The organism is Phocaeicola sp. ICN-14070 (assembly GCF_037892625.1).
Taxonomy (GTDB): Bacteria; Bacteroidota; Bacteroidia; order Bacteroidales; family Bacteroidaceae; genus Phocaeicola; species Phocaeicola plebeius.
In genome coordinates, this window is record NZ_JBBKBF010000026.1 from 1 (window position 1) to 48,809 (window position 48,809).

The 48,809-nt window shown below is 46.9% G+C and carries 43 protein-coding genes; 11 read left to right on the forward strand and 32 right to left on the reverse strand.

From position 1 onward, the window contains the following. The 10 genes from WKT20_RS08815 to WKT20_RS08860 form a co-directional block, all read right to left on the reverse strand. On the reverse strand, positions 1–2,142 hold a 2,142-nt coding region (locus tag WKT20_RS08815; protein WP_340417234.1), incomplete at its 3' end, for a TraG/VirB4 family ATPase. Between the two features lie 115 nt (positions 2,143–2,257). Then, the gene (locus WKT20_RS08820; RefSeq protein ID WP_149918985.1) at positions 2,258–2,554 is read right to left on the reverse strand and encodes a DUF4133 domain-containing protein; all 297 of its coding nucleotides are present in this window, start codon (positions 2,552–2,554) and stop codon (positions 2,258–2,260) included. 13 nt (positions 2,555–2,567) lie between these two features. Beyond that, complete coding sequence (locus tag WKT20_RS08825) at positions 2,568–2,945, reverse strand: DUF4134 domain-containing protein (RefSeq protein WP_007902717.1); 378 nt, start codon at positions 2,943–2,945, stop codon at positions 2,568–2,570. A 73-nt stretch (positions 2,946–3,018) separates the two neighbouring features. Next, entirely contained in the window at positions 3,019–3,342 is a 324-nt protein-coding gene (locus WKT20_RS08830) for a DUF4134 domain-containing protein (protein WP_040596945.1), read from the reverse strand. 1 nt (position 3,343) lies between these two features. Continuing rightward, entirely contained in the window at positions 3,344–3,796 is a 453-nt protein-coding gene (locus tag WKT20_RS08835; protein ID WP_149918968.1) for a hypothetical protein, read from the reverse strand. A 312-nt stretch (positions 3,797–4,108) separates the two neighbouring features. Next, positions 4,109–4,996 carry a toprim domain-containing protein gene (locus tag WKT20_RS08840; protein WP_340417235.1) on the reverse strand — a complete coding sequence of 296 codons (888 nt, stop codon included), beginning with the start codon at positions 4,994–4,996 and terminating at the stop codon, positions 4,109–4,111. Positions 4,997–5,101: 105 nt separating this feature from the next. Continuing rightward, the gene (locus tag WKT20_RS08845; RefSeq protein WP_340417236.1) at positions 5,102–6,208 is read right to left on the reverse strand and encodes an AAA family ATPase; all 1,107 of its coding nucleotides are present in this window, start codon (positions 6,206–6,208) and stop codon (positions 5,102–5,104) included. Further along, positions 6,186–6,584, reverse strand: a complete 399-nt coding sequence (locus WKT20_RS08850; protein ID WP_340417237.1) for a helix-turn-helix domain-containing protein — start codon at positions 6,582–6,584, stop codon at positions 6,186–6,188. The genes WKT20_RS08845 and WKT20_RS08850 overlap by 23 nt, the downstream gene beginning before the upstream one ends. A gap of 179 nt (positions 6,585–6,763) precedes the next feature. Beyond that, the gene (locus tag WKT20_RS08855) at positions 6,764–7,480 is read right to left on the reverse strand and encodes a hypothetical protein (RefSeq protein WP_272708767.1); all 717 of its coding nucleotides are present in this window, start codon (positions 7,478–7,480) and stop codon (positions 6,764–6,766) included. A gap of 192 nt (positions 7,481–7,672) precedes the next feature. After that, positions 7,673–8,803, reverse strand: coding sequence for a site-specific integrase (locus WKT20_RS08860; RefSeq protein WP_340417238.1), 1,131 nt, complete (start codon positions 8,801–8,803; stop codon positions 7,673–7,675). Positions 8,804–9,061: 258 nt separating this feature from the next. Between WKT20_RS08860 and WKT20_RS08865 the strand changes: the two genes are divergently transcribed. After that, on the forward strand, positions 9,062–9,670 hold the full coding sequence (locus tag WKT20_RS08865; RefSeq protein ID WP_340417239.1) for a hypothetical protein: 609 nt from the start codon (positions 9,062–9,064) through the stop codon (positions 9,668–9,670). Positions 9,671–9,695: 25 nt separating this feature from the next. Here the strand turns inward: WKT20_RS08865 and WKT20_RS08870 are convergent, their stop codons facing one another. The 3 genes from WKT20_RS08870 to gyrA all read right to left on the reverse strand — a co-directional run bounded on the left by WKT20_RS08870 (position 9,696) and on the right by gyrA (position 14,767). Next, the gene (locus tag WKT20_RS08870) at positions 9,696–10,523 is read right to left on the reverse strand and encodes a helix-turn-helix domain-containing protein (RefSeq protein ID WP_340417250.1); all 828 of its coding nucleotides are present in this window, start codon (positions 10,521–10,523) and stop codon (positions 9,696–9,698) included. 431 nt (positions 10,524–10,954) lie between these two features. After that, on the reverse strand, positions 10,955–12,172 hold the full coding sequence (locus WKT20_RS08875) for a tetratricopeptide repeat protein (protein WP_007558203.1): 1,218 nt from the start codon (positions 12,170–12,172) through the stop codon (positions 10,955–10,957). 48 nt (positions 12,173–12,220) lie between these two features. Next, positions 12,221–14,767 carry a DNA gyrase subunit A gene (gene gyrA / locus WKT20_RS08880; protein WP_117701665.1) on the reverse strand — a complete coding sequence of 849 codons (2,547 nt, stop codon included), beginning with the start codon at positions 14,765–14,767 and terminating at the stop codon, positions 12,221–12,223. 245 nt (positions 14,768–15,012) lie between these two features. On the opposite strand from gyrA, the gene WKT20_RS08885 reads away from it, so the two are divergent. From WKT20_RS08885 to WKT20_RS08900, 4 genes are all read left to right on the forward strand, one after another. Continuing rightward, positions 15,013–17,550, forward strand: coding sequence for an ATP-dependent Clp protease ATP-binding subunit (locus WKT20_RS08885; RefSeq protein WP_340417240.1), 2,538 nt, complete (start codon positions 15,013–15,015; stop codon positions 17,548–17,550). 119 nt (positions 17,551–17,669) lie between these two features. Continuing rightward, on the forward strand, positions 17,670–19,721 hold the full coding sequence (gene htpG, locus WKT20_RS08890; protein ID WP_340417241.1) for a molecular chaperone HtpG: 2,052 nt from the start codon (positions 17,670–17,672) through the stop codon (positions 19,719–19,721). Between the two features lie 125 nt (positions 19,722–19,846). Beyond that, positions 19,847–21,079, forward strand: a complete 1,233-nt coding sequence (serB, locus tag WKT20_RS08895; RefSeq protein ID WP_340417242.1) for a phosphoserine phosphatase SerB — start codon at positions 19,847–19,849, stop codon at positions 21,077–21,079. A gap of 20 nt (positions 21,080–21,099) precedes the next feature. Then, a complete protein-coding gene (locus WKT20_RS08900; RefSeq protein WP_195205088.1) occupies positions 21,100–22,374 on the forward strand; it encodes a DEAD/DEAH box helicase in 1,275 nt (424 codons plus the stop codon). A gap of 231 nt (positions 22,375–22,605) precedes the next feature. Here WKT20_RS08900 and WKT20_RS08905 read toward each other — a convergent pair whose 3' ends face one another. The 3 genes from WKT20_RS08905 to WKT20_RS08915 form a co-directional block, all read right to left on the reverse strand. Continuing rightward, positions 22,606–23,544 (reverse strand): TlpA family protein disulfide reductase, encoded by a 939-nt coding sequence (locus tag WKT20_RS08905; protein WP_278613536.1) that lies wholly within the window; start codon positions 23,542–23,544, stop codon positions 22,606–22,608. Positions 23,545–23,844: 300 nt separating this feature from the next. Beyond that, positions 23,845–26,070 (reverse strand): TlpA family protein disulfide reductase, encoded by a 2,226-nt coding sequence (locus tag WKT20_RS08910; protein WP_340417243.1) that lies wholly within the window; start codon positions 26,068–26,070, stop codon positions 23,845–23,847. A 391-nt stretch (positions 26,071–26,461) separates the two neighbouring features. Next, the gene (locus WKT20_RS08915; RefSeq protein ID WP_223805055.1) at positions 26,462–26,821 is read right to left on the reverse strand and encodes a helix-turn-helix domain-containing protein; all 360 of its coding nucleotides are present in this window, start codon (positions 26,819–26,821) and stop codon (positions 26,462–26,464) included. 144 nt (positions 26,822–26,965) lie between these two features. Here WKT20_RS08915 and WKT20_RS08920 point away from each other — a divergent pair, with 144 nt between their 5' ends. The 3 genes from WKT20_RS08920 (at position 26,966) to WKT20_RS08930 (ending at position 29,246) form a co-directional block, all read left to right on the forward strand. Beyond that, positions 26,966–27,907 carry a DMT family transporter gene (locus tag WKT20_RS08920; protein WP_340417244.1) on the forward strand — a complete coding sequence of 314 codons (942 nt, stop codon included), beginning with the start codon at positions 26,966–26,968 and terminating at the stop codon, positions 27,905–27,907. Positions 27,908–28,033: 126 nt separating this feature from the next. After that, positions 28,034–28,861 carry a prolipoprotein diacylglyceryl transferase gene (gene lgt, locus WKT20_RS08925; RefSeq protein WP_118243668.1) on the forward strand — a complete coding sequence of 276 codons (828 nt, stop codon included), beginning with the start codon at positions 28,034–28,036 and terminating at the stop codon, positions 28,859–28,861. Continuing rightward, positions 28,854–29,246, forward strand: a complete 393-nt coding sequence (locus tag WKT20_RS08930) for a 2-amino-4-hydroxy-6-hydroxymethyldihydropteridine diphosphokinase (protein ID WP_117701659.1) — start codon at positions 28,854–28,856, stop codon at positions 29,244–29,246. The genes lgt and WKT20_RS08930 overlap by 8 nt, the downstream gene beginning before the upstream one ends. Here WKT20_RS08930 and WKT20_RS08935 read toward each other — a convergent pair. Continuing rightward, positions 29,228–30,016 (reverse strand): exodeoxyribonuclease X C-terminal domain-containing protein, encoded by a 789-nt coding sequence (locus WKT20_RS08935; RefSeq protein ID WP_118243666.1) that lies wholly within the window; start codon positions 30,014–30,016, stop codon positions 29,228–29,230. The genes WKT20_RS08930 and WKT20_RS08935 overlap by 19 nt on opposite strands. A 135-nt stretch (positions 30,017–30,151) precedes the next feature. Continuing rightward, positions 30,152–31,591 carry a tagaturonate reductase gene (locus WKT20_RS08940; RefSeq protein ID WP_340417245.1) on the reverse strand — a complete coding sequence of 480 codons (1,440 nt, stop codon included), beginning with the start codon at positions 31,589–31,591 and terminating at the stop codon, positions 30,152–30,154. Between the two features lie 312 nt (positions 31,592–31,903). On the opposite strand from WKT20_RS08940, the gene uxaC reads away from it, so the two are divergent. Further along, the gene (gene uxaC / locus WKT20_RS08945) at positions 31,904–33,310 is read left to right on the forward strand and encodes a glucuronate isomerase (protein WP_117701656.1); all 1,407 of its coding nucleotides are present in this window, start codon (positions 31,904–31,906) and stop codon (positions 33,308–33,310) included. A 239-nt stretch (positions 33,311–33,549) separates the two neighbouring features. Continuing rightward, on the forward strand, positions 33,550–34,356 hold the full coding sequence (locus WKT20_RS08950) for an MBL fold metallo-hydrolase (protein ID WP_118163617.1): 807 nt from the start codon (positions 33,550–33,552) through the stop codon (positions 34,354–34,356). Between the two features lie 84 nt (positions 34,357–34,440). Here the strand turns inward: WKT20_RS08950 and WKT20_RS08955 are convergent, their stop codons facing one another. From WKT20_RS08955 to WKT20_RS08965, 3 genes are all read right to left on the reverse strand, one after another. After that, positions 34,441–34,896: a DUF4293 domain-containing protein gene (locus WKT20_RS08955; protein WP_118337731.1), complete on the reverse strand. Its 456-nt coding sequence runs from the start codon at positions 34,894–34,896 to the stop codon at positions 34,441–34,443. Positions 34,897–35,021: 125 nt separating this feature from the next. Beyond that, on the reverse strand, positions 35,022–35,357 hold the full coding sequence (locus WKT20_RS08960) for a DNA-directed RNA polymerase subunit omega (protein ID WP_117701652.1): 336 nt from the start codon (positions 35,355–35,357) through the stop codon (positions 35,022–35,024). Positions 35,358–35,385: 28 nt separating this feature from the next. Then, on the reverse strand, positions 35,386–36,222 hold the full coding sequence (locus tag WKT20_RS08965; protein WP_117701651.1) for an outer membrane protein assembly factor BamD: 837 nt from the start codon (positions 36,220–36,222) through the stop codon (positions 35,386–35,388). Between the two features lie 153 nt (positions 36,223–36,375). On the opposite strand from WKT20_RS08965, the gene uvrB reads away from it, so the two are divergent. Continuing rightward, complete coding sequence (gene uvrB / locus WKT20_RS08970; protein WP_118163612.1) at positions 36,376–38,418, forward strand: excinuclease ABC subunit UvrB; 2,043 nt, start codon at positions 36,376–36,378, stop codon at positions 38,416–38,418. On the opposite strand, the gene WKT20_RS08975 is transcribed toward uvrB, so the two are convergent. From WKT20_RS08975 to WKT20_RS09025, 11 genes are all read right to left on the reverse strand, one after another. After that, positions 38,384–38,650 (reverse strand): hypothetical protein, encoded by a 267-nt coding sequence (locus WKT20_RS08975; protein ID WP_340417246.1) that lies wholly within the window; start codon positions 38,648–38,650, stop codon positions 38,384–38,386. The two genes, uvrB and WKT20_RS08975, sit on opposite strands and share 35 nt — an antisense overlap. Continuing rightward, positions 38,650–38,895 (reverse strand): hypothetical protein, encoded by a 246-nt coding sequence (locus tag WKT20_RS08980; protein WP_340417247.1) that lies wholly within the window; start codon positions 38,893–38,895, stop codon positions 38,650–38,652. Before WKT20_RS08980 ends, WKT20_RS08975 begins: the two co-directional genes overlap by 1 nt. 372 nt (positions 38,896–39,267) lie before the next feature. Next, entirely contained in the window at positions 39,268–39,633 is a 366-nt protein-coding gene (locus WKT20_RS08985) for a hypothetical protein (RefSeq protein WP_007558159.1), read from the reverse strand. A gap of 325 nt (positions 39,634–39,958) precedes the next feature. Continuing rightward, positions 39,959–41,227 (reverse strand): NADH:ubiquinone reductase (Na(+)-transporting) subunit F, encoded by a 1,269-nt coding sequence (gene nqrF, locus WKT20_RS08990; protein WP_007558158.1) that lies wholly within the window; start codon positions 41,225–41,227, stop codon positions 39,959–39,961. Positions 41,228–41,245: 18 nt separating this feature from the next. Further along, positions 41,246–41,869 (reverse strand): NADH:ubiquinone reductase (Na(+)-transporting) subunit E, encoded by a 624-nt coding sequence (gene nqrE, locus WKT20_RS08995; RefSeq protein WP_007558157.1) that lies wholly within the window; start codon positions 41,867–41,869, stop codon positions 41,246–41,248. Between the two features lie 36 nt (positions 41,870–41,905). After that, a complete protein-coding gene (locus WKT20_RS09000; protein ID WP_007558155.1) occupies positions 41,906–42,544 on the reverse strand; it encodes an NADH:ubiquinone reductase (Na(+)-transporting) subunit D in 639 nt (212 codons plus the stop codon). Positions 42,545–42,558: 14 nt separating this feature from the next. Next, positions 42,559–43,239 (reverse strand): Na(+)-translocating NADH-quinone reductase subunit C, encoded by a 681-nt coding sequence (locus tag WKT20_RS09005; RefSeq protein ID WP_007558153.1) that lies wholly within the window; start codon positions 43,237–43,239, stop codon positions 42,559–42,561. 14 nt (positions 43,240–43,253) lie between these two features. Continuing rightward, complete coding sequence (locus tag WKT20_RS09010) at positions 43,254–44,429, reverse strand: NADH:ubiquinone reductase (Na(+)-transporting) subunit B (protein ID WP_007558151.1); 1,176 nt, start codon at positions 44,427–44,429, stop codon at positions 43,254–43,256. A gap of 25 nt (positions 44,430–44,454) precedes the next feature. Next, on the reverse strand, positions 44,455–45,807 hold the full coding sequence (locus tag WKT20_RS09015; protein ID WP_117701649.1) for a Na(+)-translocating NADH-quinone reductase subunit A: 1,353 nt from the start codon (positions 45,805–45,807) through the stop codon (positions 44,455–44,457). Between the two features lie 173 nt (positions 45,808–45,980). Continuing rightward, positions 45,981–47,612, reverse strand: a complete 1,632-nt coding sequence (locus tag WKT20_RS09020) for a RagB/SusD family nutrient uptake outer membrane protein (RefSeq protein WP_340417248.1) — start codon at positions 47,610–47,612, stop codon at positions 45,981–45,983. Positions 47,613–47,622: 10 nt separating this feature from the next. Continuing rightward, the coding region (locus tag WKT20_RS09025) for a TonB-dependent receptor domain-containing protein (RefSeq protein ID WP_340417249.1) at positions 47,623–48,809 on the reverse strand (1,187 nt) is incomplete at its 5' end.

Consider the following 48,809-nt stretch of genomic DNA (forward strand, 5'->3'; position numbering starts at 1 on the left):
GATGACCAGCACTTTGCGGTTCTTCTTGATACGCATTTTCTGCAGGAACACATCCATGATGATGAGTGTGACCAGCGGGAAAAGCAGCGGATCATCTTTTATACTGTCGATTTCAAAGACGACAAAGGTCTCGTCGAACAGCGAGCTGTCCATGTTCTCGTTCAGCGTCTTCTCGTGGTTGCCGCCCCGGTAGAAGTCTTTCATCATATAGCGGTAGGTCGCCAGTTCGATGTCCGTGATGCGGTTTTCCTCACAGATGTCGGGAAGCCGTTGCACCGAATATTCATAGAATGAGTTGAATGACAGATCCTTCACCTTCAGTTTCTTGCGGCGACTCTCAATCTTGTTGATGATGCCCTCTATGCGGACGGCCCGTTCCTGTTCGCTTTCCTTCTCGTGTTCCTTGCTGTTGCGCTCATCGATGAAAAGGCTCTGGCGAAGGTCTTCCCGTTGCCGGGGAGTAAAGCCTTCGAAACCGTTGAAATAGGCATCGTAGTAATCCGTGATGACATGTTCCACCAGCCGGTCTTCCGTTTGCGTGACCGTACCCTGCGCCCCTTTCCAGATGAGCAGGACCAGGTTCTTCAGGAACCCTGTCTTCTCCACGTTCATCTCTTCCCGGCGGATGCGGAAAGGGTTCATGGTGATGGGTTTTTCCTCGGTGTAGCTGATGTATTTCCCACCGAGGTATTCGCAAAGTCCCTCATAGGAGTTTCCCGTGTCCACCATCACCACATCCGTTCCCTGCTCATGCAGCTGTCTGACCACACTGTTCATGTGAAATGACTTCCCGCTGCCGGAAGGTCCGAGACAGAAGAAGTTCGAGTTGTCCGTCATTTTCTGTTTCCCCTCTTTTCCCGTGATGTCGATGGCCACAGGCACGCCCTGGCGGTCGGTATAATAGATTTTCAGCGGAGTGTCCTCGCTGTGCAGCACCCGTTCCTTGTACATCAGGCACATGGCCGCATCGGAGAGTGTCAGGAACCGGTCGTATTCCTCGCTCAGGCTGTAGCAGTTGCCCGGAAACGAACTCACGAACAGCTCCAGCTGGTTGTATGCACGCTTGCTGATGTGGATGCCCATGCGCCCGAAAGCGTTCTCCAGATGGTTGGTGCACTTCTGCAGGTCCGTTCCGGCAGGCACACCCACCACCAGGTTGAAATGCGTGTACACCAGCTGCCGACTCTCCCTGGCAATCACCTCCTGCACACGCTTGATGTCATCCACAGCCATCTTGTTGCCGGGATTCGGTATGCTCGCATGGCGGTTCTTCTTCTTGTCGAGCAGCGACAGTTCCCGCTTCTGGTTGGGCAGGAACACAATCTGGTTGTACACCACTGTCTCGGCATTCGGGATATTGTCCACTACCGATACGAGATCCACCGGCATCTCTGCATTGTTCACTTCAATGTTGGTGTAGGGGCGTATCAGTGAAGGCAGTGTGGCACAGTCCACATCCACCAGACTGTACACCTTGCAGCGTTTGTCACCCATCGACACCGTTTCCTCGTCGGCCTTGAAGTTGCTCATGGAAACCGTCCGGTCCTTGAAGTTCATGGCAAAGTAGCGGTCCACATATTCGCTCGCTTCGGTCTTGTTCAGGAACCTGGCCTGTACACCGCTGTCACGCAACTGATCGTGTACCTTGCGGACTTTCACGAGGAAGTCGCGCCATTTCCTGTTGTCGAAGGAGAACAGGCGGCTTTTCTTCGCTTCTTGCGTGATAGTCAGGTAGCAGAGGCTGTCCGTGTAGGGCCGTCCCTTGAAGTAGCGGAAGTAGGATTCCGAGAGAAACTCCCGGTTGTTCTCCGTTTCCTGCTCGAAGCGTTTCCTCACGAAGATGTCCTGTTTGTGGATGGCATATCCTTCACCCAGCGTCAGAGCCAGGGACGAAAACAGGTGCGTGAAGTCATAGAAGCCGTTGATGTCCGCCGAATACTTCTGTATCGGGTTCTCGATCTTCAATACGGCTGAATATTCGCCCGTCTTGGTGTAGAGCACACCTATGCCGTCCGTTTCCTCCACCGTAAAATAGATGTCCTGGAAGATACGCTTGCGTTTGCCTCCCGTGCCGAACGCATAGACCGATACGGCCATGCCTGCGCACAGGGCGATAAAAAATAAGATTACATATAGGGTCATTCCGATAGTCTTTAAATTAAATCAGGGCAGGTCTGCCTCGGCTGGAGGCGGACCCGCCCGCTTTCAACAATCAATCAGCCACACACACATTGCCGTGATGGTTTTTCTTCTGCTGTCAGATTTGGCGTGAACTGGCATACACATACACGCCTTGCTTTACTTTCTTGCTGTGCAGGCCTTTCCGCTGCTTGAGGATGATCAGTACGATACCTCCCGACAGGACGGCAGCCAGTATGATCAGCCCGGCTACGAAGCCGGCCAGACAGTAGGCGGCGATGAAGCCGGCAATGGCTCCTCCCGCCACACCTGCCGCCCAATAGATATAGCGGCCTTGCAGTCCCATCAGTTCCAGAGGCTGCTGCAGCCCCTTGAACAGCGGATAGTCCGGATAATATTCCTCACTGCCTTTCATCGCCTTTTTGGTTTTAGATGTCAATGCCGAAGAACATGGGCAGCGCCTGGGCAGCCGCAATCAGGAAGAGGCAGGCACCCACAATCATCATGATCTTCTTCTTCACGTCCTGTTCCTCGTTGTTCATGGCGATATACACTGATATGGCTCCGATGATGGCTACCACACCTGCAATGGCATAGCAGAGCTTGACCATGACCGGCACATATTTCACGATTTCCTCCGCTACGGTGGACAGGGCCGTCGTACCGGCCGAGTAGTCTCCGGCCGTGCTTTGGGCCATAGCCGGAATACCGCCCGCCAGGGTCAGGGCAAGCAGGACTGCCTTGTTCGATACTCTCTTGAAACTCTCTTTGGCCTTGCGGCTCATCTTTTTGATTTTCTTCAACATACTTGTCTTTGTTTTTGAGTGATACTTATTGTTTTTTTATTGCTGTTTTGACTGCTTCTTATGGTTTGTCGGTCTATATGCGATAGCCGAAGAGGGCCGGGAATACGATGGAGGCTCCGATGATGAAGAGACAGGCTCCGACCAGTGAAACGATGGATTTCACCACACCGTCTTCGCCCGTATTCATCTTGATATAGATCTGAAGTGCGGAAACAACCACAAACACGGAGGCGATAGCGTAGCAGACATACAGCACATAGAGCATCATCGTTACCACGAAGTCGTGCATCGTCGCCAGCGCATCCGCACCCCAGCTGTAGTTTACGCTGCCGCTCTTGGCCATTGCCGCAGAGGGGATCAGGCACAGCAGACACAGTATTTTTCTAGTTCTCGGCATGCTACAATCGGTCTTTTAAAGGTTTCCATTCCAGTTCCGGACGGTTGTCTGTCTTGCCTTTGGCAATCATGGCCCTGTAGAGTTCTTCGTCCGTGAATGCGTCTGACAGGTAGGGCGTGGTTTCTTCCATCTGTTCCTCCATCCGGGCCTTCAGGCGTTCCAGTTTCTCTTCCATGGCAGCTTCCCCGGTGCCGCCGGCACGCTCTGTCTCCTGTGGTGCAGGCATGACGGCGGATACGACCTCCGTTTCATACTGCTCGTCACCCACATGGAAGCCCGTGTCGCTTTCTGTTACCGTGACACTCTGTTCCTCTTCCGGGTCGCCGAGGTCAAACACCTCTTCTTTCGGTTTGTCTGTTCCCTTTTTTCCGTACAGGTCCTGTACGATGATGACCGCATAATAGATGGCATAGACTACTGTCAGGACAATGATAAAAATAAAATATGATTTCATATCGTTAATATAATATGATTGTTATATGAATATGATTCGCAAAATAAAGACGGATAATTGTAATTGTGAAAATATTGTCTATAAATCAATATGTTTTTATATAAGATTTCTCCAAAATCTTAAAATCATATTCAAAAATCATATTCTAATCAATATTTGAAGGACAAAACAAGAGAGGTCGGAAAATAAATAGAGGACAACTCTTACAAGTTGTCCTCTTTATTATGCGCACATCAATGGGTTATTCGGAGTACTCAATTTCTGAAAGCCATGCCGTTTCCTTTATCCATTGACAGATGTAATCCCGATGAACTACAGTCTTTTTCCGCGCAGGTAGTCGTTCAGGTCCTTGTAGCCGGTATAGCGGACAGACTCGTTGCAGACACGGCCGCCATACAGTCCGGCGATGGTCTCCACGGTCTTTTGCCCGGCAAGGTCATTGTCAAGGTAACAGTGGATTTGTCCGTAACCTTGCAGATGCGCCAGCGTCTTTCTGAGGTTGCCGACCGAGTTCATCACCAGGTAGTCGCAGGGTACGTCGATGCAGACAGTGTTATTCTTTATCTGCTTGAGTGACAAGTAGGACAAAAAGTCCATGAATCCCTCAAACAGGCAGATGCAACTCTGCACTTCACCGCGAAGGTGCGGTATCAGGGATACGTCTTTATTGTTGATACACCCCTTGTAGTAGGCATTGCGTACCTCGTAGCCGCCGGAGATGTTTCCGAAGGCCAGTGCGAAATAATGCCGCTGGCGCAGTTCGTAATGAATCTCCTTGCAGAACATTCGTCCGATGTCCGCATCAATCATCCTCGATTGGAGATACGAGAGCAGAGCATGATGTCGTAGAGGAATGACCATCAGGTTCTTCATGTCGGCTTCCACCGGACGAGGCGGAGCGGCAGGCAACCGAATCCTCGGCAAAGAGGCATTACCGGCAGTCCGTTCGATGTAGGCAAGTGCCTCGCTCACGCTTCCCATTCCGCAAAGGTACCTTCCCAATTCCACCAGGTCACCACCGATAGCTTCACCAAAGTCGTACCATTCATTTTCCCGGTCATTGACCTTGAACGACGGAGCGGTCTCTTTCCGCAGCGGCGAAAGATACCAGTACTGTTCCGATTTTACATACTGCGCATGGTGCCCGAGCCGGGCCAGGAAATCCACGATACGCACACTTTTTGCTTCTTCTATGTTCATGGCTGTTTCTTTTCACTTGTTTGCACAAAACCAGTTTAGTTTGGTTTATGACCCTATATAGATAGATACTAAATTAAACTGAATTATATAGGCCCGCGCCCGGCATCATTCTTCCTCGAAAAGCATGGTTTCCACAGGGGTCATGTCGTAGTAGAAAAGCTTGTCCCGCTTGACGACCAGTTTCAGGGTGTCCGTCAGGTATTGCAGCAGCTTCACCATCACGTTCCGTCCGCGCTTGAACCCGATGGTCTCGTAGGCGACCATCATAGCCTGCAGCATATTCTCGAATCCGCGGATGGGCTTGTCCCCGAATGCGGAGGAGAGGGCTTCCCGGTGCTGCTCTACGGTCAGATCCATAAATCCCGTCCGCTGTTTGGGTTTCGCGCATGGGAGGCTGTCGGACAGGTGTCCTTCTGCGAGAACCGGCAGGCCGCTCTCGTTGACCGTAAAGGCAAAGGGGTTGAACTCTTTCTCCCGGATGTGCAGCGCATGCACCTCGCTGATGTTCGGCTGTTCGCTGTTCTTGCTGATGACCAGCACGGTCTCCGCCTTGTTGCTCATCTCCGTACCTATATGCCCTCGGACATTGTTGTCCCCTTTGTTCAGATGCAGCACGCAATGGATGTGCAGGTCATATTTCGACGACCATTCCATCATCTTGTTGATGACTTCCACCGATTCGCTGGTGCTGTTGATATCGAGCATCAGGTCACGTATACCGTCGATAATGACCAGGCCATAGCCTTTCCTCTGCCGCAGGGCGTAGTCGATGACTCCAATGCGTATCGCCGGCGAATATTCACGCAGGCAGATGAAGTCAAGATTCTCGCTGTCGGTTGTCGGTGGCAGTCCGGCCAGCCGCAGGATACGTGCCAGTACGTTGTGACAGTGGAAGCGGCTCTGCTCCGTGTCCACATACAGGATTCTCTGCTTTCCTTCGGGCAGGTGTGCCCGGTAATTCAATACCTGCTTCCCGGCCAACGATGCGGCGACAATGGCTGAGACATTGAATGTCTTTTTCGATTTGGCTTTGCCGGTCGATGCGCTGAAGTTACCGAGTGTGGCGATGGTAGAGTTGTCAATCCAGATAATTTGCGGCGGCGTTTCGTAGGTATCCGTCGCACGGATCTGTGAGGCGGAGAGAATGTTTGACAAGAGACACTCCTCCGGTCCCATATCCAGACTGGGGTCAGTTCTTCTTTCGTTTTCCATAACGTCTTTGGTTAAAGAACGGTTGGGCAGCTGCCGCTTCGTCTGCCATGCGTGCCGCCTCTTCCGCTGTCGGTTCATAGTTCTGTTTGAGCCATTTGTCCAGCTCCTCCTTGGCGAAGTAGAGCATCTTGCCGCGTGGCTTGAAGTGTGGAATCTCCTTGCTGGAGGTCAGTTTGTAGAGCATGCTTTCGGATATACCGATATACATGCAGGCCTCCTGGAAGGTGAATACCCCCTTCGTGGTATAGATGTTTTTTTCCAGCAACGCGATACGTTCCAGCAGGCTTTCAACCGGATCCAGTTTCTTCAGGATGGTCTCGATGTTGGTGAGACGTTCACTCAGCTGTTCCATGAATGTCAATCTGTTGTTTTGCATACGAATGATTTTTAAAATTAGACAATGGAAGTATGTCCTCCGTTATGTAGCGCGCTAACGGAGGACAAAGGTAGGGCAGGAAAGCCATATTGCTTCAATCTGCAGATTGATAGTTGGGAAGTGTCAATGCAACTATCAACCTTTTACCTTTCACATACTTCACTTCTTGGCACTTTTTGTCATTTTGCCAGTTCATCCACGGCCTGTTGTATACCATAGGCTGCCGATGTCATCTTCTTCCGTAGAGCGGTCAGGGAAGATGAAAGGTTCGACTGGCTGACGAATCCCTTTCCGCTCTTTCGGACCAGCAACCGTCCCGTTTCCAAGGTGCTCTGCCATTCGTATCTGATAAGCGAATGTTCGAGGAGCGAATTGAACAGGATTGCCACAAGTCGGAGTTTGTTCACACGGATGCTGAACCCTTTCCGGCAGGCAAACAGGGCTTCCATATCCTCGACACGTACGTCAGAAACGCAAAACAGATGATAAGCATTGGCACAGGCCGTTATACTTATCATCTGTTTCCGGGTCAGGTTGCATTCCAGCGAAAGCGGACGCTCCCAAATCTTTTCTGGTTCACAAGGCGTGACCGGAGGTGAAAACGTGTCATACGTCTGTTTCACCTCCATACACTTCTCAAACGAGAAGTCTGTGGCGGCAAATAGCGGTTTGACAAGATGGGCACAGTCATACAGCATCCCTTTGAGGATGTGGATGTTCATTTCATGGCAGTTCCGGCACATTGCATGGTTGCAGTCGATGTACCTGTGGCTGTTCACGAAATCCTCCACGTAACGGTGATACTGCTTGCTGCCTGTGACAACATCACGGAGATACAAGGTTCTTGCTTCAGCGAGCAGGGCGTAAAGTTCTTGTGCTGCATCCTGTTCTGTCACGAAATGGTGCAGATGTTCATTCCCTCCAAAAAGAGAGAGGGCCTTTGTTGGGTCTTTTCATTTTGGATAATTTTAAAGAATTTATAATATAGTCAAGAAGGGTGTTGTCCCGGCTATCTGTCTGTTTCCCGAAAACAACACCCCAATAAGCGTCTGCTAAAATTAAACACAGATATGAGTTATTCGACAATCTCAGTCAAACAGACCGTTTGTCAGGTTCACCGCGTCATCTTTTTTCTTATTGACAATCTTGGCGTAAACCTGCGTCATTTTTACGGATGTATGACCGAGCAGCTTGGAAACGGTGTACAGATCCGCGCCCAAAGTAAGCATCATTGTGGCGAATGTATGGCGGGCGGTATGAAAGGTAAAATGCTTGGTAATCCCGGCTTTGACGGCCCACGGCTTGAGACATACATTGATGTGAGCCGGCAAATGGAACACAAAATCGTTACCTGTCTTGTTACCTTGTTCAGGCATCCACTTCAAAGCTTCGTTGGAGAGGGGGAGGTAAATCGGCTCCTTCGTCTTCTGCATGCTTACCGACAGACGATATTGTCCGTTGTCAAGAAAAACGTCTTTCCATTTCAATCCTACGATATCACTGATTCGCAGTCCGCAGAAGCAGGAGAACAGATAGGCTCTCTTGACTTCCTCGTTCTGTATCGGAGTGGCAATCAATGCCCGTACCTCTTCGATGGTCATATATGAACGTACGCTTTCCGGCATCTTGGGCTTTTCCGACTTGTCCATTTCGTTGAACGGATTCCGCAGCATGCGTTTGGCACGCACAGCTGCATTCAGGGCACCGTTTAGAATCTGGTAATAGGTGTTACGGGTAGAAGCCGCTATCAGTTTCCCTCTGTAACGGTAGGTTGTCAGCATGAAGTCAATGTATCCCTGGCAGAAAGACAAGTCAACCCGATCCAAGGTATATCGGTCTCCGGCATACTCATGCAGGATGCGGATAACAGACTTTATGTGGTCTATACCTTTTTTTCCTCGCTTTTTCTGATTCTCCCTGTAGGTGTTCATCCAGTCCAGCAGATAAACCTTCTCCACGTGGTTCACGATCCCGGCTTCACCGCTGGTCAGCTCGATGATACGTTTTGACTTGATGGCATTGGCGGCAGCCATTGTAATCTCGTTCTGATGCCGGGCATTGCTGTCCGTTTCCGGAACAAGGTACATCTTCAAGTACTCGTATGACCTTTTACCGTTCCGGTATATATCCAGATACAAACTCTTGCAGCCGTCAGTCAAATCTTTTGTCCGAAGGCGGATAGGTTCCTTTACTTTTTTAGGCTTCTTTACTCGTGGCATAACTGTGTCCTTTCATTTGTTGTTTTCCTATCGCAAATATACAAATAAAAACCGAAACCAAGAAACAAACAAGAAACAAAAATGTACCTAAAAACAACAAAAGTAATGAAAGTACAGAAAACAACTGAAAACTCAAATATCTATTTAAACCATTGATATAAAGCCTATTTATATATATTTATTTGGATTTTATTTTCAATCAATACGAGTATGGTTCTTTATTGAGAAATAAGGAACGTAGGCGACTATAGCCAGTGGGTGGGACACACGGACACGCATCCGCTGATCAGCGTCATCGACTATGCAGAAGTGTCTCCCGTGCGCCATTGCCTGAACAACTATAGCGTGTATGGCATCTTCTTTCACGACGAGGCGAACATCGACCTGGCCTATGGTTGCGGCAAATACGACTACAAGGAAGGAACCGTCATTTGTGTGGCTCCCGGACAGATAGGAGGAAAGGAAGATAACGGCGAGGTGGTCAACCTGACGGGATGGGCCTTGCTCTTCCATCCCGATTTGTTGCAGGGCACGGCACTGGAGAAGCACATCAGGGAGTATTCATTTTTTGACTACCGCGTGAATGAAGCCCTGCACATGACCAACGAGGAGCACGACATCCTCGTGTCGCTGATGCGCCAGATAAAAGATGAGCTACAGAAAAAGCACGATGCGCTTCAGGATGCCATCCTCGTGGGCTACATCGAGCTGATGCTGAACTTCTGCCAGCGTTTCTACAACCGCCAGTTCATCACCCGCAAGCTGGTCAATTCGGACATGCTCATGAAGTTCGACCAGCTCCTGTGTGATTACTACGAAGAGAAAATCCAGCTTACCTCGGGCATGCCCACAGAGACATTTCTGTGAGGCTCAAATATCGTTTCTGAAAAGTTCAAATGCACGAAGGGGCACCCAATGCCGTGGGCGGAATACCGTAGCGTTTCTTGAAGGCCGTAGAGAAGTGCGAGGGGTTCTTGAAGCCCACCTCCGCATAGACGTCGACCACCTTCCGCCGTTCTTCCTTCAGCAGGTGATAGGCCACTTCCAGGCGCTTGCGCATCAGCCATTTCTCGGGTGTCAGCTCGCTCACCTTCTTGAAGTCGCGCTTGAAGGTGGCCAGGCTACGTCCCGTGTAATGCGCCAGCTCCTCTAAGGTGAACTCGTACATATAGTTCTCGTTCATGAAGTCAAGAATGTCCATCTTCCACGGTGTGCTGAAGTCGAACAACGCGGTCATGAAGCGCTTGTCGGTATGAAGCAGGGCCAGCAATCCTTCCTGCAACTTCAGTTGCATCACGTCGTCCTGCGGTTTCACTTCCGGATTGAAGTAAGGAGTCATCGAAGCAAACAGGCTCTCAATCTCAGCCGAAGGAGGGAGTTTCATCACGCTGGGCACGAACTTCTCCACGGGTTCTGCCTTGTCCGTGTGGCGGGCATACTTTCCGTACATCTCCCGAAGGAAGGAACGGGTAAAGCACATATAAATCCCGCAATACTGCTCCCCGCCCGAGGCTTTCTTGTACATGGTCACACGATGGTCGCGCGGAATGAACACACACTCTCCTTTTCCCACGTATATCTGCCGGTGCCCGTCGTCGAGCACCATCTCGCCCGACAAGACATAGTTCATGGCGTATTCTCTGGAACGGTGCACGCACGCATTAGCATCATCATAAAAAAAGCTGAAGAACACATTCTGGTAATTGAATATGACTTTCATGGGGTTATGGCGTGAGGTTGTAGGTTCTGCTGTCATCTTATTTTTTAGTTTTAGCGATACAGAGATTCTCTTTCTAGTAGAGTTCCATGCACGTAATAAATGAACTCTATCCCTAATGGGAAAAATCGAATATATCGCAAAGATACGAATAAAAAGCTAATCCCGTTGCTTTCATCCTACTATTCAACGGATTAAGAGATATGATTTTCTCAATCTATTATAGTTTCCGGCACATTTCTAAAGCCAAAAATCTATCCTCAAAAACACAAGTGCATTTGAAAACAAACGCAAAGGCGTTTAAAGAAAAACTCCTTTGCGTTTTGAGCAAAACGTCAAGGCGTTTCATCCAAAACACAAAGGAGTCTTTTCAGGGTATCAAAAGTCTACAAACCACTCGTCTCAGACGGGTAGTCTGTACACCTTATTATATATTAGTAACCCAGTTCTTTTTCAAGAGCGTTGTATTTTTCCTTGTCAAGCTTCCAGTAGATGTTCAGCAAGTACTGGCCCCACAACTGACGGTTGTCTGGTTTAGCTTCTTTTGCTTTTTCATAGAAAGGAAGTGCTTTTTCGTACAGTTCCTTAATCTTAGCTTCGTTAGCTGCATACTTCGGATCGTCCATAGAAAGCTTAGAGTTTTCTTCTACAATTTCCTGAGCCGGGAAGAATGAGCAGTCACCAATCTTAGAATAAGCTTCAGCTACGAAATCCTTACCTTCTGCAATAATCTGGTTGAATGTAGCGATCGCACCTTCGTAGTCTTTCTTTTCATACTGAAGTACACCCTTCACGTACATGAAGTACGGAGTAGAATTCTTAGCCAATACGGCATCCATCTGAGCCAGACCTTCGTCAATCTTACCTTTCTGAATGTAATAGTCCATCAGGTTACCGATGAAGTATTCCTGTGACGGGAATTTTTCTACACCTTCCTGGATAGTAGTCAACCATTTTGCCGAATCAGGAGTTTCACCTTTTCCGTAAGCTTCTGCCAAGCACATCAGTGAACGGTAACCTTCTTCTTTGTGTTCCTTACCGATAGTAGCGTATTTAATTACGGCTGCATTGTCTTTCAATGAATTAGCGGCAAGAGCAGCATAGTTGGCAATCAACGGAGTCAGCGTGTCGTTCTTCACAGCATCTTCGTCAGCGAACAACGGGTTCTGCGGAGCGTCTACATACAGACCGAAGAATTTCAATGCGTTGGCATAGTTACCTGCATTGTAAGCGTCAGAACCGGCGTTAGTCAACTGAGGACGTACAGTAACCAGAGCCTTAGCCAGTTTCTTTCTCAGTTTCGGTTTTTTCAGTTCACCGCTCTTTACCTTAGCCTGTTCTACTTCGTCACACTTTGTGTAATATTCGAACATTTTAGCCAAGCTGTTATACAATTTAGCGGTATCAGCCTGACCACCCGGCAAATACAATTTCATGTTTTCATCGTCATAGATAGACTTCTGGAAATCACCAGCCAGCTTCCATGTTTCAGGATCATTGGCAGTAGAAGGATCTGTCAAAGCAGGTTCGATGATTTGTGCTGCCTTCACAGGATCGCTCTTGGCAGATTTAGCCTCCTTTACCACGCTTTCCTGAGCAGAAACAGCGCATGCGGTAAAGAACAAAGCAGCTGAGAATAATACTTTTTTCATAAGGTTTAAATTTAGTAATACAAATATTCAAGTTAGTTTTTGTCCGGATTATTCATTCGGTTCGTCCGTAGCGGGCTGAATGGTTTCTCCGTCGGCGGGCTGGATGTCCGTTGCCGGAGTTGCTTCGTCCTGCACTTCCTCTTCTTCGTTTTCAGAAGCTACCTTACATACGGAACCAATCTGGTCGTTGCGCTTTTCAAGGTCAATCAGGCGCACACCCTGTGTAGCACGTCCCATGATGCGCACATCGGCTACCTTCAAACGGATAGTGATACCCGACTTGTTGATAATCATCAGGTCGTTTTCATCGGTTACAGACTTGATAGCTACCAAGCTTCCGGTCTTATCCGTAATGTTCAGTGTCTTCACACCCTTTCCACCACGGTTAGTCTTACGGTAGTCTTCAATGTCCGAACGCTTACCGTAACCGTTTTCAGATACCACCATGATGGTTTCTGTTTCAGGGTCTTTGATACAAATCATTCCGATTACTTCATCCTGACCGTCCTCATCGAGTGTGATACCGCGTACACCGGTAGCCGTACGTCCCATTTCACGCACCGCGCTTTCATGGAAACGGATGGCACGACCGTTACGGTTGGCAATCACGATTTCATTGTTTCCGTTGGTCATACGTACTTCAATCACACGATCGTCTTCGCGGATGGTGATGGCGTTCACACCATTCTGACGCGGACGAGAATACTGTTCGAGCAACGTCTTCTTGATGACACCGTTCTTCGTACAGAAGAGTACATAGTGACTATTGATGAATTCCGTGTCGTTCAGATTCTTCACACGCAGGTAAGCCGTTACCACATCGTCTGCCTCAATGTTCAGCAGGTTCTGGATGGCACGTCCCTTCGAAGTCTTGTTGCCTTCCGGAATTTCATATACCTTGAGCCAGTAGCACTTACCCTTCTGCGTGAAGAACAGAAGCGTGTTGTGCATAGTAGCCGGATAGATATGTTCGATGAAGTCTTCATTACGGGTTTCACTTCCCTTCGAGCCTACGCCGCCACGGTTCTGCGCACGGAACTCAGAAAGCGGTGTACGCTTAATGTATCCCATGTGCGAAATAGTGATGACCATTTCGTCATCGGCATAGAAATCTTCCGGATTGAACTCTTCCGAAGCATATACGATTTCCGAACGACGGTTGTCGCCGTATTTTTCTTTCACTTCAAGCAACTCGTCCTTGATGACCTTCTTGCAAAGTTCCTCGTTGCTCAGAATTTCTTCGAAGTAAGCGATTTGCTTCATCAGGTCTTCGTATTCGGCATGGAGCTGATCCTGCATCAGTCCGGTGAGCTGGCGCAAGCGCATTTCTACGATAGCACGTGCCTGGATTTCGCTCAGGTTGAAGCGGGCCATCAAGTTCGTGATAGCTTCGTTTGGAGTCTTGGCGGCACGGATAATGCGGATTACCTCGTCAATGTTGTCTGAAGCGATAATCAATCCTTCCAGGATGTGCGCACGTTCCTTGGCCTTGCGCAAGTCGTAACGTGTACGACGGATTACCACCTCGTGACGGTGTTCCACGAAATATTTGATCAGTTCCTTCAGGTTGAGCAGACGCGGACGGCCATGAACCAGGGCCACGTTGTTCACGCCGAAAGAAGTCTGAAGCATGGTCATCTTGTAAAGCTTGTTGAGCACTACGCTGGCGTTGGCGTCACGCTTGATGTCGATGACGATACGCATACCTTCGCGGTCGGTTTCGTCGTTCACATTTGAAATGCCTTCGATTTTCTTGTCGTTTGACAAATCAGCAATGCTCTTGATCAACTCAGCCTTGTTCACACCGTACGGAATCTCAGTCACAACAATCTTGTCGTGTGTAGGATGCGATTCGATTTCGGCCTTGGCACGCATTACCACACGTCCGCGTCCGGTTTCGTAGGCATCGCGCACACCGCTGATACCATAAATATATCCTCCGGTCGGGAAGTCAGGCGCCTTAATGTACTGCATCAAGCCGTCTACGTCGATTTCATTGTTATCGATGTATGCCACGCAAGCGTCAATGACTTCACGCAGGTTGTGTGTAGGCATATTGGTAGCCATACCTACGGCGATACCCGAAGCACCGTTCACCAGCAGGTTCGGGATGCGGGTCGGCATAACGGTAGGTTCCTGCAACGTATCGTCAAAGTTGTTGGTAAAGTCTACGGTCTCCTTGTAAAGGTCCTGCATCATCTCCTCACCAATCTTCTTCAGACGAGCCTCCGTATATCGCATGGCGGCAGCACTATCTCCGTCGATAGAACCGAAGTTACCCTGACCGTCGACCAGCGGATAACGCATCGCCCAGTCCTGTGCCATACGCACCAGGGCACCATATACAGACAAGTCGCCGTGAGGGTGATACTTACCCAATACTTCACCTACGATTCTGGCTGCTTTTTTATACGGTTTGTCGGATGTATTTCCCAGTTCCATCATTCCGTAAAGGATACGGCGGTGAACGGGCTTGAATCCGTCTCTTACATCAGGGAGGGCGCGTGCCACGATTACTGACATGGAGTAATCAATGTACGACGACTTCATTTCCTCTTCGATGTTGATTTTTATAATTCTGTCTTGTTCTTGCATTTAATACATTATTAATTATACTTCCTTTCAAGGCTTGTGAAAAACCATGCTAAAGTACGACTTTTAGCGGATATACAAAAACTTTTCCACCAAAAAATACGTATAAGACTGCATTTGGAGATACTTACAGGAAATGTGGCACGCATTTTGTTAAATAGAAAGAAAGACTTGATGAAGAGTCTTTATAATAATGTATATTTGCAAGCCTATTTTGAATATAAACGATTGGAGAAGATATGAATTTGATGAGCAACGAATTTACACAACAAGTGTCCGATATCGTCGTTTACGGGAAAGAGGAGGCCAACCGCCTTCAGAACGACCATATCGAACCGGAACATCTGCTATTGGGCATCTTGCGCGATGGAGAGTGTAAAGCCGCCGAAATATTGAAATCGTTCTACCTGGACTTGAAAGGTATCAAGAACGAACTGGAAATACAATTACGGGAGAAATCCATACAGGAAAACTATTCACAAGACATCACATTCAGCGAGGAGGCATCCAAGATACTGACACTAAGCAAGCTGGAAGCCAAGCTGATGAATAACGAGAAAGTAGACACCCCTCATATTTTATTAGCCATTATGAGAGACAACCAGAATAACGCATATAAGATATTGGATAAGAACGACGTAACTTACGAAAAAATAATAGACCGTCTGAAGCAGGAGGAAGTTCCTTTTGACGGACTGGATTTCAATGACGACGAAGAAGAGGAAGGTATCGGACGCCGCGGAAACGCAGACAAGAGCAACGATGGCTTCGGCTCTTCCGCTAACCGCCAGACCACGCAGACCGAACAGAAACAAGCAGAGGGAGGCACCCCCTACCTCGACAATTACGGCATCGACCTGACCAAGGCAGCCGAAGGTGGAAAACTCGACCCCGTGGTAGGCCGTGAGAAAGAAATTGAGCGTATCGCACAGATTCTGAGCCGCCGCAAGAAGAACAATCCGATTCTGATTGGTGAGCCGGGCGTGGGAAAATCGGCCATCGCCGAAGGTCTGGCACTCCACATCGTGGAGAAGCGAGTTTCGCGTGCCTTGTTCGGCAAGCGCATCGTTTCGCTCGACATGACGGCGGTAGTAGCTGGAACCAAATATCGAGGACAATTTGAAGAACGCATTCGTGCCATTCTGACAGAAGTAAAGAAACATCCTGATGTCATTCTGTTCATTGATGAGATACATACCATCGTGGGAGCCGGCTCGGCAGCTGGTTCCATGGATGCGGCCAACATGTTGAAGCCGGCACTGGCACGTGGAGAAATCCAATGCATCGGAGCCACCACCCTCGATGAGTACCGCAAGAATATCGAAAAAGACGGGGCACTGGAACGCCGCTTCCAAAAGGTGCTGGTGGAACCGACCTCACCGGAAGAGACTTTGCAGATTCTCCGGAACATCAAGGATAAATACGAGGAGCATCATAACGTGACTTACACGGACGAGGCGCTGGAGGCTTGCGTACGCCTGACCGACCGTTATGTGACCGACCGCTACTTCCCCGACAAGGCCATCGATGCCATGGACGAAGCGGGTTCTCGCATCCACCTCACCCACATCTCCGTACCTCGGGAAATTGAGGAGCAGGAACGATTGATTGAGGAAGCGCAACAGCATAAGAATGAAGCTATTCGTTTGCAGAACTTCGAGTTGGCCGCCAGTTTCCGTGACCGTGAGAACCAGTACACGGAACAATTGGAACGTCTGAAAAATGAATGGAAAGAGAAGTTGAAGGACAACCGGGAAACGGTGGATGCACCGCAGATAGAAGAAGTGGTTTCCATGATTTCGGGTGTGCCCGTGCAACGCATGGCGCAAGCGGAAGGCGTACGGTTGAAGGGGATGAAACAGGCATTGCTCTCGAAGGTCATCGGACAAGACAAAGCGGTAGAGACACTGGTAAGAAGTATCCAGCGGAGCCGTGTAGGACTGAAGGACCCGAACAAGCCTATCGGTACGTTCCTTTTCTTAGGACCGACAGGTGTAGGAAAGACGCACCTGGCAAAAGAGCTGGCCAAGAACATGTTCGGCACTACCGATGCCATTATCCGTATCGACATGAGCGAATACATGGAGAAATTCACCGTGTCACGTCTGGTTGGAGCTCCTCCGGGATACGTGGGCTACGAAGAAGGCGGACAACTGACAGAGAAGGTGCGCCGTCATCCCTACTCTATCGTACTGCTGGATGAAATCGAGAAGGCTCATTCCGACGTGTTCAACATGTTGTTGCAGGTGATGGACGAGGGCCGGTTGACGGATAGCCTGGGACGGACCGTGGATTTCAAGAATACCATTATCATCATGACGTCCAACATCGGTACGCGCCAGCTGAAGGAATTCGGCAAGGGCATCGGCTTCACGGCACAGACCGGAGAAAACGAAAAAGAGCATGCCAACAGCGTGATTCGCAAGGCCTTGAACAAATCGTTTGCTCCTGAGTTCATCAACCGTCTGGATGAAATCGTGACCTTCGACCAGCTGGATATTGCTTCACTGGAGAAAATCATCGACATCGAGCTGGCGGGACTCTACAAGCGTATCGAAGGTTGTGGTTACCATCTCCTGCTCGACCAAGAAGCTAAGCGTTTCGTGGCAGAAAAGGGCTACGACGTACAGTTCGGTGCCCGCCCGTTGAAACGTTCTATCCAGAACCATCTGGAAGACGGACTAGTAGAGCTGATTATCAACGAAGAACCGCAGGCGGGCGATACCTTGCATGTGTACATGAACGTCCAAGGTGACGGAGTGGAAGTGAAAGTAGAAAAAGCATAACGGAATTCTGACAGAATTTCGGCATACAGACAAAATGTCAGGTACAAACGTATCTGGCATTTTTTTTGTGTAAGGACTGGAAAAAATTTTATTCGAACAATCATAAAAAACAAAGAGATATGCAAAAAGGTAATATCGGGGTTACAACAGAAAACATATTCCCCATCATAAAGAAGTTCTTGTATAGCGACCATGAAATTTTCCTCCGTGAATTGGTTTCCAATGCGGTGGATGCAACTCAGAAATTGAAGACGCTGGCCGCTACGGGCGATTTTAAAGGTGAGCTGGGCGATTTGACGGTACGTGTAAAGGTGGACAAGGAAAACGGTACCATCACCATCAGCGACCGTGGTCTAGGTATGACGGCCGAAGAAATCGACAAGTACATCAACCAGATTGCCTTCTCAGGAGCAAATGACTTCCTGGAAAAATACAAGGACGATGCCAATGCCATCATCGGTCACTTCGGTCTGGGATTCTACTCAGCCTTCATGGTAGCTAAGACAGTAGACATCGTAACTCTTTCTTATAAGGAAGGTGCCAAGGCCGTGAAATGGAGCTGTGATGGAAGTCCTGAGTTTACCCTTGAAGAAACAGAACGTAGCGACCGTGGAACCGACATCATCCTGCACGTGGATGAAGATTGCAAGGAATTCCTGGAAGAATCTCGCTTGCAAGGCTTGCTCACCAAGTATTGTCACTTCCTGGCCGTACCGGTAGCCTTTGGCAAAAAGAAAGAATGGAAAGACGGCAAGCAGGTAGAAACGGAAGAAGACAACCTGATTAACGACACTTGTCCTATCTGGACCAAGAAACCGTCGGACCTGAAGGAAGAGGATTACAAGAAATTCTACCGCGACCTGTATCCGATGGCCGACGAACCGTTGTTCTGGATTCACCTGAATGTAGACTATCCGTTCAACCTGACCGGTGTGCTCTACTTCCCGAAAATCAAGAGCAACATCGATTTGCAACGTAACAAGATTCAGTTGTATTGCAATCAGGTATACGTGACCGACTCAGTAGAAGGTATCGTACCCGACTTCCTGACCCTGCTTCACGGTGTCATCGATTCTCCGGACATTCCGTTGAACGTATCTCGTTCTTACTTGCAGAGCGATTCGAACGTGAAGAAGATTTCTACTTACATCACGAAGAAGGTATCCGACCGCTTACAATCTATCTTCAAGAACGACCGTAAGGAATTTGAAGAGAAATGGGACGACCTGAAGATTTTCATCAACTACGGCATGCTGACTCAGGAAGATTTCTATGAAAAGGCTTCCAAGTTTGCTTTGTTCAAGGATACAGACAACAAGTATTACACCCTCGAAGAATACCAGACATTGATTAAGGATAATCAGACCGACAAGAACGGTAGCCTGATTTACCTCTACGCCAACAACCTGGACGAACAGTACACTTACATCGATGCGGCCAAGAACAAAGGCTACAACGTATTGCTCATGGACGGCCAGCTGGACGTACCGATGATCAACATGCTGGAACAGAAGTTCGAAAAGAGTCACTTCACCCGTGTGGATAGCGACATCGTAGACCGCCTGATTGTGAAGGAAGACCAAAAGGGCGAAGAACTTCCTCACGACAAGCAGGAAGTGCTCAGTTCTCTGTTCAAGGGACAGATGCCGAAGGTAAAGAAAACGGAATTCCACGTAGAAGCACACGCACTGGGCGAAAACAATGCGCCGATTGTCATCACACAGGCCGAATACATGCGCCGTATGAAAGACATGGCCAGCATCCAGCCGGGTATGAGTTTCTATGGTGAAATGCCCGACATGTTCAATCTGGTATTAAACAGCGACCACCGCCTGATTAAGCAGGTATTGAGCGATGCCGAAACGGCTTGTGCGGAAAAACTCGTACCGGTAGAGTCTGAAATCGCCATGCTGACACTCCGTCGTAACGAGCTCCAGAAAGCGCAGGAAGGAAAGAAGGATGAAGAAATCCCGACTGCCGAAAAAGACGAACTGAACGATGTAGAAAAGAAGATTGAAGCGCAAAAGACTGAAAAGGAAAACATTCTGAACGGTTATGCCACCGGCAACAAAGTGGTTCACCAGCTTATCGACCTGGCCTTGTTGCAAAACAACATGCTGAAGGGTGAAGCCCTGACCAACTTTGTAAAACGAAGTGTGGAAATGATCTGATTTTCCCCTGTAAAATAAGGAAAGCCATTCTTGCAGGTATGCAGGAATGGCTTTTTTTGTGCTTTTTATGCCCGTGGATAGAAGATAATTTGTACTTTTGCCCAGAAACACGCAAGCAAACAACCATGGGAAACAAAACCGAATTGATATTAATCCGCATCAGCGGAGTGGACCGACCGGGACTGACCGCATCGGTAACTGCCATCTTGTCTAAATATCAGGTAGACATTATGGACATCGGACAAGCTGACATTCACAGCACCTTGTCACTGGGTATTCTTTTCAAATGTTCCGACCAGGATTCCGGAAATATCATGAAGGAATTGCTTTTCAAGGCTTCTGACTTGGGTATCAATATCCGCTTCTATCCTATCAGCGATGAAGAGTATGAAACGTGGGTCAACCTGCAAGGAAAGAACCGCTACATTCTGACGCTATTGGGCAGAAAACTTACGGCACAACAGATTGCCGGTGCTACCAAGCTTTTAGCAGAGCAACAACTGAACATCGACGGTATCCGGCGTCTGACCGGACGTATTCCCCTGGACGAGAAAAAGGCAAACGTGAGAGCCTGCATCGAATTTTCGGTGAGGGGTACTCCCAAAGACCGTGAAGAGCTACAAAGCCAGCTCATGCAGCTCAGTGCTTCACTGGGCATGGACTTCTCGTTCCAGCAAGACAATATGTACCGCCGTATGCGCCGTCTGATTTGCTTTGATATGGATTCCACGCTTATTGAAACAGAGGTCATCGACGAACTGGCCATACGGGCCGGTGTGGGCGATCAGGTGAAAGCCATCACAGAAAGAGCTATGCACGGCGAAATCGACTTCTGCGAAAGTTTCAAGGAACGGGTGGCCCTGCTCAAGGGACTGGATGAGAGCGTGATGCGCGACATTGCCGAACATCTCCCGATTACCGAAGGAGTGGAACGCCTGATGTTCGTCCTCAAGCGCTACGGATACAAGATTGCTATCCTGTCGGGAGGTTTCACCTATTTCGGCAACTACCTGAAAGAGAAATTCGGCATTGACTATGTGTATGCCAACCAGCTGGAAATCGTGGACGGCAAGCTGACCGGCCGCTATTTAGGTGACATCGTAGACGGAAAACGAAAGGCTGAACTGCTTCGTCTGCTGGCACAGGTAGAAAACGTGGACATCGCACAGACGATTGCCGTGGGCGATGGAGCCAACGACCTGCCCATGCTTTCTACGGCAGGACTGGGAATCGCCTTCCATGCCAAACCGAAGGTGGTGGCCAATGCGCAACAGGCCATCAATACCATCGGACTGGATGGCGTGTTGTATTTCTTAGGATTCAAGGATTCCTATCTGGACGAACGCGGCAAATTATAATGACAAGATAACATTACTATATGAAGTTTTCGGAACTGAACTTAGAAGATAGCGTCCTCGATGCCTTGGACGCAATGAATTTCCAGGAATGTACGCCCGTACAGGAACACACCATCCCTGTCATCCTGGAAGGAAAAGACCTGATTGGCGTGGCCCAGACAGGTACGGGAAAAACGGCGGCCTACCTGCTTCCGGTGTTGAACCAGTTGAGCAAGGGAGGTTATCCGGAGGATGCCATCAATTGTATCATCATGTCGCCCACCCGCGAACTGGCCATGCAGATTGACCAGCAGATGGAGGGTTTCTCCTATTTCATGCCGGTGTCAAGCGTGGCGGTGTACGGAGGAAACGACGGTATCCGTTTTGAGCAGGAAAAGAAAGGGCTGACTTTGGGAGCGGATGTGGTAATCGCTACTCCGGGACGTCTGATCAGCCACTTAAGCTTAGGTTATGTAGACTTGTCGAAAGTATCTTTCTTCATCCTCGACGAAGCGGACCGCATGCTCGATATGGGATTCTCGGACGACATCATGCAGATTGTCAAATATCTTCCGAAAGAACGGCAGACCATTATGTTCTCCGCCACCATGCCGACCAAAATCCAGCAACTGGCCAAGACCATTCTTCACGACCCAGTGGAAGTGAAACTCGCCGTATCCAAGCCGGCGGAAAAAATCATTCAGGCCGCTTACATCTGCTACGAGGCACAGAAACTGGGCATCATCCAGTCGCTGTTCCAGTCCCAGCAACCGGAGCGTGTTATCATCTTCGCATCTTCCAAGCTGAAGGTAAAAGAGGTGACCAAGGCCCTGAAACGCATGAAACTGAACGTGGGCGAAATGCACTCTGACCTGGAGCAGAGCCAGCGTGAGGAAATCATGCACGAGTTCCGCAACCGCCGTATCGACATCCTGGTAGCTACCGACATCGTGGCCCGTGGAATCGACATCGACGACATCCGCCTGGTCATCAACTACGACGTACCGCATGATAGCGAGGATTACGTACACCGCATCGGACGTACGGCCCGCGCCAACAACGACGGATGCGCCATCACTTTTGTAAGTGAAACCGAGCAGACCCGTTTCAAGCAAATCGAAACATTCTTAGGAAAAGATATTTACAAACTCCCCGTACCTGAAGAACTGGGCGAAGGTCTGGTATATGCTCCCCGCACTTCCAGAAAAGAAGGAGGCAAACAGGTGAAGAATTTCTCCCGCAACAAAAAGGGCGGATGGAAAAAGAAAGGGGGAAACCATGCAAAAAAACAGGGAGAAAGAACGGTCAAGAACTGATTGCCTATCTTCCTGACAGTATAAAGCCCGTACAAGCTCTTGCATTTTCATCGAACTTGTACGGGTTTTCCTTGTCATAGATTCTTTAGCCGCTCTGAAAAAGCGACTCCCCTATCCTGTTATTAGTGGAATTAAATTGAAAAAGTTTTAACCGCATACACAATGAGGGACCTCATTGACTCCGTTTGTTTCTTATCTCCTGCCGTTTGGAGATAGAACGTATGTTGTTTTTTATTCTACAATTACAAACTTCTTTAGATTGGTCTTTATTATACCTTTTCGATAGCCTTTCCACATCTTTAGGATTTTGCCTTCCGGTGAAATCAATACGAAATGCGGGATTCCTCCGACTTTATAACGCGAAGCCAGACTTCGTCCTCCATTTTTCGGTTCATTCCATTGATAACCCGGCATCTTGTGTTCCTTCAAGAATTTGCTCCAAGATATTTTTTCATCATTGGATATTCCCACCAAGGCTAATTTATTGCCATATAGATGGACAACCTCCTCCATTTCCGGTTCAGACATGCGGCAAGGACCGCAGTAAATACTCCAGAAATCCAACAAGATGTATCGGCCTTGCAATTCTGACAAATGATGGGATTCTCCTTCAGCGTCATATAGTAAACCATCAGCCATATCATCTCCTTCTTCTACTGTTGGAGCTGGGAAAGCATATGACTCAATGAGTTTTCCTTTCTCCGTCTCCTGCCATTCAGACGGCATGCGTGCATACAACTGCTGGAAAACAGGACGAAAACTGCGCAAAGAATCCGGACTGCCGGTTGTACACCAGGCTTTTTCCAGAAACTGGTCAATCCATACTTCCGTGACCGGTGCCGTTTTCATATATTCGAAGGTCTTTCTAACGCTCCGGTAATTGAGCTTATGCCAGCGGTCCTCCCAAAGACTATCGCGTGCTTGACTCTTTTCATCCATACGCAAGTATTCGTCCGTCTCGTCTGCGATACATGCTGCGTATGACAAGGCTTCTTTTTGTTGGGGAATATTCGTAGTGATTATCCATTGATGAAGCCATTTGTCTTTTCCCTGAATATCGATCCAACCTCCTTGGTCTACCCACAAATCTAAAGTCCAATTGGGAAAGTCTTCTGCCCAACCGAAAAACTTTAAATGCTTTGGTTGTGAAATGGTGTCTTCGTATATCATTTCTCCGTTTTGCAAGGAAAAATCTGCGATTGCTTTACTAGGAGTCATTGTTGGACTAAATATATAAATAACTCCTCTAACACTGTCCGGAATGTTATTTAAACGCCAACGAATCCGGAATTTTCCTTCTAGTTCTTGAGCTTGACTAATATTTCCCATTCCAATAAGCAGGAAAAGACAGCACAACCATCGGATTAAAAAAATTGTCTTCATAAAAATCTACCCAACTTTAACAACCAAGTATCAATAATATACGCCACTATCTATTTGTCAGTTTAATTCCATCAATGTGTTCCATTTTTAATGTGAGCCCCCAAAACGCTTTTTCAGAAAGTCTGCCAGGTTATGGGTTCCAACCTGCTCCGTTGAAATACTCCCGTCTTTCTCTACCACCACATAATGAGGGATACCGTTAAACTGGAAGAGCTCTCGCATATACTTGTATTCCGTATCCGTGAGACGGAAACAAGCTTCACCTTTCAAATGCTTTTCTACATATTCCGCATAAGCTTTCTCAGGAGATTCTGCTTCGCTCGTGATGTAAACAAACTGAAATCCGGGATGATTGCGATATTGCTCGCGCAACTTTGCCGTGGCTTGTATACCCTGCCGACAAGGAGCACAAGTAGTAGCCCAGAAATCCACGAACAGCACCTTGCCCGCATAGGGTGCAATGATACGGCGGAAAATGTCGGTAGCTTTTCCTTCAGGCAGCCGATACGAAGTTTGCTTCGTTACAGGATATAACGTTTTCTGCATCTCACGGACCGTAGCTCGCAGATAAGGATGACTTACGGTCTTTTCCAGTTGACTGACAAATATTTCAGCATCCTGGGGCCGCTTCAGCACTTCAGACAAGACATAGCGCAAGTTATGCACACGGGCTATCTGCCAAAACAAAGACGAAGAGGCACCACACAGACTGTTGACGATACTATCTTTTACCTCACTCATTTTGAGTTGCAAGTGTAACTTCTTTTCATCTTCAGACAACGCCTTGAAATCTTCATCGCTCTGTAATTTTATCTGAATGTTGTAAGCAGGTGCGAGCGGGTCCATGAATTCAAACCGATTGATGAAAGAGCCCACATTGGCATTAGCCAGTGCAGACTGCTCATTCAAGGGCATTTCCTTCAGGAACTTATAATAGGAGACATCAGGCTGCACTTTCAGAACCTGATTGGTGGTATCTTTCTGTGCATAGTAATTGCGGGCTAACTGGAACTCCAGATACGTATATCCCGCCTGTAAATTCACCTGGTTATGTATCAACGAAACTGCTTTCTGTGAGGGAGCATAGAGACAACTGAGCGAGTCGGCCTGCTCCTGCCATTGAGTGACAACAGGCGTCAGGTGCTCTTGAAATTGGGCCGGCGTCAGTGTTTTCTGCGCCTGAGCCAGTTTGTCATAGGAATAATTGAAGTGCCCGCTCAGCATCATGTCAAGGTATGACAAACCCGCATTCTTCCCCATGTAGGCAGTGTGAACAAGCGGGTAGTTATGGTCACGCGCCCGACTGCGGGCCATAAGGTCCTCCCAATCAATATAAAGAGTGATTGTATCTCCCGGTTCGGCGTAGAAAGGAATCCGGGCATTGTTTATTATCAGACCCTGACAGACTGGATGCGACAGAACAAACTTGCACTGAAAACTACCGTCGGAGTTAATGGGAACTACCGTGGGATAATCTTTACCAATGATTTCATTAGCCAAGTAGAGGATGCCACTATCAAAACCCAGTCGCGTGTCATAACCGTCCAGATAACCTTGCAAACAAACGCTGTCATTACGAAAGAAATCCGTACCATAGCCATTATCGGCTTCCACAGCGGGTATTTCCGGACGAGTACGGACATAACGCTGCGCCTCCCCATGGTCGAGAGCGATAAGGCAGGAGCCATCTTTACGAGGCGTCAACTGCAACGTGACAGCGGAGCCATCGCTACGGTCCAGCGCATTCAGCATCAACCGCTTTCCTTTCTTTCGACATTCAGTCAAGTCGTACAAACGGTTATCCAGAATAACGATAGAATCATGAATACCATACACCCAGTGGCCTTGTGTATTGTCGGCAAACCAATTTCCTTCTACCGCTTTCAGGAGAGACTGGTCTTTCTTCTTGGCCGGAACTAACGAAATGTCATAGGTGTTGCTTTCGTTACTATCAGGAGCAATGAGGTGAATGGTCTGCACTTCTTCAGGAAGTGGTTCGAACAACAGAACAAAATCAGTTGACCCTGAATCAGGCATGAAAATTCTCTTCTTCAGTTCAATACCCTCAGCACCTATCTGTGAGTAACGCTTGCCCGTGGCAGCGTCTTCCAGATAACTGTCACCGTCTTCCATAATCCACCAGTGCGGACGAAAGATGGCATGAATATAAACCTTAGTACACTTGGATGTACGTTCAATACGGGTAATATTACGGATACTCCCATTACGGGCCTTGAATGCAGGACTATCAATTGTTTGTGCTGTCAGCAATCCCGACAAGAAGAACAAGAAACAAAATAACAATGTTTTCATATAGTATATTATATTAACAGATGTTGCGGTCCGTTTCAATTAGCTACTGCAAATAACTAAAACATTTAGTTTGAAAACTAATTTTTATAGTTAAAAACAACTAAAGAGTATAGTTTTAAAATAACTTTTCTGTCAAAGAAAAGAAAGTCTGGTAATCAGGAACGAGAAAAGAATAAGAGTTTTCTACGTCTCCCGAACGTAAAACCTATGTTTTCCATTTCAGAGATGTAGGGTTCTCAGATAGAAAACATAGAGTTCCGCCACGAAAAACATAGAAGTTTCCAAAAGGTTTTCCAGTCAATCTTCTGACGCTTGAAAGTATTATGCCCTTTTAGTTGAGACAAGCGATATTTACGACACTCTGGGAGTAATACAAAGGTTGATAAATGATTCATTTTTCAGACGCATACATCTTCCGATACTGCATAGGAGTTACCCCATGATGCTGCCGGAAAAGCTTGTTCAAATAGCAGGAGTCTATGTACCCCATCCGGCTGGCTATCTCCTTGACGCTCATACGGCTGCCTGTCAACAGTTCCTCTACCCGCTTCAAACGGCTCTTGGATACATAGAGCCTGAAATCTTCCCCAAAATTACGTTTGAAAAAACGTCCTATGTAGGTAGGTGACAAACGGAATTTCGCAGCCAGCACGCTCAAGCACAATTGTTCCGGCTGGTCAATATGCTGTTCTATATAAAGCAGCAGATGCTGTGCCTTATCTTCTTCCGGCGCAATCCCAGTGTCGGGCAAATGAAAAAGAATCTCTACCTGCTGATACAGATTTTCCTTCTACATAGTCGTATTCTTCATGAATATAGCACAAAAGTACAATTTTTCTCCTTCAGACCTTTCTAATTTTGCAACGCTTTTTGAAAATTATCATTCGAAGAATATATGGAAAAATTTTGCTGGAAAGGACATGCTTCCATGCTGGGAGCAAACACAATGTGGGGACTGATGTCTCCTCTTTCTAAATTACTTATGGCTAGTGGGGCTGTCACTTCGCTGGTGGTTACGGACCTCCGCATTGGAGGAGCCATGGTGTTGTTCTGGATAGCTTCTTTCTTTCAGAAGCCGGAGCACGTCAACCATAAAGACCTGATTACGCTGTTCTTTGCCTCTCTCTTTGCCATCGTGTTCAATCAGGGATGCTTCATCTTCGGCGTGAGCCTGAGTTCACCGGCCGATGCTTCCATCATCACCACGAGCATGCCGCTGCGAGCCATGTTGCTGGCGGCTTTCATCCTGAAAGAACCGATTACCGGCAAGAAAGTGCTGGGCATTGCCTGTGGGGCGGGCGGTGCCTTGTTACTCATCCTTGGAAGCAGCCAGAACCAGCCGGCCGCTTCGTCTGCCAGCCATACGGCAATATGGGGCGATTTGCTAGTCTTGTTCGCACAGTTCTGTTATGCGTTCTACATTGTACGCTTCAAGGATTTTGTCAACAAATATTCGCTCATCACCATCATGAAGTGGATGTTTACTTACTCTTTCATCTGCACGATTCCCTTCTCTGCCAGCGATTTGATGAACGCAGACTGGAGCGGACTGAAGGCGGTGGAAATTGGCAGTCTGACCTTTATCGTGGTAGGTGCTACCTTCGTCAGTTACATGCTGATTGTAGTGGGACAAAAGAACCTCCGCCCCACGGTAGCCGGTATGTACAATTATATCCAGCCGCTTGTGGCTTGTATCGTAGCCGTATGCTGGGGAATGGATTCCTTCAACACGACCAAAATCATTGCCGTGGTACTTATTTTCGGTGGAGTATATCTGGTGACTTCCAGCCGTAGCCGGAAAGAAATGAAGGCTTACAAACAAACGGAACGAGAATAAAACCTTTCACTACTTTTAAAGAAGTTTGGATGCGGTTCGGGAAAGCCCGGCTGAAAAACTATGTTTTTCGCTTGGCTCTCCTCTCACCTTTCACTACCTTTGCCGCTGACTTAAAACGAAGGAAAGATGATGGAATTTCTTTACATACACTGGAACCCAGACCCGGCATTGTTCCACCTCGGCGGTTTTACTCTCCGATGGTACAGCGTGCTGTGGATGATTGCCATTCTAACCGGCAGTCAGGTAGTCTACCATTTGTACAAGCAAAAGGGACTTCCGCTGGATACTTTCCAGACGCTGTTTACCTATAGTTTTATCGGTATCTTTGCCGGGGCACGCTTGGGACACTGCCTGTTCTATGACCCGCAATACTTCCTGAGTCACCCGCTGGAAATCATATTACCGGTACACTTCCTGCCACAGGGCGGATGGGTGTTTACCGGATATGCCGGCCTGGCCAGCCACGGAGGTACGCTGGGACTGATTCTGGCACTGGTACTTTTCTGCCGGAAAACGAAGATTCATTTTCTCGATATTCTGGATATGATGGGAGTGGCTGCTCCCGTAGCTGCCGGATTTATCCGACTGGCCAACTTGATGAACTCGGAAATCATCGGTATGCCGTCGGACGTGCCCTGGGCATTTATCTTCGAACGGGTGGACATGCAGCCCCGTCACCCGGCACAGCTCTACGAAGCACTGGCCTACTTCCTGTTCTTCCTGATAATGACAGTCATCTTCCGGAAGAAGAAAGAAAACGTACGGAAAGGCTTCTATTTCGGTTTGTGTATCACCCTGATTTTCACCTTCCGCTTCTTCGTGGAGTTCTTGAAAGAAAGACAGGTAGACTTTGAGAATGCGCTCCCGATAGACATGGGACAGATTCTGAGTATTCCTTTTATCGTAGTAGGATTGTATTTCGTATTCCGTAAAAATCATTCCACCCATGTGTGATACAGTGACCTCACATACCTGCCTGCTCTGCATGGGTTCCAACCTGGATGCCCTTCTGCACCTGAAGAATGCGGAAGAGGCCCTGCAACGTCTCTTTCCGGATATTGAATGGGGAGGAATTGTAGAAACCGTACCGGAGAAAATGGAAAACCCGCAACCGTTTCTGAACCGTGCCGCACGCTTCCGTACCTCACTACCCATGACGGAGGTGCGAAGCATCCTGAAGCAAATTGAACAGACAAACGGACGAACTCCGGAAAGCAAGAAGGAAGGACGCATCCCGCTTGACATCGACTTGCTTTCCTACGACCAGCAAGTACTCAAACCGGAGGACTGGCAGAAAGAATATGTGCGTCTGGCTTTTCGTCACGCCAGTTTCACATAACCCAGACGGGTATAGCGCACTCCATGCGACTCATATTGTGACATGACTTTGGCCGAAAGCAGATGCAGGAACTCCTGCGGCTGTATCTGACGACTGCGGCAACTCAAGGCATTCGGTGTCAGACTACGGGCACGGGCTTTAACCAAGAAGGTAAAACGATTACCGTCACGGTCGGCCACCAAGACATTCTGGTCGACAAAAAAATCAGGTTTGTACGTATCTACCTGAAGCCGTACGTTCAGCACCGTGACCTGCAAGTCCTTCAACGTCTCTCCCACCGCTCCCACAAAATGGCTCACCGAAGCAATGCGCGGCTTGCGTACGGTCAGTTCAAAATGTACTACGGCAAAACGTTTGGCCAGCTCCACCACCCGTTCGTACCGAGGGTTGGTAGGTTCAAACTTATTGGCCAGCCAGAGCATGTAAGAAGGATCCACATAATAGATTTCAGCCAGATGCTTTCCTTTGTATTTTCCGAAAGGCATCAAATCGTCCAATGCCCCGTAATAAGATTCAAACTGTGCGTTATCGGCGGTCTCCAACCGTACGTTGCAGTTCTGCAGCATGGAAAAAGCACGAGCAGAAGCCGCATCCAGCGTCACTCCTAATGTACGGACAAACAGATAAGAATGGGGAGAAGGAAACTCACGCCACAAGGCATAATACGGACGATACTCTGTGGCCATACTGATAAGATAGACACCCTTGTTGCGCGTACGTCCACGATTAAACAACTCCAATTCTTTTTGTACTTGTGCGGTGATTTCCATACCTGCCTCCTGCTTTGAAAAGCAAGATAAACAAAAAGTATTAAAAATGCAAGTTTATACATACAAAATGGGAGGAAAAGACCTGAAACAGGCTTCTCCTCCCGCTTATAAATATGGAATTCTAACAATTAAACGTTATAATATAGCCTTCACGGTTTCCAGCATACCTTTTTCCTGAATGCTGTCCAGATTCTTCTTCACGGCTTCTGCCAATCCCGGAATCAGGTTCAAATCCTCGCCCCAGATAAAGGTTGCGCCCAATACGCCTTCGGTTACCTTAGCTGTGTCGCCCGTAGCCCACAATTGTTTCAGCAAGTCCATGATTTCCTGTGCATCATTAGGCACAATTTCTGCGCCATCGGCACGCACACCGCCTTTGTAATAAGTAATGATAGCAGCCAGTCCCAATACCAGTCCTTCAGGCAACTTGCCCTTGCGTTCCAGGTAAGTTTTCAAACCCGGCAGGTCACGTGTCTGGTATTTCGGGAAGGAATTCAGCATGATGGAAGTCACCTGGTGGTCTACAAACGGATTGTTGAAGCGTTCCAGCACGTCATGTGCAAATTTCTCCAGTTCTGCTTTCGGCAAGTTCAGGGTTTCCATCAGTTCCTCGAACATCACCTTATGGATAAACTTGCCCACTACCGGATGCTGGCAGGCATCGCGCACGATGTTGATACCCGACAGGTAAGCTACCGGAGAAAGTACGGTGTGCGGTCCGTTCAGCAAAGTCACTTTCCGTTCGTGATACGGTGCTTCCGACGGCACAAAGAGCACATTCAGTCCGGCTTTGTCGGCAGGGAACTCGACAGCCACCTCCTGCGGTGCTTCAATTACCCACAAATGGAAAATTTCAGCCTGTACCACCATGTTGTCATCGTATTGCAACTTTTCCTTGATAGCCGCAATATCCTTGCGCGGGAATCCCGGCACAATACGGTCTACCAGCGTAGCATATACGCCACAAGCCTTCTCAAACCACTGTTTGAAATCATCTCCCAGATTCCAGAGTTCAATATACTGATAGATGGTTTCTTTCAACTTATGTCCGTTCAGGAAAATCAGCTCACACGGGAAAATAATCAATCCCTTTGACATATCTCCCTGGAAGGTTTTATAGCGATGATACAAAAGCTGTGTCAGTTTTCCCGGATAAGAAGAGGCCGGCGCATCACCCAGTTTGCAGGAAGGGTCAAAAGCAATGCCTGCTTCGGTTGTATTGGAAATCACGAAACGCATTTCCGGCTGTTCGGCCAGCTTCATGAACTCTTCGAACTGGCTGTAAGGATTCAGCGCACGACTGATTACATCAATCATGGTCAGACTGTTCACCGTTTCCCCTTTATCCAAACCCTGCAGATTGACGTGATACAGACAATCCTGCGCATTCAGCATGTCAATCATTCCTTTTTCGATGGGTTGAACCACCACTACACTGCTGTTGAAATCAGCCTTTTCGTTCATGTTGTAGATAATCCAGTCTACAAACGCACGAAGGAAATTACCTTCGCCAAACTGAATAATTCTTTCCGGACGGACCGTTTTCTTTGCGGTCTCTTTGTTTAATGCTTTCATATTATATCTTTAATAACAAAATTGTTGTCATTTCGGCCTTTTGGTCTCATTTAACCCTTCAAAAATCAGAAGAATCAAATTTAACCCATTGTTTTTCATGCACTTGCCTATCTATTCATGAATTTAATTTTCACAAATGAGTGTTGCAAAGGTAATAAATATTTTGTTATTCCAAATAAAATTTCTACTTTCGTGTTCGATAACGGATAGGTATTCGACATTTTATGTTGCCCAACATAAATAAATTGTAAGTTACTTATTCAAAAACATATAATTTGCGAACAACAACGAAACTTAAAAATACATTTTATCATGAAGAAATTTATGGATGAAAACTTCCTGTTGCAAACAGAAACGGCACAGGAGCTATATCACAACCATGCGGCTAAAATGCCGATTATCGACTATCACTGTCACCTGATTCCGAAAATGGTAGCCGACGATTATCAATTCAAATCCATTACTGAAATCTGGCTGGGAGGTGACCATTATAAATGGCGTGCCATGCGAAGCAACGGAGTAGAAGAACGTTACTGCACCGGAAAAGATACTACCGACTGGGAAAAATTCGAAAAATGGGCTGAAACTGTTCCTTATACATTCCGTAACCCATTGTATCACTGGACACACTTGGAACTGAAAACCGCTTTTGGCATCGACAAGATTCTGAATCCGTCTACCGCCCGCGAAATATTCGACGAATGTAATGCCAAACTGGCTACTCCGGAATATTCAGCCCGTAACCTGATGCGCCACTACCATGTGGAAACCGTCTGCACGACGGACGATCCGGTAGATTCACTGGAATATCACATCGCTACCCGTGAAAGCGGTTTTGAAATCAAGATGCTGCCTACCTGGCGTCCGGACAAGGCAATGGCCGTAGAAGTACCGGCTGACTTCCGTGCCTACGTAGAAAAACTGGCAGAAGTAAGCGGTGTCAGCATCTCCAACTTTGACGACATGATTGAAGCGCTGCGCAAACGTCATGCTTTCTTTGCTGAACAAGGCTGTAAATTATCCGACCATGGTATCGAAGAGTTTTATGCAGAAGATTATACCGACGCAGAAATCCGCACCATCTTCAACAAAGTATATGGCGGTACAGAATTGACACACGAAGAAATCCTGAAGTTCAAATCAGCTATGCTGGTAGTATTCGGCGAAATGGACTGGGAAACAGGCTGGACACAACAATTCCACTATGGTGCCATCCGCAACAACAATACCAAAATGTTCAAGCTGCTGGGACCTGACACCGGTTTTGACTCTATTGGTGAATTCACCACAGCCAAATCTATGGCCAAATATCTGGATCGCCTGAACTCAGAAGGAAAACTTACAAAAACCATTCTCTACAACCTGAATCCTTGCGCCAACGAAGTAATCGCTACCATGCTGGGTAACTTCCAGGACGGTTCTGTTCCGGGAAAAATCCAGTTCGGTTCAGGCTGGTGGTTCCTCGACCAGAAGGACGGTATGGAAAAACAGATGAACGCACTTTCTCTGCTGGGATTGCTGAGCCGTTTTGTAGGTATGCTTACCGACTCACGTTCCTTCCTTTCTTATCCGCGTCATGAATACTTCCGCCGTACACTCTGTAACCTGCTGGGAAGAGATGTAGAAAACGGAGAAATTCCTGAATGCGAAATGGCGCGCGTACAACAGATGGTGGAAGACATCTGCTACAACAACGCCAAGAATTTCTTCCAGTTCTAAGCACTTACGACATATCTAAAAAACAGATACAAACCGTTTGCAAGGCTGTTCCTTTTCGGAATGGCCTTGTTTTATTTTTACCTTACTTTTTCGTTTGTCTCTCCTCTCACCTTTCACTATCTTTTCATAAGACAGGATACGGTTCGGGATAGCCAAACCTGAAAAACTTTGTTTTTCGTTTGTCTCTCCTCTCACCTTTCACTATCTTTGCGTTCCTTTAGCAAAAAAAGAGAGAGAAGATGACTGTAAAATTTATGAGTCTAGCCAGCGGCAGCAGCGGAAACTGTTACTACCTGGCTACTGACAGCACCGCTATATTGGTTGATGCCGGTATCGGTATCCGCACCATCAAGAAAGTATTTAAGGAACGTATGCTCAACCTTGAAGAGATACAGGCTGTACTGGTCACTCATGACCATGCCGACCACATCAAGGCTGTAGGACATTTGGGCGAGAAGCATGGGATTCCGGTGTATACCACTCCTGAAATACATGAAGGTATGAAACACAGCTACTGCATGACAGAGCGGTTAAAACCTGAACGTACCCGTTTTATCCAAAAAGAAGAAACATTCAATGTAGGCGATTTCACTATTACCTGCTTCGAAGTGCCTCACGACGGAACCGACAACGTGGGCTATTGTATCACCACAGGCGATAAGACATTCTCCTTCCTGACGGACATCGGGCATATCACTTCCACAGCCGCACGCTTCATACAGCAAGCTGATTACCTGATACTGGAAGCCAACTACGACGACAGCATGCTCCAGATGGGACCTTATCCACAGCATCTGAAAGAACGTATTGCCGGCCCGAACGGACACATGAGCAACCATGAAATGGCTGACTACCTGAGCCATCATTTTCCCCAGCATTTGAAACACTTATGGCTGTGCCACCTAAGCAAGGACAACAACCATCCGGAGCTGGCTTTCAAGACAGTGGAACTGGCATTCCGGCAGGAAAACATCATTGTAGGAAAAGACGTGGAAGTAACTCCATTGAGACGAACTACTCCTTCTGAAATGTATATTCTGGAATAAAAAAAGAAAACAACAAAAGCCATCGGGGCGTTTCCTCTGAAATGAAGAAACGCCCCGATGGCTTTTTATATTGCCAATTGCGAATCAGCGCAATCTTTCGTACGCCTTTACCAGCATTTCATCCTTGCCGATAGCACGGATAGCCAGCCAGTTCAAGATGATGCTGACCAATGGAAGACAAACTGTCCATGAAGGCATGAAGCTGTAATCATCGAATGCCTTGTCCGGATTTATGACAAAATAAGCCAGTACCAGATAGTAACCAATCAGTACAATCGTATTGAAGATGGTCAGACGAATCTGTAACATACGTTTCCGGTAAAGGAAAATAGTCACCAAGGCCATTACAGCCACTACTACCAGAATCGCAAACAAAGCCCACGGTGTGTAGTTCACCGCTCCGTCCGGAAGCTGGTATGAAAGGTTTGTCATCTCACAAATATTTTTATCGGTATAGAAACTGCCCACGGGGACAGACATCATTACAACCATCAAGATAGCTACTACGAGCAAATAAACGGTCTGTATTCTCTGTATCATAATCAATCGTATTAAGGTTTCCAAAACAAATGTCATTCTGAGAGAGACGGTTCTTGCCGTCTACACTCAGAATGACAAGCCCAAATGCGCATGCGCATTCACTAAAATCTTTACCTATAGGAGGATTACTGCAATTTTTCCTTTTCCTTTGCCGGGTTTCTGTAATAAACCTTTCCTTCTATGTACTCCTGAGCCGCAATCAACGTCGGTTTCGGGAGTTTTTCATAATAACGAGAGATTTCAATCTGTTCTCTGTTTTCAAACACCTCTTCAAGGTTATCGTTATAAGAAGCAAACTCCTGTAGTTTCTTGGAAAGGTCATTCTTCATTTCGGCAGCAATCTGGTTGGCACGCTTGCCGATGATAGATACTGTTTCATAAATATTGCCTGTGTCCTCACAGAGTTCCATCAAATTACGTGTTACCGTATTTGTAGGAGCGTTTGTTTTTTTGTAATCCATAACTTATTTATAATTATAAACGTTTATATTATTCTTCGTCTGTAGAAATGTACTTGCTCACATCGGCGTAAATGACTTCCACTTCTTTCATGTATTTGCTTTCCGGGAATTCATTCTTGAAAGCATAATATTCATCCACCGTTTCACGCATACGGTCTTCTCTCTTGTCGAGCACACTTTCTTTTGCCATGTGATACTTGGCACGGAGAATCAGAATAGAAAGTTCCTCACGCAATTTGGTGTAAGGATATTCTTTCAACACATTCTGTGCAGTGACAATGGCAGCCAGATAGTTATTACCCGTACTGCTATAAGAAGCATTTCCGGAATAAGACCCCAGGTCATAATAAAGTTTGGAAGAAAGGTATTCCTTTTCTACCAGCTTGTCCTGCAATTCAAAAATCATGTTCTGGGCAATATCCTTTCGCTGACTTGTCGGGAAATATTCCATAAACATCTGCAATTCCTGAATAGCCTTGTATGTGCTACTCTGGTCCAGACGTGGTTCCGGAGTATCAAGATACAAAGCCTTTCCGCTATGAAAACGCGCCAGTTCCGTATAAGTACCGCGCGGATAAGTCGTATAATAGGTATTGAAATAATGTGAAGCAGTCACAAAATCACCCTGGTTGTAATAAGTCATTCCCAGCATATACAAAGCCTCTTCTCCGTTGGCTGTACCCTTCAGGATAGGAATCAGCTCCTCCAGAATGGTTGCCGCACGTGAATTCTGTCCTTTGGCAAAATAGCTTTTCGCCGCTTCGTATTTGTATTCATAGTCAGTGCTTTTCAGCACTTTATTGTACTCTCCGCATGAAGATAAAACTCCAGCAGAAAGGAGGACCATTGCGATGTATTTTTTCATATATAATTGATATAGTTGCGCAAAATTACTCTTTTCCAGCGAATAATGCAACTCCAGGCCATTTTTTAATGTAATTTTTCAGGATGTGCAAAGTATGGTATAAAATATATATGTAATTTTACAACCGTTTTCATTCACCAATATTCAGATGCAATGAATTTTGAACTGATATCCGACTATCAGCCTACCGGCGACCAGCCGGAGGCCATCACCCAACTGACTGAAGGTATCCGGCAGCATGTGCCTGCACAGACGCTGCTGGGAGTAACCGGCTCTGGAAAGACTTTTACCATTGCCAATGTCATCAAGAACATCAACAAACCGACACTGATTCTGAGTCACAACAAGACACTGGCTGCCCAGCTTTACGGGGAGTTCAAGAACTTTTTCCCTCACAACGCAGTGGAATATTACGTGTCTTACTACGACTATTATCAGCCGGAAGCATACATTCCGTCGACCGATACTTATATTGAAAAAGACCTGGCCATCAACGAGGAAATCGACAAGCTTCGTCTGGCTGCGACCTCTTCCCTCCTTTCCGGACGGAAGGACGTCATTGTAGTGTCGTCCGTATCGTGTATCTACGGTATGGGAAATCCGGCAGATTTCTATAACAACGTGATTGAAATCAAAAAAGGAAAGTTACTGGACCGCAACGTGTTCCTCCGCCGGCTGGTGGACAGTCTGTACGTACGGAACGACATCGAGCTGAACCGTGGCAACTTCCGTGTAAAAGGTGATACGGTGGACATTTTCCTGGCTTATACCGACAGTGTACTGCGGGTAATGTTCTGGGACGACGAGATTGACGGTATTGAAGAGATAGACCCGGTTTCAGGACACCGTATCAGTACGTTCGAAGAATACAAGATTTATCCGGCCAACCTGTTCATGACCACCAAGGAAAGTACGCTCCGCGCCATTCATCAGATTGAAGACGATCTGACCAAGCAGGTAGCCTACTTTGAAGAAATCGGTAAGCCCTACGAAGCAAAGCGTCTGTACGAGCGTGTGACCTACGATATGGAAATGCTGCGCGAACTGGGACATTGTTCGGGGATTGAAAACTATTCACGTTACTTCGACGGACGCGAACCGGGCACCCGTCCCTACTGCCTGCTTGATTTCTTTCCCGAAGATTTTCTGATTGTCATCGACGAAAGCCATGTCAGCGTGCCGCAAATCAGGGCCATGTACGGCGGCGACCGTGCCCGCAAGACAAACCTGGTGGAATACGGATTCCGTCTGCCGGCCGCCATGGACAACCGTCCGCTTACATTCGAAGAGTTCCAGCAGATGGCCAAGCAGGTAATTTACGTGAGTGCCACTCCGGCAGAATACGAACTGCAACAGAGTGAAGGTATCGTAGTGGAACAGGTGATTCGTCCTACGGGACTGCTGGACCCGGTAATTGAGGTGCGTCCCAGCCTGAACCAGATAGACGACCTGATGGAAGAGATTCAGCAACGCATCGAAAAGGAAGAGCGCGTGCTTGTCACCACCCTGACCAAACGCATGGCAGAAGAACTGACGGAATACCTGCTCAACAACGGTATCCGCTGCGCTTATATCCATAGTGACGTGGAGACACTGGAACGTATCAAAATCATGGACGAACTGCGAGAGGGCATCTACGACGTGCTGGTGGGTGTCAACCTGCTGCGTGAGGGACTGGACTTGCCAGAGGTGTCGCTCGTAGCGATTCTGGATGCAGACAAGGAAGGTTTCCTGCGTTCGCACCGCTCGCTCACCCAGACGGCCGGACGTGCTGCCCGCAACGTGAACGGAAAGGTCATCATGTATGCCGACCGCATTACGGACAGTATGCGACAGACCATCGACGAGACCAACCGCCGACGGGAGAAGCAGCTGGCTTACAACGAAGCACACGGCATCACGCCGAAACAGATTACCCGTTCACGCGCCAATGCCCTGCTCGACATCGAAAAACAGTCGTCTCAGGAAAACAGCAGCAAGTCCAAAGAGCCACGGGCTTATACCGAGACCGAAGCCCAGCTTCATGCAGCCGCAGACCCTGTGGTACAATATATGTCAAAGGGCCAGTTGCAGAAGAGCATCGAACAGACCCGCAAGCTGATGCAGGAAGCCGCCAAGAAGCTGGACTTTATCGAAGCGGCACAATACCGCGACGAGTTGCTTAAACTTGAGGAGCTTCTGAAAGAAAAGTCCTGATATTGGCCAGGGCTTTCTGCGACAAACGCTCTACGCTTTGAATGGGTTTTCCGGATATATAAGGTGTATACAGCACATTCGGAATATCCTTCAGAGCATCACGAGCCACGCCCATTCCGGTCGCATCACACAAGTAATAGCTGTGTTTGCATGTTCCCAGCCATTTCTTCAGGGCATCTACTTCAAAAGTAGGTCCTACAGATGTATTTACCAGTATCTTACGGTCGCCCATCAATGCAAACTCTGGCTCACCCAGCAGGTAATTGTTGCGCGGCAAGCATCCAGCACACGCCGACGGATAGGCGTACGGAAAGATACCAGCAGGCAGTCGGCATTGCCAATACGGCGGATAACTCCCTCTTCTTCAGTGGGAAAATCATGATATACAACCACTTCTTCCCCTATTGTTTTCAATTGTTCGAGCGCCGCTTCATTCAGCAATGTCTCGTCTACGGCTACTATTTTCTTGAAATTCATATCTTCTTTATGTAAATTATTCATTCGAAAGTACATAAAACCCGATAATACAGCAAGCAAAATCTGCAGAGTTTTATGAAAAAAAGATAGCAAACCAATTGGCTTTCAAACGTACTTGTATTTGCCATAAAACGTAAGTATATTTCATTTCAAACACAAGTGCATTTAAAACAAAACACAAGTACATTTCAGGGCAAATATCTAAGCGTTTTGATTAAAACGTACTTGCCTTTTTTACGCCGTCATAGGAGACTAAATAAGCATCTAATATACAGCAATTTACACAAGTCTATCCCAATTGCCAACAAACAAAGAGCCCCGAAAGACTCAATACAAGTCTTCGGGGCTCTCCTATTTATCAATCTCTCTTTATTATTTTGCTTCGTTCAAGTCGATGCCTTTGTTGCGCAGTGTCATGGCCATCAGACGAACATAGCTAGAATACTGCTTGTCGTCCAGCGTCTGCTTCATCAATTTCAAGTTACCGTAAACAGCTTTACGAACTTTTTCTTTGTTTTCTGTCTTTGAAGAATTTGCACGAGTCATTTCCTGTTCAAAGTAGTCGCAGATGTCAGCAACCTTTTCGTGCTGGTTAGATGAAAGATTCAAATATTTAGTCAGCTTTGACTTGTTGATTGAACCATTCCATTTCTGTGCATTGTTGTCCTGTACACCTTCTGCAAACATAGAAACTGAAAATACCAATGCGGCTGCTAATGTTAATCCTAATCTTTTCATACCTTTAAAATCTTTTACCTAAAAACTTTGTTACCTAAATAATTTAAAATCTAGCTTAGCTCGAGCTTTTTTCCTTTTACCGATACAAAGATAAGAATATGTTGGATAACATAAAAACAAACCACAAAGAAAATCGCTTACCCCTATCATTTATTGACGTACATCAAGAAAGGCATAGCAAAATGAACAATTTCTTAACTATTTTGTAATATAAAGCTTCATTTCACACCTAATTAATTACCCTTTGAACCATATCTACACAAAAAAAGGCTTTCAGGAAATTTCCTGAAAGCCCTTTGCTTCATTATGTCATAAATTCTGCGGATTATCCACCGAAGTTATCATACATGATAGAAGACTCTTCTACGCCGAGGCTATCCAGCATAGCGACAACTGCCTTCGACATCGGACCAGGACCACACATGTAGTATTCGATGTCTTCCGGAGCTTCGTGGTCTTTCAAGTAAGTATTCAACATTACCTGATGAACGAATCCTGCTGTATACTTCACGCCAGCTGCATCGGCTGCAGGGTCCGGACGGTCCAAAGCCAGATGGAAGTGGAAGTTCGGGAAGTCTTTTTCCAGTTTCAAGAAGTCGTCCAGATAGAACACTTCGTTCAATGCACGCGCACCGTAGAAGTAATGCAACTCACGGTCAGTAGTATGCAATGTACGAGTCATGTGCATAATCTGTGCACGAAGCGGAGCCATACCGGCACCACCACCTACCCAAATCATTTCCTTCTTAGAATCGAAAATCGGGTGGAAGTCTCCGTAAGGACCACTCATCAATACCTTGTCACCCGGTTTCAGGGTAAAGATATAAGAAGAAGCGATACCCGGATTTACATCCATGAATCCGCTGCGGTCTGGCTTGAACGGAGGAGTTGCAATACGTACAGTCAACATGAATACGTCACCTTCTGCAGGGTAGTTAGCCATAGAGTAAGCACGGATAGTTTCTTCTTCGTTCTTACATTTCAAGCCGAACAAACCGAATTTTTCCCATGCAGGCAAGTATTCAGCACCGATAAGATCTTTGTCGATATCCTTGTTGTAATCCATTTCGAATTTAGGAATCTTAATCTGTGCGTATGAACCCGGAATAAAGTCCATGTGCGCACCCTTAGGCAACTGCACCTTGAACTCTTTGATAAAGGTAGCCACGTTCTTGTTGGAGATAACTGTACATTCGTATTCCTTTACACCCATTACAGATTCAGGAACCTTGATAGCCATATCTCCCTTCACTTTCACCTGACAGCCCAGACGCCAGTGGTCTTTCTGCTGTTTACGGCTGAAGTGGCTCACTTCAGAAGGCAGGATTTCACCACCACCTTCTACTACCTGACATTTACACTGTCCGCAAGAACCCTTACCACCACAAGCAGAAGGCAAGAACACTCCGTTTACGGCCAATGTATTCAGCAATGTAGAGCCAGACTCTACTTCCATATCCTTATCGCCGTTGATAGTCAGTTTCACATTACCGGAAGCAACGAGGAAATTCTTTGCTACCAGCAGGATGACTACCAGCACCAGAATAGTCACGAGGAATACTCCAATGCTTGCTAAAATAAAATTCATATCCATTGTCTTATTCCTTTCCTATTAGATGTTCAAACCAGAGAAACACATAAATGCCATTGCCATCAGACCTACAGTGATGAATGTGATGCCCAAGCCTTTCAGCGGAGCAGGCACGTCAGAGTAAGCCATTTTTTCACGGATAGCAGCCAAACCTACGATAGCCAGCAACCAGCCGATACCTGAACCCAGTGCGTAAGAGATAGAATCCCAGATGTCGCCGATGTATTTAGCATCAGACGGGCTCAGAGTGATACGCTGCTGCATGAACAGAGAAGCACCCATGATGGCACAGTTTACAGCAATCAACGGCAGGAAGATACCCAGTGACGCATACAGTGAAGGACTGAAGCGTTCTACAATCATTTCTACCAGCTGAACGATAGCCGCAATTACGGCAATGAAAAGAATGAAGCTCAGGAAGCTCAGGTCAATTCCCAGAATGCCGTCGGCAGCCAGCACCTTCGTCTGCAGAAGGTAGTTCACCGGTAAGGTAACCACCAGCACGAAAGTTACGGCGATACCCAGACCGAGGGCAGTCTTCACGTTCTTCGATACCGCCAGGTATGAACACATACCCAGGAAGAACGCAAATATCATATTGTCCACAAAGATTGAGCGGACCAATAAACTAAAAAAATGTTCCATAATTCTGGATTTTTAATTTCCGTTGTTGGTTAATAATTATTCTTTTTCTTGCAACTCTTTGTGTTTTGCACGCTGATACCAAATCAGGCAAGCTACGATGATCAAAGCCATCGGCGGCATCAACATCAAACCGTTGTTTACATAACCGGCATTCTTTACAGCCTCATAGTTCAGGATGTTGAAGCCCAACAGTGTTCCTGAACCCAGCAATTCACGGAAGAATGCAACGATTACCAGAATCTTGGCATAACCCAGACCGTTACCAATACCGTCAAGGCATGATTCCCACGGACCGTTTGACATAGCAAATGCTTCCAGACGTCCCATCAGGATACAGTTGGTAATGATCAAACCTACGTATACAGACAACTGTACGCTCACGTCGTAAGCAAAAGCTTTCAGCAACTCACTTACGATAGTTACCAAAGCTGCTACAACTACCAGCTGTACGATGATACGAATACGGTTAGGCACTGTCTTACGCAACAAAGAAATCACTACGTTAGAAAAAGCAGTAATAATGGTTACAGAAAGACCCATCACGATGGCCGGCTCCAGCTTGGAGGTTACAGCCAATGCAGAACAGATACCCAACACCTGTACGGTTACCGGGTTGTTCATGCCTATAGGAGTAGAAAATACTTCTCTGTTTTTAGCTGAAAATAAACTTCCCATTTTCGTTCTCCTCCTTATTCTTTAGATGTTAAAAATTTAGCGTAATGTGTCATACAGCCTTTCAACATGGCATCTACACCAACTGAAGTGATTGTACCACCAGAGATACCGTCTACCTGGAATTCCGGATTTTCAACTTTTCCGTTCTTTACAACTCCCAGTGCAACGGCTTCACCGTCCATTACATGCTTGTCCTTAAATTCACTCTGGAAATGTTCTGATGCGATTTCGGCTCCCAAACCCGGAGTTTCAGACGCATGAGAGAAGTAAGTTCCGTATACTGTATTCTTGTCTTCGTTCAAGGCAACATATCCCCAGATAGCCCCCCAAAGACCAGCACCATATACCGGAATTACATATTTAGTCTGTCCTTCGATTTCACATACGAAGATGTGAGCACGACCGTTTTCCTTGAAATCTTTTTCGTAAGAAGTCACGAAAGCGCCTTCATACGGAGTCAGTGTGCCGTCTTCAGCTACCACCATATCCGATTTCACTACTTTAGCAAATTCAGCTTCTGCATCTTGCACACCTTTGATGCCCAGTGAAGAAAGAATCTGCTTCTTTGTATCCAGCTCTACGTTCTTTCCCTGCAAGTCACGCAAAGAAGAGTTCACGAAAGCCAGCAAGAATGCTACGATAACAACCATTACCGAAGCATAAATGATAGTATAAGAGTTACTATTAGTATTCATTGTATTTTCGGTTTTTATTTGTTAGACATAGCACGTTTTGCACGGCGAGAAATGTTATTCTGAACTACTACATAGTCAATCAGCGGAGCGAAGATGTTCATCAGCAGGATAGCCAACATCATACCTTCAGGATAACCCGGGTTCAATACACGGATAATGATTGCCATGGCACCAATCAGGAAACCATATACAAATTTGCCGTTTTCAGTACGTGAAGAAGTTACAGGGTCTGTAGCCATAAACACGGCACCGAAGCAGAAACCACCCAAGCACAAGTGTTCGTACCAAGGCATCTTAGCCATTGCAGTGTCCGGACCGATGGTATTGAAAATCCATCCCATTACCGCACCACCTACAAATACTGACAACATTGTCTTCCAGCTTGCCACACCTGACCACAACAGGATAACCGCACCGATAGCAATAGCGATTACGCTGGTTTCACCGATAGAACCCGGAATCAGACCAGTTACCATATCCCAAGAGAAAGCAGGATATGCCATCGCATCAGTTGCAGTAGAAGCCTGTCCCAGTGCTGTAGCAGCAGTCAGACCGTCTACATTGCTTCCCAAGCCAAAGATGCTGTCGCTAGATACCCATACAGTATCACCAGACATTTTGGTCGGATAAGCAAAGAACAAGAATGCACGAGTAATCAATGCAGGGTTAAAGATGTTCATACCTGTACCACCGAATACTTCCTTTGCAAAAATTACAGAGAAAGCAGTAGCTACAGCCAGCATCCACAACGGACAGTCAACCGGCACAATCATTGGAATCAGCATACCTGAAACCAGGAAACCTTCCTGAATTTCTTCCTTCTTCCACTGAGCTACCACAAATTCGATACCCAGACCCACTACATATGATACAATGATTTTCGGCAGTACAGCCAGGAAACCATAACCGAACATTTCAATGAAACTGCCTTCTACATTTGCAGCATGGAAATGCTGGTAACCCACATTATACATACCGAACAGCAAGGCCGGTATCAGCGCAATCACCACGAACGACATGATACGTTTGCTGTCTATCGCATCGTGGATGTGCGTACCTGTCTTCGAAGTAGTGTTCGGAACAAACAGGAATGTTTCAAACCCGTCGAACACAGAACGAAAAGCATGAAATTTGCCTCCCTCTTCAAAGTTAGGCTTTATCTTATCGAGATAATTTCTTAACGCGTTCATTTATTAATAATCGTTTTAGTTAGCATTAACACATTTCACGGCGGAGCATGTCGAGTCCGTCACGAACAATACGCTGCAATTCCATCTTTGAAGAGCAGACAAATTCACACAAGGCAAAGTCTTCTGGAGCTACCTCGTAAATACCCAGTGCTTCCATACGGTCAATATCGCCCGCGATGATTGCCTTAATCAGGTATTCCGGCAGAATGTCCATCGGAAGAACATGGTCGTATTCATTCGACATGATCATGTGGCGTTCACCACCCTTCACACGTGCATCCAACACATATTCTTTCTTCTTACCCATCATCCAGCTGAAATAAGAACGGCTGGTACTGAAATCATTGAAACGCGGCATGATCCAACCCAGCATTTCGTGAACGTCGCTTCCTTCCGGAATTACGGTCAACTGGCTGTGGAAAGCTCCAAGATAACCGTTGGCAGAAATCTGCTTACCGGTCAGCACGTTACCGCTGATGTAGCGCAAAGCCTTGTCTTTTGTTACGTTGTTTTCGAATACACCTGTCAGCTGTGCACCTACTTTCAATTTCACGTATGCAGGTTTAAGTACTTCAGAACCTGTCACTGCTACCGTGCGGGTAAAGTCTACATGACCCGTATTGAACAGACGGCCAATGAAGACAACAGCCTGCGGATCGATAGTCCAAACTGTTTCACCCTTGTTTACAGGAGCGATGTGGTTAATCTGTACACCAACGTTACCAGCAGGATGCGGTCCGTCAAATACAGTTACTTCCACGTTCTTCGCCTGCGTCAAAGCCGGTGATTTCTGATTTACACTGATACTCAGGTATGTCTTGGCTATCTTAGCCAACGCATCCAATCCAGTCTGGAAGTTTGCTTCTTCGCCAGAGAGCGCCAGTTCGAATTCTGGAGCCAGCGGGTTTGTGTCGAATGCAGAAACGAAGATAGCACGAGGTGCTACAGTCGGATCAGCCACTACGTCATACGGACGCTGACGGATAAACGCGAACAAACCGGCATTCAGCAGCATTTCTTTTACAGCAGCACCATCAAGTGCAGCTACGCTCTTCTTACCGAATTCTTCAAAGTCCTGTTCCGTAGCAGCCTGTACGGTGATGCTCATCACCTTACGTCTTGCCCCACGTTCCACGCTTGTCACTACGCCGCTTACCGGCGAAACAAATTTCACTTCTGGATGATTCTTGTCTACAAACAAGGGTCCTCCGGCCATCACATATTCCTGTTCCTTAACGACCACTTTCGGAGTCACGCCTGTAAAATCATCGGGACACAGAGTATAGAATCCCGGCTCTTTCACAGCCACCACTTCCGCAGCCGCCTTACCTTTCAGGTTTATGTCCAAGCCTTTACGCAACTTAATTAAATTTGCCATATTAGGTTATAAAAAATGGTTTTGTATTTTGCGTGCAAAATTAAATAAAAAAGAGGTGAAAAAAGAATATTTGCCCATCGAATTAGAGAAATATTTCTTTATATCGAAAGGCAAATATTAAATAACGATGACAAAAGAGGCTATTCTGCCATATAGAGAGAGCAAAATCTAACTTAATATCCTTTGTGCTGGTGCAGCTGAGGATTCATGTCAATCACTTTTTCCGGAATCGGGAAGACGGTAGTATAGCCGTTTTCCTCCCCAGGAAGCTGCGGACGACAACTGTATGAACGGGTAAAAACCCCGAAACGAATCATATCCTGCCGTCTCCAGCCCTCCCAGGCCAGTTCCATCATTCGCTCATCCAGCAAATTTTCCAATGTAGCAGTTCTAGGAGCCATACCTACCCTACTTCTCACTAAATTCAGTTCTGCATCGCCATTTTCCCCATTCCGCACCTTGGCCTCACTTTGCATGAGCAACACGTCGGCATAGCGGAACAACACGATGTCATTGTCTAGCAATTTTCCATCCTTAAGCCCCGTCTTATCGACTTCGTATTTTTTCATTCGGGCTCCGGCTGTTTTCTCGTACGGCTTTCCTGACACATCCAAGGCTACGTTCCAAGGCTCATATACCAATGGAGTAACCCCGTCATCCAGCAAGATCTGATTTCCCTCCAAATCTTTTACCGGACCGGCAAAATAACAGTAATCAAAACGGGCATCCACCTGTGGCGTATCGTAACCGAAGGTTTCCAGTACCTCTTTTGTCGCTGATGAGCCATTTTCTCCACTCAGCCCATACGCCTTGGCATGGTTGTAATGCCGCGAACGGAACAGACAGATAAACTGGTTGGTGTATAAGGTCTTGCTCATGGGGATGACAAATATATTCTCCTCTGAGGACTCATTGAACACGGCAAAGTTGGCTGTATAATCCTTTTCCAGGGTATATCCTGCTGCTGTAATCTTCTCACAATAATAGTTCACCGTTTGCCAGGCATTCAGACGTTGTCCCTCCACTTCGAAAAAGATGGATTTCCCATCCGGACGGCTTCCGTCTGTCCAGTCATCATCGGTATAAACTTCCGCATTCAAGGCTAACTTAGCGAGCAAAAACCACACCACAGGCTGTGTCATTCGCCCGTAATACACGCCCGGCTGATTGCTCCGTTCTTCACTCAAAAGAGAGGAAGATTCTGTAAGCTCTTTTACAATGAAATTAAACACTTTAGAGCGCTTTTCCTGAACAATATCTTCAACTGCCGGATCACTCTTTTCAATCAGTGGAACACTCCCGAACAAATCCATGATATAATAATAAAACATGGCTCTCAATGCCCGGACTTCAGCCACACAATCTGCTACATTTTCTTCGGGATGTTTTTCAGCAAAATCCTGTATTCTTTCCAAAGAACCATTACACAAAATCACCGTACGATACAGGTATTCCCAAGTGGCATAAATCGCCTCATTGTTCACTCCCCAGCGATGCAGATATAATCCCTGCCAGAACCCGCCGTCATACCAGTCCCCTCCACGTGTGGGCATGATAGTCTCATCGGTAGTAAATGTATTCAAATCATAGATACCTCGACCTGTCCCTTGAAGACCCTGACTATCGACATATCCGCCCACGTAATTATACAGTGAAAGCACCCCATTTTTCTGCACGTCCGACAAGGTAGAATATGCCGTTTCTTCATCCAGACGGTCCTTCGGATTTTCTTCCAGATAACTGCTGCAAGAAGCCCATGAAAGAAGAGAAAACGACGCAAATAGTATTGAGTATATTCTTTTCATAATAAGCAGATTAAAAGTTAAGACCTAAACTAATCATATAAGTTCTTGAAAGAGGGTATGTACGCTTGTCATCCACTCCGAAAGTATTGTCCACCAAGGTAGAATTAATCAGCGGAGTCAGCCCTGAATAACCGGAGATTGTACCCAGGTTATTAATGGTCAGTGCCAGGCGTGCCCCGTGCAAGAAACGCTGTTTTTTGATAGGCACATTCCAACCCACAGTCAGGTAATCAAAGTTCACATAATTGCCGCTTTCCAGCCAGTAATCCGTTGCCGTCAGGTCATGTATATTCCGTGCCGGAGCCTCTGCCAACACATTGTAGTCCGGCAAGCTGTTCATATTCATGTAACTCAGTGCCGTACCATTGTAAATCTTATGCCCGAATGCTCCGTTTATCTGCAACGATACATCAAAACGTTTGTAGCGGAAACTGATGTTGGAACCTAACAAAGTCTTAGGAGTAGCCTGTCCGGCCACGTAACGGTCTTCCCCATCTTCCAGATTCACACCTCCTCCATTCAAATCAGCAATCTGATAGGTATATCCTCCATTCCCGTCCGAAACCAGCCCTTCACAATGCGGCAGATAGAAAACACCCAACGGCTGTCCTACGATCTGATACACGATATTATTGTATCCGCCATGCAGTCCCGCACCGTTCAGTCCGGCCAAAGCCGTATATTGCGCCGCACTGATATATTCTCCTTCATACATACCGCTCAGCGACAGCAATTTATTCCGTTGGAAAGTTACGTTTGCGTTGATATTCAGCTCCATATCCTTGGTCCGTAAGGGAGTGATACCAATGGAAAGTTCCGTTCCACTGTTCCGCATGGAGCCCAGATTAGCCAAGAGTTTGTTATAAGCAAACGGAGGAACACTGACATCATACATATACAGCATATCCCTTGTTTTGGAGAGATAATAATTCACCGACAGCAACAAGCGGTTTCCGTAGAATCCCATGTCCACCCCTGCATTGAAGGTCGACTTGACTTCCCATTTCAAATCCGGATTGACATTTTTCAAGCTCTCATACGTCACCAAAGGCGAGTTTCCCACCGGAGTTACCCCGTTAGGACGCACCAGCGCCATGGTAGTATACGAATCAATCCCTCCCTGATTTCCTGCCAATCCGTATCCCAATCGCAGCTTCAGGTTATCAATCAGGTGAAAACGTCTCATAAACTTCTCAC

Coding starts and splice junctions, on each gene's coding strand:
- WKT20_RS08820 (WP_149918985.1), bottom strand. CDS start 2,554: ATGAAAGGCAGTGAGGAATATTATCCGGACTATCCGCTGTTCAAGGGG.
- WKT20_RS08825 (WP_007902717.1), bottom strand. CDS start 2,945: ATGTTGAAGAAAATCAAAAAGATGAGCCGCAAGGCCAAAGAGAGTTTC.
- WKT20_RS08830 (WP_040596945.1), bottom strand. CDS start 3,342: ATGCCGAGAACTAGAAAAATACTGTGTCTGCTGTGCCTGATCCCCTCT.
- WKT20_RS08835 (WP_149918968.1), bottom strand. CDS start 3,796: ATGAAATCATATTTTATTTTTATCATTGTCCTGACAGTAGTCTATGCC.
- WKT20_RS08840 (WP_340417235.1), bottom strand. CDS start 4,996: ATGAACATAGAAGAAGCAAAAAGTGTGCGTATCGTGGATTTCCTGGCC.
- WKT20_RS08845 (WP_340417236.1), bottom strand. CDS start 6,208: ATGGAAAACGAAAGAAGAACTGACCCCAGTCTGGATATGGGACCGGAG.
- WKT20_RS08850 (WP_340417237.1), bottom strand. CDS start 6,584: ATGCAAAACAACAGATTGACATTCATGGAACAGCTGAGTGAACGTCTC.
- WKT20_RS08860 (WP_340417238.1), bottom strand. CDS start 8,803: ATGCCACGAGTAAAGAAGCCTAAAAAAGTAAAGGAACCTATCCGCCTT.
- WKT20_RS08870 (WP_340417250.1), bottom strand. CDS start 10,523: ATGAAAGTCATATTCAATTACCAGAATGTGTTCTTCAGCTTTTTTTAT.
- WKT20_RS08875 (WP_007558203.1), bottom strand. CDS start 12,172: ATGAAAAAAGTATTATTCTCAGCTGCTTTGTTCTTTACCGCATGCGCT.
- gyrA (WP_117701665.1), bottom strand. CDS start 14,767: ATGCAAGAACAAGACAGAATTATAAAAATCAACATCGAAGAGGAAATG.
- WKT20_RS08885 (WP_340417240.1), top strand. CDS start 15,013: ATGAGCAACGAATTTACACAACAAGTGTCCGATATCGTCGTTTACGGG.
- htpG (WP_340417241.1), top strand. CDS start 17,670: ATGCAAAAAGGTAATATCGGGGTTACAACAGAAAACATATTCCCCATC.
- serB (WP_340417242.1), top strand. CDS start 19,847: ATGGGAAACAAAACCGAATTGATATTAATCCGCATCAGCGGAGTGGAC.
- WKT20_RS08900 (WP_195205088.1), top strand. CDS start 21,100: ATGAAGTTTTCGGAACTGAACTTAGAAGATAGCGTCCTCGATGCCTTG.
- WKT20_RS08905 (WP_278613536.1), bottom strand. CDS start 23,544: ATGATATACGAAGACACCATTTCACAACCAAAGCATTTAAAGTTTTTC.
- WKT20_RS08910 (WP_340417243.1), bottom strand. CDS start 26,070: ATGAAAACATTGTTATTTTGTTTCTTGTTCTTCTTGTCGGGATTGCTG.
- WKT20_RS08920 (WP_340417244.1), top strand. CDS start 26,966: ATGGAAAAATTTTGCTGGAAAGGACATGCTTCCATGCTGGGAGCAAAC.
- lgt (WP_118243668.1), top strand. CDS start 28,034: ATGATGGAATTTCTTTACATACACTGGAACCCAGACCCGGCATTGTTC.
- WKT20_RS08930 (WP_117701659.1), top strand. CDS start 28,854: ATGTGTGATACAGTGACCTCACATACCTGCCTGCTCTGCATGGGTTCC.
- WKT20_RS08935 (WP_118243666.1), bottom strand. CDS start 30,016: ATGGAAATCACCGCACAAGTACAAAAAGAATTGGAGTTGTTTAATCGT.
- WKT20_RS08940 (WP_340417245.1), bottom strand. CDS start 31,591: ATGAAAGCATTAAACAAAGAGACCGCAAAGAAAACGGTCCGTCCGGAA.
- uxaC (WP_117701656.1), top strand. CDS start 31,904: ATGAAGAAATTTATGGATGAAAACTTCCTGTTGCAAACAGAAACGGCA.
- WKT20_RS08950 (WP_118163617.1), top strand. CDS start 33,550: ATGACTGTAAAATTTATGAGTCTAGCCAGCGGCAGCAGCGGAAACTGT.
- WKT20_RS08955 (WP_118337731.1), bottom strand. CDS start 34,896: ATGATACAGAGAATACAGACCGTTTATTTGCTCGTAGTAGCTATCTTG.
- WKT20_RS08960 (WP_117701652.1), bottom strand. CDS start 35,357: ATGGATTACAAAAAAACAAACGCTCCTACAAATACGGTAACACGTAAT.
- WKT20_RS08965 (WP_117701651.1), bottom strand. CDS start 36,222: ATGAAAAAATACATCGCAATGGTCCTCCTTTCTGCTGGAGTTTTATCT.
- uvrB (WP_118163612.1), top strand. CDS start 36,376: ATGAATTTTGAACTGATATCCGACTATCAGCCTACCGGCGACCAGCCG.
- WKT20_RS08975 (WP_340417246.1), bottom strand. CDS start 38,650: ATGGGCGACCGTAAGATACTGGTAAATACATCTGTAGGACCTACTTTT.
- WKT20_RS08980 (WP_340417247.1), bottom strand. CDS start 38,895: ATGAATTTCAAGAAAATAGTAGCCGTAGACGAGACATTGCTGAATGAA.
- WKT20_RS08985 (WP_007558159.1), bottom strand. CDS start 39,633: ATGAAAAGATTAGGATTAACATTAGCAGCCGCATTGGTATTTTCAGTT.
- nqrF (WP_007558158.1), bottom strand. CDS start 41,227: ATGGATATGAATTTTATTTTAGCAAGCATTGGAGTATTCCTCGTGACT.
- nqrE (WP_007558157.1), bottom strand. CDS start 41,869: ATGGAACATTTTTTTAGTTTATTGGTCCGCTCAATCTTTGTGGACAAT.
- WKT20_RS09000 (WP_007558155.1), bottom strand. CDS start 42,544: ATGGGAAGTTTATTTTCAGCTAAAAACAGAGAAGTATTTTCTACTCCT.
- WKT20_RS09005 (WP_007558153.1), bottom strand. CDS start 43,239: ATGAATACTAATAGTAACTCTTATACTATCATTTATGCTTCGGTAATG.
- WKT20_RS09010 (WP_007558151.1), bottom strand. CDS start 44,429: ATGAACGCGTTAAGAAATTATCTCGATAAGATAAAGCCTAACTTTGAA.
- WKT20_RS09015 (WP_117701649.1), bottom strand. CDS start 45,807: ATGGCAAATTTAATTAAGTTGCGTAAAGGCTTGGACATAAACCTGAAA.
- WKT20_RS09020 (WP_340417248.1), bottom strand. CDS start 47,612: ATGAAAAGAATATACTCAATACTATTTGCGTCGTTTTCTCTTCTTTCA.